The organism is Tessaracoccus lubricantis (assembly GCF_039544535.1).
Lineage (GTDB): Bacteria > Actinomycetota > Actinomycetes > Propionibacteriales > Propionibacteriaceae > Arachnia > Arachnia lubricantis.
Genome location: NZ_BAABLV010000008.1, coordinates 1 through 55,286, shown reverse-complemented (window position 1 = coordinate 55,286; position 55,286 = coordinate 1). Strand labels below are relative to the sequence as shown.

53 protein-coding genes and 2 tRNA genes (1 of these 55 running past the window's edge) are annotated in these 55,286 nt (G+C 71.1%); 20 read left to right on the top strand and 35 right to left on the bottom strand.

From position 1 onward, the window contains the following. The 3 genes from ABEA30_RS02215 to ABEA30_RS02205 all read left to right on the top strand — a co-directional run. A protein-coding gene (locus ABEA30_RS02215; RefSeq protein WP_345578325.1) for a SixA phosphatase family protein crosses the window boundary here: on the top strand, positions 1 to 376 show its 3' portion. The gene continues 113 nt to the left of window position 1, outside the view; only the last 376 of its 489 coding nucleotides appear in the window; its start codon lies beyond the left edge, outside the window; the stop codon is at positions 374 to 376. 116 nt (positions 377 to 492) lie between these two features. Then, positions 493 to 1,824: an ammonium transporter gene (locus tag ABEA30_RS02210; protein WP_345578322.1), complete on the top strand. Its 1,332-nt coding sequence runs from the start codon at positions 493 to 495 to the stop codon at positions 1,822 to 1,824. After that, positions 1,821 to 2,159 carry a P-II family nitrogen regulator gene (locus tag ABEA30_RS02205; RefSeq protein ID WP_345578320.1) on the top strand — a complete coding sequence of 113 codons (339 nt, stop codon included), beginning with the start codon at positions 1,821 to 1,823 and terminating at the stop codon, positions 2,157 to 2,159. Before ABEA30_RS02210 ends, ABEA30_RS02205 begins: the two co-directional genes overlap by 4 nt. A 61-nt stretch (positions 2,160 to 2,220) precedes the next feature. Here ABEA30_RS02205 and ABEA30_RS02200 read toward each other — a convergent pair whose 3' ends face one another. From ABEA30_RS02200 to ssd, 23 genes are all read right to left on the bottom strand, one after another. Beyond that, positions 2,221 to 3,297 carry a winged helix DNA-binding domain-containing protein gene (locus ABEA30_RS02200; RefSeq protein WP_345578317.1) on the bottom strand — a complete coding sequence of 359 codons (1,077 nt, stop codon included), beginning with the start codon at positions 3,295 to 3,297 and terminating at the stop codon, positions 2,221 to 2,223. Between the two features lie 36 nt (positions 3,298 to 3,333). After that, entirely contained in the window at positions 3,334 to 4,683 is a 1,350-nt protein-coding gene (locus tag ABEA30_RS02195; RefSeq protein WP_345578315.1) for a flavin monoamine oxidase family protein, read from the bottom strand. 269 nt (positions 4,684 to 4,952) lie between these two features. Continuing rightward, positions 4,953 to 5,025: transfer RNA gene (locus ABEA30_RS02190), tRNA-Thr, on the bottom strand. A 45-nt stretch (positions 5,026 to 5,070) separates the two neighbouring features. After that, complete coding sequence (locus ABEA30_RS02185; RefSeq protein WP_345578312.1) at positions 5,071 to 6,726, bottom strand: alpha/beta fold hydrolase; 1,656 nt, start codon at positions 6,724 to 6,726, stop codon at positions 5,071 to 5,073. Beyond that, positions 6,719 to 7,570: a PSP1 domain-containing protein gene (locus ABEA30_RS02180; protein WP_345578310.1), complete on the bottom strand. Its 852-nt coding sequence runs from the start codon at positions 7,568 to 7,570 to the stop codon at positions 6,719 to 6,721. The genes ABEA30_RS02185 and ABEA30_RS02180 overlap by 8 nt, the downstream gene beginning before the upstream one ends. A 47-nt stretch (positions 7,571 to 7,617) precedes the next feature. Beyond that, a complete protein-coding gene (locus ABEA30_RS02175; RefSeq protein WP_345578307.1) occupies positions 7,618 to 8,847 on the bottom strand; it encodes a DoxX family protein in 1,230 nt (409 codons plus the stop codon). Between the two features lie 84 nt (positions 8,848 to 8,931). Continuing rightward, complete coding sequence (locus ABEA30_RS02170) at positions 8,932 to 10,083, bottom strand: DNA polymerase III subunit delta' (RefSeq protein WP_345578304.1); 1,152 nt, start codon at positions 10,081 to 10,083, stop codon at positions 8,932 to 8,934. A gap of 16 nt (positions 10,084 to 10,099) precedes the next feature. After that, entirely contained in the window at positions 10,100 to 11,017 is a 918-nt protein-coding gene (locus ABEA30_RS02165; protein WP_345578302.1) for a sulfite exporter TauE/SafE family protein, read from the bottom strand. Positions 11,018 to 11,234: 217 nt separating this feature from the next. After that, positions 11,235 to 11,846 (bottom strand): dTMP kinase, encoded by a 612-nt coding sequence (gene tmk / locus ABEA30_RS02160; protein WP_345578299.1) that lies wholly within the window; start codon positions 11,844 to 11,846, stop codon positions 11,235 to 11,237. Next, positions 11,843 to 13,249: a hypothetical protein gene (locus ABEA30_RS02155; protein WP_345578296.1), complete on the bottom strand. Its 1,407-nt coding sequence runs from the start codon at positions 13,247 to 13,249 to the stop codon at positions 11,843 to 11,845. The genes tmk and ABEA30_RS02155 overlap by 4 nt, the downstream gene beginning before the upstream one ends. Positions 13,250 to 13,262: 13 nt before the next feature. Continuing rightward, entirely contained in the window at positions 13,263 to 15,914 is a 2,652-nt protein-coding gene (gene topA / locus ABEA30_RS02150; RefSeq protein WP_345578293.1) for a type I DNA topoisomerase, read from the bottom strand. Positions 15,915 to 16,001: 87 nt separating this feature from the next. Beyond that, positions 16,002 to 16,493, bottom strand: coding sequence for an HAAS signaling domain-containing protein (locus ABEA30_RS02145; protein WP_345578290.1), 492 nt, complete (start codon positions 16,491 to 16,493; stop codon positions 16,002 to 16,004). Beyond that, the gene (locus tag ABEA30_RS02140; protein ID WP_345578287.1) at positions 16,490 to 16,825 is read right to left on the bottom strand and encodes a PadR family transcriptional regulator; all 336 of its coding nucleotides are present in this window, start codon (positions 16,823 to 16,825) and stop codon (positions 16,490 to 16,492) included. The genes ABEA30_RS02145 and ABEA30_RS02140 overlap by 4 nt, the downstream gene beginning before the upstream one ends. Before the next feature lie 51 nt (positions 16,826 to 16,876). Continuing rightward, a complete protein-coding gene (locus ABEA30_RS02135) occupies positions 16,877 to 18,343 on the bottom strand; it encodes a DUF7059 domain-containing protein (protein ID WP_345578284.1) in 1,467 nt (488 codons plus the stop codon). 40 nt (positions 18,344 to 18,383) lie between these two features. Further along, complete coding sequence (gene mgrA / locus ABEA30_RS02130) at positions 18,384 to 19,436, bottom strand: L-glyceraldehyde 3-phosphate reductase (protein ID WP_345578281.1); 1,053 nt, start codon at positions 19,434 to 19,436, stop codon at positions 18,384 to 18,386. Positions 19,437 to 19,479: 43 nt separating this feature from the next. After that, positions 19,480 to 19,839: an Rv3654c family TadE-like protein gene (locus tag ABEA30_RS02125; RefSeq protein WP_345578278.1), complete on the bottom strand. Its 360-nt coding sequence runs from the start codon at positions 19,837 to 19,839 to the stop codon at positions 19,480 to 19,482. Further along, complete coding sequence (locus ABEA30_RS02120; protein ID WP_345578275.1) at positions 19,836 to 20,156, bottom strand: TadE family type IV pilus minor pilin; 321 nt, start codon at positions 20,154 to 20,156, stop codon at positions 19,836 to 19,838. The genes ABEA30_RS02125 and ABEA30_RS02120 overlap by 4 nt, the downstream gene beginning before the upstream one ends. Positions 20,157 to 20,191: 35 nt before the next feature. Beyond that, positions 20,192 to 20,440 (bottom strand): DUF4244 domain-containing protein, encoded by a 249-nt coding sequence (locus ABEA30_RS02115; protein ID WP_345578272.1) that lies wholly within the window; start codon positions 20,438 to 20,440, stop codon positions 20,192 to 20,194. Positions 20,441 to 20,543: 103 nt separating this feature from the next. Next, on the bottom strand, positions 20,544 to 22,847 hold the full coding sequence (locus ABEA30_RS02110) for a DEAD/DEAH box helicase (protein WP_345578269.1): 2,304 nt from the start codon (positions 22,845 to 22,847) through the stop codon (positions 20,544 to 20,546). 54 nt (positions 22,848 to 22,901) lie between these two features. Then, positions 22,902 to 23,636, bottom strand: a complete 735-nt coding sequence (locus ABEA30_RS02105; protein ID WP_345578266.1) for a type II secretion system F family protein — start codon at positions 23,634 to 23,636, stop codon at positions 22,902 to 22,904. Next, positions 23,633 to 24,418, bottom strand: a complete 786-nt coding sequence (locus tag ABEA30_RS02100) for a type II secretion system F family protein (protein WP_345578263.1) — start codon at positions 24,416 to 24,418, stop codon at positions 23,633 to 23,635. Before ABEA30_RS02100 ends, ABEA30_RS02105 begins: the two co-directional genes overlap by 4 nt. Further along, complete coding sequence (locus ABEA30_RS02095) at positions 24,415 to 25,560, bottom strand: TadA family conjugal transfer-associated ATPase (protein ID WP_345578260.1); 1,146 nt, start codon at positions 25,558 to 25,560, stop codon at positions 24,415 to 24,417. Before ABEA30_RS02095 ends, ABEA30_RS02100 begins: the two co-directional genes overlap by 4 nt. Continuing rightward, complete coding sequence (ssd, locus tag ABEA30_RS02090; protein WP_345578257.1) at positions 25,553 to 26,557, bottom strand: septum site-determining protein Ssd; 1,005 nt, start codon at positions 26,555 to 26,557, stop codon at positions 25,553 to 25,555. The genes ABEA30_RS02095 and ssd overlap by 8 nt, the downstream gene beginning before the upstream one ends. A 139-nt stretch (positions 26,558 to 26,696) precedes the next feature. On the opposite strand from ssd, the gene ABEA30_RS02085 reads away from it, so the two are divergent. Genes ABEA30_RS02085 through ABEA30_RS02055 form a run of 7 tightly spaced genes read left to right on the top strand, consistent with a single transcriptional unit; the run spans position 26,697 to position 30,543 of the window. Further along, entirely contained in the window at positions 26,697 to 27,437 is a 741-nt protein-coding gene (locus tag ABEA30_RS02085) for a class I SAM-dependent methyltransferase (protein ID WP_345578254.1), read from the top strand. 42 nt (positions 27,438 to 27,479) lie between these two features. After that, positions 27,480 to 27,974, top strand: a complete 495-nt coding sequence (locus ABEA30_RS02080) for a phage holin family protein (RefSeq protein WP_345578251.1) — start codon at positions 27,480 to 27,482, stop codon at positions 27,972 to 27,974. Between the two features lie 12 nt (positions 27,975 to 27,986). Continuing rightward, entirely contained in the window at positions 27,987 to 28,148 is a 162-nt protein-coding gene (locus tag ABEA30_RS02075; RefSeq protein ID WP_345578248.1) for a DUF4177 domain-containing protein, read from the top strand. Further along, the gene (locus ABEA30_RS02070; protein ID WP_345578245.1) at positions 28,148 to 28,603 is read left to right on the top strand and encodes a RidA family protein; all 456 of its coding nucleotides are present in this window, start codon (positions 28,148 to 28,150) and stop codon (positions 28,601 to 28,603) included. The genes ABEA30_RS02075 and ABEA30_RS02070 overlap by 1 nt, the downstream gene beginning before the upstream one ends. A gap of 1 nt (position 28,604) precedes the next feature. Continuing rightward, positions 28,605 to 29,276: an endonuclease III gene (gene nth, locus ABEA30_RS02065; protein ID WP_345578242.1), complete on the top strand. Its 672-nt coding sequence runs from the start codon at positions 28,605 to 28,607 to the stop codon at positions 29,274 to 29,276. A gap of 41 nt (positions 29,277 to 29,317) precedes the next feature. Next, positions 29,318 to 29,911 carry a TlpA family protein disulfide reductase gene (locus tag ABEA30_RS02060; RefSeq protein ID WP_345578239.1) on the top strand — a complete coding sequence of 198 codons (594 nt, stop codon included), beginning with the start codon at positions 29,318 to 29,320 and terminating at the stop codon, positions 29,909 to 29,911. Beyond that, positions 29,908 to 30,543, top strand: coding sequence for an NUDIX hydrolase (locus ABEA30_RS02055; RefSeq protein WP_345578236.1), 636 nt, complete (start codon positions 29,908 to 29,910; stop codon positions 30,541 to 30,543). The genes ABEA30_RS02060 and ABEA30_RS02055 overlap by 4 nt, the downstream gene beginning before the upstream one ends. A gap of 60 nt (positions 30,544 to 30,603) precedes the next feature. Here ABEA30_RS02055 and ABEA30_RS02050 read toward each other — a convergent pair whose 3' ends face one another. Next, complete coding sequence (locus tag ABEA30_RS02050) at positions 30,604 to 30,909, bottom strand: WhiB family transcriptional regulator (RefSeq protein WP_345578233.1); 306 nt, start codon at positions 30,907 to 30,909, stop codon at positions 30,604 to 30,606. 155 nt (positions 30,910 to 31,064) lie between these two features. Between ABEA30_RS02050 and ABEA30_RS02045 the strand changes: the two genes are divergently transcribed. From ABEA30_RS02045 to ABEA30_RS02035, 3 genes are all read left to right on the top strand, one after another. Next, positions 31,065 to 33,485, top strand: coding sequence for a transglycosylase domain-containing protein (locus ABEA30_RS02045; protein WP_345578230.1), 2,421 nt, complete (start codon positions 31,065 to 31,067; stop codon positions 33,483 to 33,485). After that, positions 33,485 to 34,402, top strand: coding sequence for a metallophosphoesterase (locus ABEA30_RS02040; protein WP_345578227.1), 918 nt, complete (start codon positions 33,485 to 33,487; stop codon positions 34,400 to 34,402). The genes ABEA30_RS02045 and ABEA30_RS02040 overlap by 1 nt, the downstream gene beginning before the upstream one ends. Before the next feature lie 35 nt (positions 34,403 to 34,437). Then, positions 34,438 to 34,514 (top strand) — tRNA-Pro (locus tag ABEA30_RS02035). 26 nt (positions 34,515 to 34,540) lie between these two features. Here ABEA30_RS02035 and ABEA30_RS02030 read toward each other — a convergent pair. Further along, positions 34,541 to 35,116 (bottom strand): NmrA family NAD(P)-binding protein, encoded by a 576-nt coding sequence (locus ABEA30_RS02030; RefSeq protein ID WP_345578224.1) that lies wholly within the window; start codon positions 35,114 to 35,116, stop codon positions 34,541 to 34,543. Positions 35,117 to 35,179: 63 nt separating this feature from the next. Here ABEA30_RS02030 and ABEA30_RS02025 point away from each other — a divergent pair, with 63 nt between their 5' ends. Beyond that, positions 35,180 to 35,662: a MarR family winged helix-turn-helix transcriptional regulator gene (locus tag ABEA30_RS02025; protein ID WP_345578221.1), complete on the top strand. Its 483-nt coding sequence runs from the start codon at positions 35,180 to 35,182 to the stop codon at positions 35,660 to 35,662. After that, positions 35,659 to 36,291: an NAD(P)-dependent oxidoreductase gene (locus tag ABEA30_RS02020; RefSeq protein ID WP_345578218.1), complete on the top strand. Its 633-nt coding sequence runs from the start codon at positions 35,659 to 35,661 to the stop codon at positions 36,289 to 36,291. Before ABEA30_RS02025 ends, ABEA30_RS02020 begins: the two co-directional genes overlap by 4 nt. 18 nt (positions 36,292 to 36,309) lie before the next feature. Here the strand turns inward: ABEA30_RS02020 and ABEA30_RS02015 are convergent, their stop codons facing one another. Together ABEA30_RS02015 and ABEA30_RS02010 are read right to left on the bottom strand one after the other, a co-directional pair. After that, positions 36,310 to 36,978, bottom strand: a complete 669-nt coding sequence (locus ABEA30_RS02015) for a hypothetical protein (protein ID WP_345578215.1) — start codon at positions 36,976 to 36,978, stop codon at positions 36,310 to 36,312. After that, positions 36,978 to 37,601: a hypothetical protein gene (locus ABEA30_RS02010; RefSeq protein ID WP_345578212.1), complete on the bottom strand. Its 624-nt coding sequence runs from the start codon at positions 37,599 to 37,601 to the stop codon at positions 36,978 to 36,980. Before ABEA30_RS02010 ends, ABEA30_RS02015 begins: the two co-directional genes overlap by 1 nt. A gap of 123 nt (positions 37,602 to 37,724) precedes the next feature. Here ABEA30_RS02010 and ABEA30_RS02005 point away from each other — a divergent pair, with 123 nt between their 5' ends. Next, on the top strand, positions 37,725 to 39,614 hold the full coding sequence (locus ABEA30_RS02005) for a phosphoenolpyruvate carboxykinase (GTP) (RefSeq protein ID WP_345578209.1): 1,890 nt from the start codon (positions 37,725 to 37,727) through the stop codon (positions 39,612 to 39,614). A gap of 43 nt (positions 39,615 to 39,657) precedes the next feature. Here the strand turns inward: ABEA30_RS02005 and ABEA30_RS02000 are convergent, their stop codons facing one another. Next, positions 39,658 to 40,854, bottom strand: a complete 1,197-nt coding sequence (locus ABEA30_RS02000; protein WP_345578206.1) for a leucine-rich repeat domain-containing protein — start codon at positions 40,852 to 40,854, stop codon at positions 39,658 to 39,660. 160 nt (positions 40,855 to 41,014) lie between these two features. Here ABEA30_RS02000 and ABEA30_RS01995 point away from each other — a divergent pair, with 160 nt between their 5' ends. Further along, positions 41,015 to 42,514, top strand: a complete 1,500-nt coding sequence (locus tag ABEA30_RS01995; protein WP_345578203.1) for an amidohydrolase — start codon at positions 41,015 to 41,017, stop codon at positions 42,512 to 42,514. 1 nt (position 42,515) lies between these two features. Here ABEA30_RS01995 and ABEA30_RS01990 read toward each other — a convergent pair whose 3' ends face one another. Continuing rightward, entirely contained in the window at positions 42,516 to 43,991 is a 1,476-nt protein-coding gene (locus ABEA30_RS01990; RefSeq protein ID WP_345578201.1) for an HNH endonuclease signature motif containing protein, read from the bottom strand. 343 nt (positions 43,992 to 44,334) lie between these two features. On the opposite strand from ABEA30_RS01990, the gene ABEA30_RS01985 reads away from it, so the two are divergent. Then, the gene (locus tag ABEA30_RS01985) at positions 44,335 to 45,360 is read left to right on the top strand and encodes a Gfo/Idh/MocA family protein (protein WP_345578198.1); all 1,026 of its coding nucleotides are present in this window, start codon (positions 44,335 to 44,337) and stop codon (positions 45,358 to 45,360) included. Here ABEA30_RS01985 and ABEA30_RS01980 read toward each other — a convergent pair. Next, positions 45,335 to 48,127, bottom strand: a complete 2,793-nt coding sequence (locus ABEA30_RS01980; protein WP_345578195.1) for a cation-translocating P-type ATPase — start codon at positions 48,125 to 48,127, stop codon at positions 45,335 to 45,337. The two genes, ABEA30_RS01985 and ABEA30_RS01980, sit on opposite strands and share 26 nt — an antisense overlap. 118 nt (positions 48,128 to 48,245) lie before the next feature. On the opposite strand from ABEA30_RS01980, the gene ABEA30_RS01975 reads away from it, so the two are divergent. Further along, entirely contained in the window at positions 48,246 to 49,073 is an 828-nt protein-coding gene (locus ABEA30_RS01975) for an HAD-IIA family hydrolase (RefSeq protein ID WP_345578192.1), read from the top strand. On the opposite strand, the gene ABEA30_RS01970 is transcribed toward ABEA30_RS01975, so the two are convergent. The 5 genes from ABEA30_RS01970 to ABEA30_RS01950 form a co-directional block, all read right to left on the bottom strand. Further along, complete coding sequence (locus tag ABEA30_RS01970) at positions 49,070 to 49,891, bottom strand: ABC transporter permease (RefSeq protein WP_345578189.1); 822 nt, start codon at positions 49,889 to 49,891, stop codon at positions 49,070 to 49,072. The two genes, ABEA30_RS01975 and ABEA30_RS01970, sit on opposite strands and share 4 nt — an antisense overlap. Then, positions 49,888 to 50,724 (bottom strand): ABC transporter permease, encoded by an 837-nt coding sequence (locus ABEA30_RS01965; protein ID WP_345578186.1) that lies wholly within the window; start codon positions 50,722 to 50,724, stop codon positions 49,888 to 49,890. The genes ABEA30_RS01970 and ABEA30_RS01965 overlap by 4 nt, the downstream gene beginning before the upstream one ends. Beyond that, complete coding sequence (locus ABEA30_RS01960) at positions 50,721 to 51,647, bottom strand: ABC transporter ATP-binding protein (RefSeq protein WP_345578183.1); 927 nt, start codon at positions 51,645 to 51,647, stop codon at positions 50,721 to 50,723. The genes ABEA30_RS01965 and ABEA30_RS01960 overlap by 4 nt, the downstream gene beginning before the upstream one ends. Before the next feature lie 40 nt (positions 51,648 to 51,687). Beyond that, entirely contained in the window at positions 51,688 to 52,614 is a 927-nt protein-coding gene (locus ABEA30_RS01955; protein ID WP_345578180.1) for an aminoglycoside phosphotransferase family protein, read from the bottom strand. Positions 52,615 to 52,680: 66 nt separating this feature from the next. Then, positions 52,681 to 54,732, bottom strand: a complete 2,052-nt coding sequence (locus ABEA30_RS01950) for a PhoX family protein (RefSeq protein WP_345578178.1) — start codon at positions 54,730 to 54,732, stop codon at positions 52,681 to 52,683. A 153-nt stretch (positions 54,733 to 54,885) separates the two neighbouring features. Between ABEA30_RS01950 and ABEA30_RS01945 the strand changes: the two genes are divergently transcribed. Then, on the top strand, positions 54,886 to 55,286 hold a 401-nt coding region (locus ABEA30_RS01945), incomplete at its 3' end, for a winged helix-turn-helix domain-containing protein (RefSeq protein WP_345578174.1).

Below are 55,286 nucleotides of genomic sequence, written 5' to 3'. Positions count from 1 at the left end.
CGAACTGCGCGCGTTGGGCATCGACCACGCGCTGGTCTCGACCGCGCAGCGCACCCGCCAGACGTTCGCCGCGCTCGGGCTCGACGTGCCCGCGGAGTTCCAGGACGCGCTCTACCACCACGGCACCGAGACCGTCCTGCAGCGCATCTCCGAGACCGACGACTCGGTGCAGGCGCTGCTCGTGGTGGGCCACGCCCCCACCATCCCCAGCCTGGTGGCGGAGCTGGCCTACGCCAGCAACCGGGCGGAGGCCGACCAGGCACAGTGCCACTTCCCCGCGTCCACGTATTCGGCCTTCTCGTTCGACGGGAGTTGGGCCGACCTCGCCGACGGCGACTTCAGCGCGGTGCGGCTCGACGGCATTGAGCGCCGCTGACGTTACCGGGCCGCAACAGCGGCGACCACCGGCCGTTACCCCGAGCCCGGATCGCTAACGCGCCTGTTACCTGAGCGGCAACGTTGCCGAAACGTCGGGCCGACAGGATTCCTGGCATGGAACTCCTCGACATAGATACCGGTGACACGGCCTGGGTGCTCATCAGCGCGGCCCTTGTGCTTCTCATGACGCCTGCCCTGGCGTTCTTCTACGGCGGCATGGTGCGAGCCAAGTCCGTCCTCAACATGCTCATGATGTCGATCACGACGATGGGCGTCGTCGGCGTCCTGTGGGTGGCCGTCGGCTTCTCGATGGCGTTCGGCGAGGACGTCGGCGGCGGGCTGCTCGGCAACCCGTTCGAGTACGCCTTCCTGAACGGCCTCATGTCGCCCGACGCCATCGTCGGCACCATCCCGACGGCGGTGTTCGCCGGCTTCCAGGCCGCGTTCGCCATCATCGCGGTGGCGCTGATCTCCGGCGCCGTGGCAGACCGGATGAAGTTCTCGGCCTGGGTGGTCTTCGCGGCCGTGTGGGCGCTGCTGGTGTACTTCCCGGCGGCGCACTGGGTGTTCAGCTTCGACGACAGTGTGAGCACCACGGGCGGCTTCATCGCCAACTCGATCCAGGCCATGGACTTCGCCGGTGGCACCGCCATCCACATCAACGCCGGCGCCGCGGCCCTGGCCCTCGCGCTGGTGCTCGGCCCCCGCCTCGGGTTCGGCAGCGTGCCGATGCGGCCGCACAACCTGACCTTGGTGATGTTGGGCGCCGGCCTGCTGTGGTTCGGCTGGTTCGGCTTCAACGCGGGCTCCGCACTCGGGGCCGGCACGCTGGCCGGCGTCGCCTGGATCAACACGTTGACCGCCACGGCGGCCGCGATGCTGGGCTGGCTGGTCGTGGAGCGCCTGCGCGACGGGCACGCTACGTCGCTGGGTGCGGCGTCCGGCATCGTCGCCGGCCTGGTGGGCATCACGCCGGCCGCCGACTCCGTCAGCCCGCTGGGCGCGATCGTCATCGGCGTGCTCGCCGGCGTGGCCTGCGCCTACGCCATCAGCCTGAAGAACCGCCTGGGCTACGACGACTCACTCGACGTGGTGGGCGTCCACCTCGTCGGCGGCCTGGTCGGCACCCTTGCCATCGGCCTGCTGGCCGACCCGGCCTCCCCCGCCGAGACCGCGGGCCTGTTCTACGGCGGCGGGGTCGACCAGCTGTGGCGCCAGTTCCTGGGTGCCGCGGTGGTGCTGGTCTACTCGTTCGTGGTCACCTACGTGATCGCCAAGGTGCTCGACCGGGCCATGGGCCTGCGCATCCCGCAGTCCGTGGAGACCCACGGCATCGACACCGCAGTGCACGCCGAGACCGGCTACGACCTCAGTCACGTCGGCTACTCCACCTACGGCGTCCGCCAGACGCTGATCGTTCCCGCCCGAGAGGATGCCCGCTCATGAGGCTCGTCACCGCCATCGTCCAGCCCACCATGTTGACCGCCGTGCAGATCGCGCTGGCCCTCCACGGCATCGCCGGGATGACCGTCACGGAGTGCTCCGGCTACGCGAGGCAGCGGGGGCACAAGGAGGTCTACCGCGGGGCGGAGTACACCATCGACTTCATCACGAAGGTCAAGATCGAGGTCCTCGTCGAGGACGAGGAGGTCGACGGCGTGATCGGCGTCATCACCGAATCCGCCCGCACCGGCTCCGTCGGCGACGGGAAGGTCTGGTCCACCCCCGTCGACGAGGTGGTCCGGATCCGGACCGGGGAGCGCGGCTCGACCGCCGTCTAGCCGAACCGTGGGGCTCCTGTCCCGGCACCGCGCCGGGGCAGGAGCCTTCGTCATGCCGGCGCTATTGCGCCACGAACGGGAAGGCGGCGTACTGCTTCTCCAGCCGCGCCGCCACCCTCTGGGACAGCTCGACGAAGGGGTCGACCTCGAACTGCCGCCTGCCCGGGCGGCCGCTGCGCGTCCACACCCCGACGACCCTGCCGCCGAGGACCACCGAACGCTTGAACACGCCGTTGTTGCCGGGCACGAGGCGCTGGTGGTGGTCCACCGTCATCGCGAAGAGGCGGTCCTGGTAGCCGAGCACGAACTCGTCGAAGCCGGGCAGCAGGAGCGGGGCAGCCGTGGCGGCGCCCAGCCCCTTCGCCTCCTCCAGCAGGCCCGGCCGCCAGTAGCTGGGCTCCTCGGCACCGTCGGTGTCGAATTCGTCGCGGATCAGCGCCAGGCCGCGCCGCACCTGCGCCAGGGTCAGCTTGGTCCACCACGCGAAGTCGCGGACGGTGGCCGGGCCCCGAGTGGTGAGGTAGCGGCGCAGCAGCTCCGCGGTGGCGGCGTCGAGGTCGCCGTTGAACCGGCCCTCGAGGCCATTGCCCGGCGGCAGCCATGCGCTGGCGAGCACGACGTCCTGCTCGCCGCCGTTCCACGGGCCGTAGACGACGGTGCCCTCCGCGATGAGGTGGAACAGGAGGTGGTAGCCGCGCCCGCCCTTCGTGCGCAGCCCGTGCTCATCCCAGCGCGTGAAGAGTTCGGCGCGCGAGTGGGGCTCGGTGAGCAGTTCGGCGGCAAGGTCCCTCGCCAAGCCCAGCTGCTCCTGGTCGAGCCCCAGTTGCTGCTTGCGGTGGTTCGCGGCCCGGACGGAGGGCCCCGCGCACAGCTCGGTGATCCACGCCGTGTCGGCGGCCGGCATCAGGAACACGGTGCCCCGCATGGGGTAGCCGCGCACGACCCGGCCCTCGTCCAGGTCGGTGAGCACGTCGTCGATGGAGTTCGACGGCGTGCGCAGCGCGGCCGACGCCAGCACGCCCGGCAGGTCCTGGCCCTGCATCGCCGCGAAGGCCGTGACGGCCGCCGCAGGCGTGGGATGGGGGCGGGTGATCAGCCCTTGGGCGACGAGGCGGGTGCTACCGAGCGCGGACGACATGGCCCCAGTATGGCGGCCGGGGCGGACAGTGCGGGCTCAGGCGAGGTTGCGGGCCACCACCGCGGCGACCTCGCGGCCGCTGCGCACCGCGCCCTCCATGTACCCGTTGAAGCGCGTGGAGTACTCGGCGCCGGCCCAGTGCAGGACGCCGTCGGGCTCCGCGAGCACCGGACCGTTGGTGGTCCACACGCCCGGCGAGAAGTGCGCGCCGTGGCAGCCGCCGGTGTACCGCTCGGCCGCCCAGTCGCGCTCGAAGTAGGCCAACGGCTCTGCGGCCTGCTGGCCGAAGCTCCGCACGGCCGAATCGATGAAGGCGCGCTCGCGCAGCGTCACGGAACGGCGCGACAGCGAATCCGCGTCGGCGCCCTCGAAATAGCCCATCAGGTGGCCCTTGGCGGCGCCCTCCGCGGTGGTGTCGAAGGTGACGCGGACGGGGCCCTCGTCTGCCGAGGACTGGCCGCTGAGGCCCTGCTCGCGCCAGAAGGGGGTCTCGTAGACCAGGAAGGCCTTGATGACGTTGCCGGGGGCCACCTTGTCGGCCGCCTCGGCGCGCCACGCGGGCAGCGGCGGCTCGTGGTCGAGCGCCATCGCCAGGCGCGGCGGCAGCGTGGAGATCAACTGCTTGGCCTCGACGACCTCGCCATCGGCGAGGTGCAGCCGTGCCGACGTGGCGGAGTGCTCGACCTTGACCACCTCGGCGCCGAGGCGCACGACGCTGCCGAGCTTCGCGGCGAGGCCCTCAGCCACCGTCGCCATGCCGCCCTGGACGCGGCGCTGGTGCAGGCCACCGTTGCTGGCGAGCATGGTCTCGAGGTCCGGCCCGGAGTTGACCTGGTGGAGGCCCTCCAGCAGCGTGCACTCCTTCGGCATGGGCCCGAAGGCCGCGGCGTAGACCTCCGAGAAGCGGCGCTGGGCGCCCTGCGTGCGCAGGTTGGTGGTGATCCAGCGACGCAGGTCCTGGTTGAGCCAGGCGTCGTTGGCCTTGCGCCACGCGTTGTCGGAGCGGAACCTCTCGGCGAGGCGGCGCAGGCGCAGCAGGCCCTGGCCGAGGTCCGAGACCTCGAACGGCGTGAGGGCGGGCTCGTCCTCCGACGACGGCACGGCGAGCGCCTGGCCGCGGAGGCGGACGATGAGGTTGCCGGGCGCGGGCATGCCGACGACGTCGAGACCCAGGTCGTCGATGAGCTCGCGCAGCGAGTCGAAGCCCGGGCCGATCCACTGGCCGCCCAGCTCGAGGTAGCTGCCGTCGTTGAGGGTCTTGTTCTCGACGCGGCCGCCGACGCGGTTGCGTGCCTCGAGCACGGTGACGCTCAGCCCTCGTTCCACAAGATGCTGTGCGGCCACCAGCCCTGCCAGGCCAGCCCCGATGATGGCGCAGTCGAACACGAGATTCCTCCTCTACCGGGCGCTCCGGCTCCAGATCCCGAAACGCAGACCCAAGCCTACAAGGCGACCCGGTGTCGTCACCTCCCGGGTCGGCCATCCGGATTCGTTCACCACCCGTTCACCTCCGGGTCACCTCGGCCTGCTTGAGTCTTGGGCGTCCGGGGTTGACCGCCAGCCCCGGGCGGTGAGGGGGACGCGGTCCTTGGGGGGACGCGCCCCCCTCACCGCAACACACAGGCCCCGGTCGGGAAGACCGGGGCCTGTGTCGGAGCCGCCCACGGGAATCGAACCCGTGACCTACGCTTTACGAGAGCGTCGCTCTACCGACTGAGCTAGGGCGGCAGCAGACGGAACTATACAGAACCACCGGCGGATTGCGCCAACCGGCTACGTGCAGCGCGTTCCCTCGGCGGGGACCACGCCGTCGTAGAGGAATCCGTCGACCGCCTCGGCGATGCACTGGTTGTCGCCGGTGACGGCGCCGTGGCCGGCGCCCTCCAGCGTGAGCAGCGAGCCGGACTCCAACTGCTCGGCCATCGACACGGCCTGCTCGTACGGCGTGGCCGAATCCCCCGTCGTGCCCACCACGAGGATGGGTGGTGCGCCGGGCGCGGTGATGTCCAGTTGGGGCGCGGAATCGGCCGTCCAGAACTCGCACGCATAGGAGGTGCCCATGTTGGGCGCCATCAGGGGCGCGACGGAGAAGGTCTCCCGCCACGCCGGCAGCACGGCGTCGGCACCCTCGTCCTGCCCGTCGACGCAGCCCATCGCGGGGAAGGCGTAGAGCGGCGTGCCGTAGGAGTTGGCGGTGCGGCCGTTGTAGAGGTCTGCCAGCGTGAGCAGCGCCTCGCCGTCGCCGGCGATGGCCTCGCCGATGTACTGCGCCAGCGATCGGTACGCCTCGTCGTCCTCGTAGAGGAGCACCGCGATGCCGAGCGCCCCCAGCGTCTGGGTGAGGCGTCGGCCGTTGACCTCGAGCGGGCGCTGGTCGAGGCGGGTCAGCATGCTGTCGATGTCGGCGCGGATGGCCGCCGCGTCGTCGCCCAGGTCACACAGGTCGGAGCCCGCGCACCACTCGATGAAGTTGTCCAGGGCCAGCTCGAACCCCGCCACCTGCGGCGTCGGCTCCCGGTCGGTGATCTCGACGGCGGCGTCCAGCACCAGCCGGCCGGCGGTGTCGGGGAACAGCTGGGCGTACATGGCGCCGACGTAGGTGCCGTAGGAGACGCCCACGTAGTTGAGCTTCTCAGCACCGGCGAGGTGCCGCAGCAGGTCGAGGTCGCGGACCACGTCGATGGTGGTGAGGTGGTCCAGCAGCTTCCCGGAGCCGTCGCGGCACTGCTGCGCGAAGTCCCGCGACCCCTGCCGCAACGCCCGGTCCTCGGCGGTGTCGTCGGGGCTGCCGTCGAGCAGGATCATCTGCTCGGTCTCCTCGAACGTGCCGCACACGACGTGCGTCGACTCGCCGGTGCCCCGTGGGTCCCACCCGTAGGTGTCGTAGTTCTCCCAGCGGCCGGCCAGGCCGACGGCCATCTCCTGGCCACCGAAACCGGGGCCGCCCGGGTTGACGAACAGCGGCCCGCGCGACGAATCGCCGCCCGGCACGCGGGTGACGGCGAGCTCGATGGCGTCGCCTGCCGGGTCCTCCCAGTCGAGCGGCGCCAGCACCGTGGTGCACTGCACCCGCCCACCCTGGGCACATTCCTCCCATTCGACGGTCTGGGTGGCGTACTCCTGGTAGCTGCCCAGGCCGTCGAGGAAGTCGACGCTGGGCTCGCCCTGCGCCCGGTAGTCGAGCTGCCGGTCGGGGTTGGGGTCCTCCACCGGCGACACCGTGGGCTGCTCTGCCACGGGCGTGGCCGGGACGCCCGGCATCCGCTGCCCGGAAGGCACCGGTGACGGCGTCACCGGGCCGGGACGCGTGGGCGAGGCCGGGGTGTCGCGGCTGCGGCCGCCCACCATCCCGCCGAGGAACAGGGCACCGACGAGGGCCAGCGCGATCATCGCCAGGATCATCTGGGTGACCTTGACCGACCTACTCATTGGCTGCCCTCCCCGCGGCGCGGTCCTTCCGCGCACGCGCCGTCGAACATACCGACTCCAGAGGGCAGCGCACGACCTCGCCCGACGGTTGGCGCACGCTGACGGTGTTGGCGGGTACGTTGTGGCCCACGACGACGCCCTCCCCGCCGTCGGCCGTGGTCACGGCGGCGCCCACGGCCGGTGCCCTCCGCAGGAAGTCGACGTACAGGGGGTGCTCGTACTTCAGGCAGCAGAGGAGCCTGCCGCAGGCGCCGGAGATCTGCAGCGGGTTGGCCGGCAGCCCCTGCACCTTCGCCAGCCGCATGGAGACCGGCTCGAAGTCCTGCAGGAAGGTGGAGCAGCACAGGTCGCGGCCGCACTGCCCGATGCCGCCCAGAAGGCGCGCCGCGTCACGGGACCCGACCTGCCTCAGGTCGATGCGGGCGTCGAGCGCCCGGGCGAGGTCACCGAGCAGCTGTCGGAAGTCCACCCGGTGGGGCGCCGTGTAGTAGATGGCGACGAGCCGGTCGTAGGTGTCGGACTGGTCGATGAAGTCGACGCCCACCACCTTCATCGGCAGTTGCCGCTTGGCGATCAGGTCGCGGGCCGTGCGCTCCGCGTCGGCGCGGCGGTTCCGGTTGCGGGCGTCGCGGGCCAGGTCCGCCTCCGACGCCGGGCCGCCGCACACGGGGAGTTCGCCGTCGATGAACTCGACGTCCTCCGGTGCCCACACGCACTCGGCGACCTCGACCCCGTCGACGGTGGGATACCGGACCCAGTCGCCCACCTTGTAGTCGCCGTCACCTGGGTCCAGGTAGTGCAGTTGGCCGTAGCGCTCGAACGCCACCGCCATCACCCGTGTCATGCGCCCAGCGTAACCAACGGCTCAACGGCCCCCGCGGGCGCATCCGGTCAGTTGCGGCGGGCCTCGCGGGCGTCCTCACGGCTGCGGTGGATGGCACCGTCGATGCCGAAGCGGCCGCCACCCATCGAGAGGAACAGGATGCCGACGGCGGCCAGCAGGAGGTCCTTGTCGCCGAGGAAGCCCTCCATCCCGTCCACGAACGGGCTGAAGCTGCCCCAGCGGATGAGCACCAGCGCCGCGATGGCCAGCGCAGCCAGCACGAAGCCGACGACGCGCACGCCCAGCCCGATCACCAGCATGACCGCCATGGCGGCCAGCGTGAAGCCGATGATCCACGAGACCAGACGCGGCTCGGGGATCAGCGGCTGGCCGCTGAGGAACTCCGCCGTCACGTCGATGCTGTAGAGCACCTGGTAGGCCACGATGCCGAGGATGCCGGCCGTCACGAGGCGCAGCACGAACAGGCCGAAGCTGCCGAACGGGCCAACTCCCCTGCTGCGGGGGCGCAGTTCTCGCTCCGCATTCTCCTGGGAGGTGGCCACCATGCCGAGGCGGCGGTCGCGCTCCTCCTTCTCGGCGCGCAGCGCCGCGGCGCGGGCCTCCTCCTCGGCCGCCTCGTCCTCGAGGCTGCGGCGCTCCGCCGTCGTGTCGAGGACCTGCGTCTCGTCGGCGTCGGCACGGTAGAGGCCGGCCATGGCGGGCGCGGCGACGCCGCCCGCGCCGGCTCCGGCTGCGCCGGCCACACCGGCGCCGACGGCGGCCAACGACGTGGTGGCGTCGGGGTCCGTGGCGGGTCGGCCGAAGGCCGAGTGCTCGGGATCCCGCACGGTGGTGGGTTCGTCGTCGAGGGGCTCATCAGCGGGCTCCTCGACGGGCTCCTCGGCGGGCTCGGCGAGTTCGGGCACCTCGTTGTCGTCGACCAGCGTGGCGCCCGTGCCCGTCTCGGCCGGCACGGGTTCGGCCAGCTCCTCGTGCAGCTCTGCCGGGCCGTCGACCTCCTCGGGGGCCTCGCCGAGCTCCATGGTGGCGGCGGGCTGGTCCTCGGCGGCGACGGGCTCGTCCTCGCCGGCCACGACGTCATCGGGGTCTGGTGCGGTGGGGATGGTCGCGTGGTCCGTCACCGGCTGCGCGGGAGGGGCAGGCACCGGCATGGCCTGTTCCGACGAGTAGTCGTCCCACTCGGCCGGTTCGACGGGCACACCGTAGTCATCGGTCTCGTCCGTCCACTCCGCGCCATCGCGCGGCGTGCCTTCCTGGACCCACTCATTGTTGGACATCGGCTGTTCCTATCCCTGGGCAGTCTTGCCTTTCATCTTGGCACCCGCCGGCGCCGCAGCCCGGGGTGACACGCCCGGCACGCCTCAACTGCGGCGGGCCAGCGACAGGCTGATCAGCATCGATTCGAGCGCCAGCAGCGGCGCCACGTTGCCCTCGAGCGCGGTACGGGCCGCCAGGATGGCGTCGAGCGCGCGCACCGTCTGCTCCGGGGTCGACCGCTGGGCGACGGGTGCGATCTCGTCGGCCAGGTCGGCGTTGACCAACGGCACGTCGGGGGCCGTCTGGGCGGCCAGCACGTCACGGTAGTAGCCGGTCAGCTCGGTGAGGACGCGGTCCAGCGAGTCGCGTTGCAGCCGCTTGGCGCGCATCTTCTGCTGTTCCTCGAGGTCACGGATGGCGGCCTGCGCGTTGCGGGGCTTGGCGGTGCCCCGGCCCCCGATGCCGAGCGCCTCCTGCAACGCAGCCATCTCCTTCGCATCCAGTTCCGAGGTGGTCTGCTCGGCCTCCTCCTTGGCCGCGGCCACCAGGTTCTCCGCCGCGGTGAGGCACGCCGACACCGAGGTCAGCCTGCCCGGCAGCGTGAGGATCTCGTGGCGTCGGATGCGGGCGTGCTCCGAGCGTGCGAGCATCCGCGCGCGGCCGACGTGGCCCTGGGCGGCACGGGCGGCGTGCGCGGCCAACGCCGGGGCGACGCCGTCGCGCTCCACCAGCAGACGGGTGACCGCTTCGTCGCTGGGCGTGGCCAGCTTGATGACGCGGCAGCGGGAGCGGATGGTGACGATGACGTCGTCTGCGTTGGGCGCGCACAGCAGCCACACGGTCTTCGGAGCGGGTTCCTCCAGCCCCTTGAGCAGCGCGTCGGCGCCGCGCTCCGTGACGCGGTCGGCGTCCTCCACCACGACGACCTGGTGGCGTTGCTTGACCGGCGCGACGTTGGCGCGGCCCACCAGGGCGCGCACCTCGTCGACACCGATCGACAGCTGTTCGGTGCGCAGGAGCGTCACGTCCGGGTGCGCGCCCGACAGCGTGGTGCGGCACTCCTCACACTGGCCGCAGCCGCCCCGGGGGCACTGCAGCGCGGCGGCGAAGGCCTTGGCGGCGTTGGAGCGGCCGGAGCCCGGCGGCCCGACGAACAGCCAGGCGTGCGTCATGGCGTGGCGGTGCCCCTCGACGGCGCGGCGCAGCGTGCCCACCGCCCGCTCCTGACCGATCAGCTCAGACCACACGTCACCCATGTGGTTCATCCTGCCATCAGGCGGCGACAGCATCACCTTCGGCGACGTCATCGGCCACCCGGCGCCGCTCGACCCCACGAGCCAACAGGTGGGCACGCAGCGACCAGCCGACGGCGGCGGCGCCGAGCACGAGCACCCCGACGTAGGTGGGCACGTGGAGCGGCTGCGGCAGGTCGAACGCGCCGAGGATCGAGCGGGTGTTGACCAGCACGATGGTGGCGCCGGCCGCGGCACCCAGGACCCGCGGCGGCAGGTGCCGCACGAGCCAGGCCGCGATGGGGGCGGCGATCAGGCCGCCCAGCAGCAGCGCGCCGGCCATCCACGGCACGATGGCCCCACCGCCGAGCCCGACGAAGAAGCCGACGGAGGCCGCGATGGCGATCAGGAACTCGGAGGCGTCGATGGTGCCGATGACCTTGCGCGGCTCCATGTGGCCCGAGGCGAGCAGCGCGGGAGTGCCGACGGGGCCCCATCCACCGCCGCCCGTCGCGTCGACGAAGCCCGCGAAGGCACCCAGCGGCGCCAGGAACTTCGTGGGCAGGCGCTGGCCCAGCTTGCGGGTCGAGATGCCGAAGAACGTGAAGCGCACCAGCACGTACGCCCCGAGCACCAGCAGGATGATGGCCATCAGCGGCGCGGCGGACTCCGTCGAGAGCTTCGACAGGAACGTGGCACCGGCGAAGGCGCCCAGCGCGCCGGGCACGCCGATGCGCAGGACGACCCTCCAGTCGACGTTGCCGAAACGGTGGTGCGAGATGCCGGAGGCCAGCGTGGTGCCGATCTCGGCGAGGTGGACGGTGGCCGAGGCCATGGCCGGGTTGGTGCCGATGGCCAGCAGCAGGGTGGTCGACGTGACGCCGTAGGCCATGCCGAGGGAACCGTCGACGAGTTGGGCGGCCAGGCCGACGAGGGCGAGCAGGGCGAAGTTGATCATTGCGGGAACCTTCAGGTGTCTGGGGTGGGTGTGGGCGTGCGGAGGCGGTCAGCCCAGACACATGTCGCTGTCATTGCGCATGAGGACGACGGGCAGGGGAGACGTCGGCGTGCTCTCGAGGGTGTCCTTCATGCGGCAGAGTCAAGCATCGACGGCGGCCCGATGCACCGTCGACAGCCCGTGTTTCGCTCCGCGCAGAACGCGGAATATCTCGCGGTCAGCCCAGCAACGGCTCGACGCGGGCGGCGATGCTGGCCGCCATCGAGTCCCTGCCCTGCAGGGCCTTCATCACGAAGTACTCCCCCGGGCGCTCGGCCGCGAGGTCGAGGAAGTGCTGGCGGACGCGCCGGTGGAAGTCGAGGCCGGCACTCTCGAGACGGTCCTTGTCCTGCTTGATGGACACGGCGTCGTCGGGGTTGGCGTCGAGCAGGATCGTGAGGTCCGGCCGCAGCCCGCCGACGGCCCACCAGGCGATGTCGGAGACCTCGCCGAGCGCCAGGTTCCGGCCGGCGCCCTGGTAGGCGATCATCGAGTCGACATAGCGGTCGCACACCACCACGCGGCCCGCGGCCAGCGCCGGCCGGATCACCTCGTGCACGTGCTGGGCCTTGTCAGCGGCATACATGAGCGCCTCGGCCCGGTGGTCGACGTCGCCGGAGGCGGGGTCGAGCACCAGCCTGCGCAGCGTCTGCCCCAGCTCGGTGCCGCCCGGCTCGCGCGTCATCACGGGCTCGATGCCACGGCCCTGCAACCACGCCTGGAGGCGCCCGACCTGCGTCGACTTGCCGGTGCGGTCGCCACCCTCGAAGACGATGAACGCCCCCGTCATGCCTGCTGCTTCCTCAACTGCTTCGCCTGCTTCTTCTTCGCCTTCGCCAACAGCTTCCTGGCCTCCGCCACCCGCTCGGGCCAGCGTTCGATGAAGTCGCGGCGACGCAGCGCCGCCTCACCCCTCGACCGCTGGTAGTCGAGCCCCAACTGGTAGGCCTGTGCCGGGGACAGGCCGTCGAGCTCCGGCGCGCCGCTTCGGATGCCGCGGGCCGCTCGGCGCAGCTCGTCGATCACCTCGTCGAGCCGGCGCAACAGCTTGGTCATCACCCGGGGCATCAGCGGGGACAGCACGGTGGCGGCCACCTCCAACTGCTCCGCGGCCTTGAGGGCCGCCTGCCACGCCTCGTCGGGCGACGACGGCGTGAGGCTGCGGCAGCGGTCGGCGAGGATGTAGGTGGCCTGCTCGGCGCGCTCGAACAGCAGCTTGGCGGCCAGTTGGTGCGACAGGTCCCCCAGGCGTGGGGCGCGGGCGCCGACCACCAGGGAGTCGATCACGTCCAGCGTGGGCTGTTCGATGTCCTCGCCCGATTCGAACGGCAGGCCGGCCAGCTGCGCCTCGACGGCCTCGCGCCACGCGGGGTCGAGGACGGGCGCGAGCCCGCGGAGGTCGCGGCCGAACTGCCAGAGCCCGTGGTTCAGGACGCCGACGTCGTCGGGGTCGCCCGTGCGCCGTTCGAGGTCTGCCCGCACGATGTCGCCGAGGTGCGCGGTGAACAGGCTGATGACGAACTCCTCGAGCGAGGCGTCGCGGCGCAGTTCGCGCGGCCGCGGAAAGCCGCTGAGCCCGTTGGCGGGCGCGCCCAGCCGGCGCTGCACGCTCGGGAAGTCCGGCACCACCGTCGAGCCGCTGGCCAGCGCGGAACTGAGCAGGAACTCGCGCTGCTGGCCGGTGAGGGCCTCGGTGGGGCTGAACGTGACCTCGCGGTACTCGGCGGTGACCTCGCCGTCGCGGCAGACCTGCACCTTCTCGTCGCGGACGACGGCGGCGGTGGCGTTGTCGGCGTCGCGGAGCGCCCATTCGTTGCGCTCGCACGTCATGACGGCGAGGGGCCCGAGCGGCGCGTGGCGGGCGAACGGCCGCACCAGCCGCTCGAAGTGGGCGGGGAGGTCGCCGTTGCCGGACATCGGCTCGGCGTGCTCCTCGGGCAGGTGCGGCGTCCACCCGGGTGCCGATAGGTACCACTGCCCCGCACCGGCCACCACGCGGTGTGCCACGACGACGCCGGCGCGCAGGAGCCTGCCGTCGGGTGCGTCGATGATGGTGCAGTCCATCACGTAGCTGGCCGCCGCGCGGTGGACCAGTCGTCTCAGGCCCACCGCCTCGGCCGTCAGCTGCGGAGCCGCCGCGTCGAACGGGACCTCGAACCGGATCGCGCCCGCGGGCGTGCCCTTCTTCGCCATGGCGTCAGCCTAACTACTTCTTGGGGGCTGCCTTGCGGGTGGTCGTCTTGCGCGTCGTGGCCTTCCGCGCGGGGCGCGTCGAGGGGCCCTTGGCGCGCTTCTCGGCGATCAGTTCGAACGCGCGCTCAGGGGTGATGGCCTCCGGCGAGTCGTCGCGGCGCAGGGTGGCGTTGGTCTCGCCGTCGGTGACGTAGGGGCCGAAGCGGCCCGACTTGAGCACCACCGGCTTGCCGGAGACGGGGTCGGCGCCGAACTCCTTCAACGGGGCGGCCGCCGCCGCGCGCCCACGGGTCTTGGGCTGGGCGTAGATGGCCAGCGCCTCCTCGAGCGTGATGTCGAAGATCTGGGCCTCACTGGTCAGCGACCGCGAATCGGTGCCCCGCTTGAGGTACGGGCCGTAGCGGCCGTTCTGCGCGGTGATCTCGTTGCCCTCCTCGTCGGTGCCGACGACGCGGGGCAGGCTGAGCAGCTTCAGCGCCGTGGGCAGGTCGATGGAGTCCAGCGACATCGACGCGAACAGCGAGCCGGTGCGCGGCTTCCTCGACTTCGGCGCGTCCTCGGGGAGCAACTCGGTGACGTACGGGCCGAAGCGTCCGTTCTTGGCCACGACCATCAGGCCCGTGGCCTCGTCGACGCCGAGCTCGCGCTCCTCGTCGAGGGGCTGGCTGAGCAGCTCCTCGGCGACCGCGACGGTGAGCTCGTCGGGGGCCATGTCCTCGGGCACGTTGGCGCGGCGTCCGTCCGCAGCCTCGACGTAGGTGCCGTAGCGACCGACACGCACGTCGATGCCGGAATCCCCCAGCGGGAACGTCGACAGCGCGCGGGCGTCGATGTCGCCCAGCTCGGTGACGAGCGTCTCCAGCCCGTGGTGGGTGTCGCCCTCGGCGCCACGGTAGAAGTCGGTGAGCACCTGGAGTCGCTTGGCCTTGCCGGCGGCGATCTCGTCGAGCTGGTCCTCCAGTTCGGCGGTGAAGGCGTAGTCCACCAGTTCGGTGAAGTGCTCCTCCAGCAGCCGGGTGACGGCGAACGCCAGCCACGTCGGCACCAGGGCCGAGCCCTTCTTGAACACGTAGTCGCGCGCCGTGATTGTGCGGATGATGGAGGCGTAGGTGGACGGTCGGCCGATCTCCAGCTCCTCCAGCTTCGCCACCAGCGACGGCTCGGTGTAGCGGGCGGGCGGGCGCGTCTCGTGGCCGGCGGGCTCGGCCTTCGCCACGGCCAGCGACTGGCCCTCGGCGAGCACCGGGAGCCTCGACTGCGCGTCGTCGGAGGCGGAGTCGTCGTCGACGCCCTGTACGTAGGCCTTGAGGAAGCCCGGGAAGGTGATGGTGCGCCCCGAGGCGACCAGGCCGGCCGAGGTGGTCTCCCCGTCACCCACGCGGGTGGCGGCCAACGTGGCGTTGATCCTGATCGAGACGGATTCGCCGCGGGCGTCGGCCATCTGCGAGGCCAGCGTGCGGCGCCAGACCAGCTGGTAGAGGCGGTACGCGTCGCCCGACAAGCCCGTGTCGTCGGGGTGCCGGAAGGAGTCGCCGGCGGGGCGGATGGCCTCGTGCGCCTCCTGCGCGTTCTTGACCTTCGATGCGTAGACCCGCGGCTTGTCAGGCAGGAAGCGCTCACCGAAGAGGGCGCGGACGGCCTTGCGGGCCGCGTTGATGGCCTCACCGGACAGCGACACCGAGTCGGTTCGCATGTAGGTGATGAAGCCCTTCTCGTAGAGCTCCTGCGCCACCGACATCGCCCGCTGCGACGAGAAGCCCAGCTTGCGGCCGGCCTCCTGCTGCAGCGTGGTGGTGCGGAACGGCTCGTAGGGGCGGCGGGTGTACGGCTTGGCCTCGACGGAGGCGACGGCGAGTTCACCGTCGACCAGCGCCTCGGCGAGCGCCCTGGCCGACGCCTCGTCGAGCACGACGGCGTTGCCGGCGGTGAGTTCGCCGTCGGCGTTGAAGTCGCGGCCCTGGGCCACCTTCGCCTCACCCACCTCGACGAGGCGCGCGGGGAAGTTGCGGGGGTCGGTGTCCGGCCCGCCGTCGAGGACGAGGTCGAGGTCCCAGTAGGAGGCGGGCACGAACGCGATGCGCTCGCGCTCCTTGTCCACGACCAGGCGCGTGGCGACCGACTGCACACGGCCCGCCGAGAGCTTCGGCATGACCTTCTTCCACAGCACCGGCGAGACCTCGTAGCCGTAGAGCCGGTCGAGGATGCGTCGGGTCTCCTGCGCGTCGACGAGGTCGACGTCGATCTCGCGCGGGTTGCGCACGGCCTCCTCGATGGCGGACTGGGTGATCTCGTGGAACACCATCCGCTTGACCGGGACCTTGGGCTTCAGCTCCTCCATGAGGTGCCACGCGATGGCCTCGCCCTCGCGATCACCATCAGTGGCCAGCAGGAGTTCGTCGACGTCCTTGAGCTTGGCCTTGAGGTCTCGGATGGTCGCCTTCTTGTCCGGCGAGACGACGTAGATGGCCTGGAAGTCGTCGTCGACGTTGACCCCGGTGCGGGCCCAGGCCTCGCCCTTGTACTTGGCGGGGACCTCCGCGGCCTTCGTGGGGAGATCGCGCACGTGGCCGCGGCTCGACTCGACGATGTAGTCGCGGCCGAGGTAGCCGGCGATCTTGGTCGCCTTGGTCGGCGACTCGACGATCACGAGGCGCTTGCTTGCCATGCAGACCTGTCCTTCTCAACGCGGGGGAAACTCGTGAGGAACAATAGCCTGCGCTGTCAAGCCTGCCCGCACCGGGAGGCCGAGCACCTAGCCGCGACGGCGTTGCCCGGCGCCGCCCCGCCGGCGTTCGCGGCCGGTGCGTGGGTCGATGATGCGCTCGGCCGCCGAGAGTCGCCGCATCATGACCGCCCACCCTGCCAGCAGCACGACACCGATGCCGATCGACGCCCACTCCGGCATGCCGAAGGGCGCCTCGGCGCGCTCCCAGAACACCGCCAGGGCGCCGCCGAACAGGAACCAGGCACCCACTGCGCTGTACAGGAAGCACCCGAGGGCGAACAGCACCTGTCCGTGGAACAGCCTGGCGAGCAACGGGCCGGACTGGTCCCCCACCGCCACCCCCGCGGCGCGGGCTCGTTCGGCGGCGTAGTCCTTGACCGGCCCGAACGCCTGCACGGGCTCCTCGCCGGTCTCGGCCAGATGCGCGTCGACTTCGGCGAGGATCTCGCCGATGCGGTCGCCGGGCACGTCGAGCAGGCGCAGTTCCAGCGCGAGGTCGTCGGTGTAGCTGGTGGTCATGAGTGCTCCTTCAGCAGTGCGGTGAGGTTGTCGGAGAACGCGCGCCACGTGGCGGCACGCTCACGGAGGGCCGCGCCGCCGTCGGCGGTGAGCCGGTAGTACTTGCGGCCGGGGCCGGAGTCGCCGGCGCGCCAGTGCGTGTCCACGAGGCCCGCCTCCTCGAGGCGTCCGAGGACGGGGTAGAGGGTGCCGCCCTTGACGGTGCCGAAGCCGGCGTCCGCCAGGCGGCTGGTGATCTCGTAGCCGTAGGTCTCCCCCTCGGCGATGATCGCGAGCACGGCCACTTCGAGGAAGCCCTTCAGCCAACTGCTCGGCCAGATGATTGCGTCCATACCTAGATCGTAAACCGATCTAGTCAGGAATGCAACCTAGTGCGGTGGGGGTCAGCCCAGCCGCAGCATCTGGTCGAGCAGCGCCTGGCGGATCTCGGGGACCAGTGCGGCCGCGAGCTCCGCCGCGTCCAGGTCGAGCACCTGCGCGACGGCGGCGATGACCTGGCCGACGGTGAGGTCACCGTCGAGCGCACCGAGTGCCGCAGCCAGCGCGGTGTCGGCCTTGACGGCGCGCAGCAGGCCCACCCGCTGGCGGAACACCACGTGCTCGGGGTCCTCTGCGCCGGGCCGGCCGAGGGTCTCCTGCTCGACGTCGACCAGGCGAGGCTTCGACGCCAGCAGCTCCGCCGTCGGCAACTGGGAGGCATCGAGGGCGGCGCGGTGCCGCGCGAACACCTCGCCCACCGGCTGGGCCACGGCGTGCGGCCAACTCTCGAAGCGACGGTGTGGCTCCGCGCGCTCGGCCCGCGTGACGAGCACCCAGCCCATGCCGATGCTGCGCACGCCCAGGCGCTCGAAGTAGCCCAGCCATTCGTCGTAGGCGGCGCGCCAGCGCCCGGTGCCGGCCAGGCCGGCGTCCGCCAGCCACATCTCGATGTAGGAGAACACGTCGAGGCGTTCCCGCTCGATGACCCAGGCGTCGCAGCCCCGGGGGATCCACTCGGTCAGGCGTTCCTCCCAGGGCTGGTCGGTGACCGCCCAGTTGGTGAGCAGTTGCAGGGAGCCGCCGGGGTTGAGGTGTTCGGCGGCACCGCGGATGAGCGTCTCCACGAGCGCGTCACCCTCGAAGTTGGCCTCGCGGTAGGTGAGCGTGTCCGCCTCGTCGCTGGGCGGGCTCATCACGAACGGCGGGTTGGACACGATCAGGTCGAACCGCTCCCCGGCCACCGGCTCGTAGAGCGAGCCGTTGCGGTAGTCGACCGCCACCCCGCCGAGCGCGGCGGTCACCTGCGCCAGGTCGAGCGCACGCTCGTTGACGTCGGTGGCGACCACCCGCTCGGCGTGCCGGCTCAGGTGGAGCGACTGCACGCCACACCCCGTGCCCAGGTCGAGCGCCGCCCCCACGGGCGTGCGCATCGTGAGCTGGGCCAGCGTGGTGGAGGCGGGTGAGACGCCCAGCACGTAGTCGGGCCGGATCGGCGACATCGTGTGGTCGAGGCCGGGGGTCGGGTCCGCCACGACCCAGCCCGTGGCCCCGTCGTCCGGCGAGCCGTAGGGCCGGATGTCGACGACGGCCCGCAGCGCGCCACCGTCGCCCTTCAGGAAGCCTGCCCCGAGGAGCGCCTCGACGTCGACGGCTGCGGCCACCTGTTCCCGCGGCACGGCCTGCTGGAGGATGAACAGCCGGATCAGCGCGGCCTGCGGGTCCGTGGCGCCCGCCAGCGCGACGTCGGACGGGACGGTGCAGTTGCGGCCGAGCCCGGCCTGCCCGTCCTCCCCGATCCGGTCGACCACCGCGTCGGAGGTGTAACGCGCGGCGGTGAGCTGGTCTCGGAGGATGGCGGGGTCGATGCGCATGCCCGTCATCCTAGGCAGAGATCAGCCTGCCGCCGCCCGCCTACGCCTGGACCGAGTCCGTCGCCCGCTGCCAGATGTTGATGTCGTCGACGCTGACGTGGGCGTCGATCTCGGCCAGCTCGTGGTCGCTGAAGGTGAGGTTGTCGAGCGCGCCCAGGTTGTCGTCGAGCTGACGCACCGACGACGCGCCCAGCAGGGCCGAGGTCACCGAGGCCTGACCCTGGTCGCGCAGCACCCACGCGATCGCCATCTGAGCCAGCGACTGCCCACGACCCCTGGCGACGTCGTTGAGGGCCCGCAGGTGCGCGAGGTTGCCCTCGGAGAGCCACTCCTCGTTGAGCGACTTGCCCGCAGCCGCGCGCGAGTCGGCGGGGATGCCGTCCAGGTAGCGGTCGGTGAGCATGCCCTGCGCCAGCGGCGAGAAGGCGATCACGCCCATGCCGTTGTCGGCGGCCGACTGCAGCAGGCTGGGCTCGCCGTCCTGGACCCAGCGGTTGAGGATCGAGTACGACGGCTGGTGGATGACCAGCGGCGTGCCGAGGTCGCGCGCGATCTCCTGAGCCTTCGCCGTCAGGGCCGCGGAGTACGACGAGATGCCGGCGTACAGCGCACGGCCGGAGCGCACGATGAAGTCGAGCGCCTGCATGGTCTCCTCCACCGGGGTGTCCGGGTCCGGACGGTGGTGGTAGAAGATGTCGACGTAGTCCAGGCCCATGCGCTTCAGCGAGTCGTCGCACGAGGCGACGAGGTACTTGCGCGAGCCGCCGAACCCGTAGGGGCCGGGCCACATGTCCCAACCGGCCTTCGAGGAGATGATCAGCTCACCGCGGTACCTGGCGAAGTCCTCGGCGAAGATGCGGCCGAAGTTGGTCTCCGCCGAGCCGTAGGGCGGGCCGTAGTTGTTGGCCAGGTCGAAGTGGGTCACGCCCCGGTCGAACGCCCGACGGAGGATGTCGCGCTGCGTCTGGAGCGGCTTGTCGTCGCCGAAGTTGTGCCACAGGCCCAACGAGATCGCGGGCAGCTTCAGCCCGGAGGTGCCGAGCCGCCGGTACGGCATGGAGTCATAGCGGTCTTCCGCCGCAACATAAGTCATGGGCCCAGCCTATTGGCCCCGGCGGCGGGCCGCCCGGGGGCGGTCACGTTCCGGCCGTGGCGCTGCGACGCAACGCAATGGGACCGCCCGGGAAGCGCGGCAGCAGGGGCACCTCGACGGTGACCTCGACGACCACGTGGCGCCCACCGCCGCGCACCTCGCAGCCCCCGACCCCGACGCCGTTGTGCCCGGCCGCGACGCCGGCGGCGGCGCACGGATCCGTGCCCCCGACCGATGCGGACACCGCGGCCAGCGCGGCCAGTTCGGCGGCCTGCTCGGCCTGCCGCGCCGCGGAGAACCAGGCGATCAGCACCGCGCCGACGGTGAACGCGGCCATCAGCGCCACGCACATGCCGGTGGAGACGAGGACGCCGACCGAGCCGCGCTCGTCACGGCGTCTCACGGGCCGACCCCCGGCTCGTAGGCCGCCCACGCCATGGCGGACACGTCGACGACGCCCAGCTTCAGGACCGGCACCGACAGCGTCACGCGGGCCTCGACCCCGCCGGCCTGCCGATCAACCTCGATGCGGGCGCCGTCCGGGACCCGGCCGCGGGCCTCAGCGAACGCGTCATCGTCGCCGCGGGCGGCCTGCCTGGCCAGCTGCGCGCTGGCCTCCGCGGCCGTGGCCTGGGCGACGCCGAGGAGGGAGGCCCCGACGAGGGCCGTGGTCATCGCGACGGCCACGAGGAACCCCACCGCCAGTTCGACGGTGACCATGCCCCTCTCGGCCGACCGGGGCCTCCCTCCCCCGGTCATCCGTTGCTGCCGATCTTCAGCAGGTCCGAGATGTTGAAGTCGCCGTTGATGACCTTGCCGAAGACGCCCACGACCCAGTCGTAGAGCATCTCGTAGAAGGCGTTGTCGGCGAAGAGCCGCACGAGGAGCAGCGCGATGGTGGCGGCGGCGAGCAGGCCGATGGCGTACTCGACGGTGGTGAGGCCGCGCTCGGCGAGGCGGCGCAGCTGCGCCTTGCGCTCGGCGCGGAGGACGAGGTTGGACATGGGGATTCCTTTCGCGAGGTCGGCCGCCCTTCGGCCGGTCTCGCCCCCATTGATGGGAAACGGGCACCCCGGATCACCACGGGAAAGGACATCTGTGGATGGTTCAGGCGGACAACACCGGGGGCTGTGGACAACGGGTGAGCGCCCGCGACCCCACGTCGTCGAGCAGCAGGCCGAGCAACTCGGCAGCGTCCGGCTTGTTGAGCACCTGGTTGGCGTTGCCACATTTCGGCGAGACGACGCACGCCGGGCACCCGTCGGTGCAGGCGCACCGCGTGAGCCGGTCGAACGTGGCGGCGAGCCACTCCTCCACCACCTCGTAGCCGCGGTACGCGAAGCCTGAGCCACCGCTCATGCCGTCGTGCACGAAGATGGTGCACAGCCCCGTGTCGGGGTGCAGCGCGGTGCTGACGCCGCCGATGTCCCACCTGTCGCACGGCGCGAACGCCGGCAGCAGGCCGATGGCCGTGTGTTCCATGGCGTGCGCCGCGGCGCCCATCTGCAGTTCCTGCCAGCCCAACCGCGTGGCGAGGTGCGTGGGCACGGTCCACCACACCGCCTGAGTCGTCATGCGGTGCAGCGGCATCTCCAGGGCGTTGGTGTCCCACACCTCGTGCGTCACCTCGTCGCGACGCAGGTAGGCCAGCACCCGGGAGTCCAGCCGTACGTCACCGCGGCAGACCTCGGTGACGCCCAGTCGTTTGCGGTCCACCTCGCGCAGCACCTCGATGTCGAACGACGACTGCGGCTGGGTGTAGTACCGCGGCCTGCCCGGCACGACGAGCGCCTGGTGCTCCTCCCTGTCGAACTCCTGCACCAGGAACGTCTCCCCCTGGTGGAGGTACACCGCACCCGGGTGGACGGTGCGGTCGGCGGCGGCCATGTCCACCACGCCCACGACACGCCCCGTGTCGCGTTCGATGATGTCGACGGGGCGCTCGCCGATGGCTCGCAGGTCGATGAAGTCGACGGCGCGGTCCGGCCGCGTCCAGAAGTACCGGCCCGCCCTGTCGCGCAGCACGCCCTGCTGCGCCAGCGCGCTGGCCAGCGCCGCGGTGGACGGCCCGAACCAGCGCTCGTCGTCTGCGCGGAGCGGGAGTTCCTGCGCGGCGGCGGCGAGGTGTGGGCCGAGGACGCGCGGGTTGTCGGGGTGCAGCACGGCCCGCTCGACGGGCGCGTCGAAGATGAGCTCCGGGTGTTCGAGGAGGTACACGTCGAGGGGATTCTCGCGCGCCAGGAGCACCACCAGCGCGTCCTGCCCCCGGCGACCGGCGCGGCCTGCCTGCTGCCAGAAGGACGCCAGCTTGCCCGGGTAGCCGGAGACCAGCACGGCGTCCATCCCTGCGATGTCCACGCCCAGCTCCAGCGCGTTGGTCGAGGCCAACCCCCGCAGCTCGCCGGAGTGCAGCGCCGCCTCGAGCTCGCGCCTGTCGTAGGCGAGGTACCCGCCGCGGTACGAGGCGACCCTGGCGGGCTCGTGCGCCACTTCCTGTGCCGCGAGCGAGACCAGCTCCGCCCCCTGCCTGGAGGGGACGAACGCGATCACCTGGCGGCCCTCGTCCGTCAGCCCGGCCAGGAGCCGCGCCGTGTCGTCGCGCAGCGACTTCTCAGGCCGCCACAGCGCCACGGTGCGGCGGCCCGACGGCGACGCGTCCTCGTCGACCACCTTCACCGGCCCCGCGCCGATCAGCGTCTCGGCGAACTCCGCCGCGTTCGGGGCCGTGGCCGAGGACAGGGCGACGGTGGGGTTGGCGCCGTACTGGGCCGCGACGCGCCGCAACCGGCGCAGTACCTGCGCGACGTGGGCGCCGAAGACGCCCTGGTAGCGGTGTGCCTCGTCCACGACGATGTAGCGCAGCGAACCCAGGAACCGGGACCAGCGCTGGTGATGGGGCAGCACCGAGAAGTGCAGCATGTCGGGGTTGGTGAGGATGAAGCTGGCATGGTCCCGGGCGAAGCGCCGCTCCGCCTCGTCGGAATCACCGTCGAGGGGGGTGACCCGCCAGGCCCTGGGCCCCAACGCCCTGGCCGCGCGGGCCTGGTCGTGCGCGAGCGCCTTGGTGGGTGACAGGTACAGCGCAGTGTGCCGCGGGCCGGTGAGCCGGGCGCGCATGGAGTCCACCGGCACGCCCACCTGGCCGTGGACGGCCGCAGCGATCACCGGCATGAGGTAGCCCAGCGACTTGCCGGAACCGGTGGGCGTGCACACGATGCTGTGCTCTCCCCCGAACAGCGCGTCGGCGAACTCGACCTGGTGGCGCCAGGGCGCCGGGATGCCGGCCGCGACGATGCGCTCGGCGGCCTCGGGTGGGAGCCAGGCCGGCCAGCCTGCGGGCACGCCGGCCGCGGCGTCGCGCTGCGAGACAGCGGTCACCTCGTCACGGCCGAGCACCCAGGAGAACGTCACCCCTCAACTGTGCCAGCAGGCACCCACATTTTCTGAATCGACCGCCGTGTCGAATCACCCCGAGAGGAAATCCTGGACCAGCCCGGCCACGATGGGCACCACCCCGATGAGGATGAACGCCGGAAGGAAGCACACCATCAGCGGCACCACCGAGCGCACGCCCACCGTGCGGGCCGCCTTGAGCGACTGGTCACGCGCCTCCTGCCGTGCGTCCTCCGCGTGCACGCGCAGCACTCCACTGAGCGAGGTGCCCGAGCGCTCGGCGCGGGCGATGTCCGCCGCAGCCCTCCCCCACACCGGGTGCGGACGCAGCCTCTCCCACGCGTCGGGACCGGCCCTGCCCAGCGCCAACTGGGCGCCCACCTCCCGCAGGACCCCACGGGTGGCCGCGGGCGACACCGCTGCCACCGCCTCGACGGCCGAGCGCATCGGCTGTCCGGCGTCGAGGCAGACGCTGAGGAAGTCCAACGCGTTGGGCAACTGAACCGTCAGTGCCCTGGTGTCGGGCCCGGGCGCGCGCTGCCCGAGCAGTACCACCAGGCCGAGGCCCACCGTCACCCCGACGAGTGGTCCGAGCGGCCAGGCAAGGGCCAGCACGAGCAGCGCCCCGGCAGCCGTGGCGAGCAGTGCCCGTTGCCGCAACGGCGGCGCACCCTCCCGGCCAACGAGCCAGGCCGGTAGCCGACGGCGTGCGTTCGGCCGTAGCCGGCCCATGGCCGCCGACGGCGGGGGCAGCGCCACCACGACGGCGAGCACCGCGGCCAGCGCGGCCACGAGGACCTGGTTCACGAGGCGGCCTTCCTGCCCTGCGCGAGGCGGTCGATCCACAACACCCCGGCCGCCGTGAGGGTCACGGCGGCCAGCACCAGCACCTGCCCGACCGCCCCGCCGAACAGGAACGCCAGGGGGTTCACGCCCGCCGCGAAGCCCAACCCCACCGCCAGGAACGGCAACGCCGCCATGATGTGCCCGCTGGTGCGCGCCGCGGCCAGTTCCGCGTCGACCACCGACTGGAGCTGGCGCTGGCGCCTGAGGTTCTCGGCGACCGTGGCGAGCACCTCCGCGATGGGGGCACCACTGCGTTCGCTGACGCGCCACGCCGCCGCGACCGACCTCAGGCCGCCCTGCCCCGGCACCGCAGCGGCCCGCTCCATCTCGGCACCAACGTCCGCGCCGATGGCCGCCGCGGCAGCGGCCGGTTTCAGGACGGGTGAGTCGCGCGCCGCCTCGGCCAGCGCAACGCCCGGGATCTGCCCTGCCCGCAACAGCGAGCTCAACGTCCGCGCCGCCACCGCACATGCGGCGGCCCGCCGGGCTGCCGACGTGCGCCGCCGGGCGCTCAGCACCAGCCAGCCGACGGTGCCGCACACGATGCCGGCCACGGCCAGCCAGCCGAGCGCGCTGGGGCCCAGCGGGCCCGCCACGCCGACCGTGGCGAGGATGGCCAACACCGACCAGGGGGAGACCCGCTTCGGGATCCTGCGGCGCGGCGGGGACAGCCGCCCGACGCCGGGGGCCGGACCGATGAGCAGGGCGGCCGCCAGCCCGGCCAGCAGTGCGGCGCCCGTCACAGCGCCACCAGCCGTCGCAACTCGTCTCCTGCAGCGCCGTCGTAGCGCACGTGGCCGGCGTCGAAGGTGGCGGCGGGGACGATCTCGACGAGCCCGTCAGCGCGCCGGCGGAAGAGGCCCACCTGCTCCACGCGGCGGGCGCCCGACGGGGCGCGGCGCAGGTGCACCACGAGCCGCAGCGCGGCCGCCACCTGCGCGTGGCACGCCTCGCGGCCGAGGCCGCCCAGCGCCGCGAGGGCCTCCAGCCGGGCTGGCACGTCGAGGACGGAGTTGGCGTGCACCGTGCCGCAGCCGCCCTCGTGGCCGGTGTTGAGTGCGGTCAGCAGGTCGGTGAGTTCGGCGCCGCGCACCTCGCCCAGCACCACCCTGTCCGGTCGCATCCGCAGCGCCTGCCGCACCAGCGTGGTGAGCGAGATGGCGCCCACACCCTCGGCGTTGGCGGGCCTCCCCTCCAGCCGCACGCAGTGCGGGTGGTCCGGCACGAGCTCGCGTGCGTCCTCGACCAGCACGATGCGCTCGTGGGCCGGCACCAGCGCCAGCAGCGCCGCCAGCAACGTCGTCTTCCCGGTGCCGGTGCCGCCCGAGACCAGGAACGGCACCCGCCTCCCCACCACCGCCCTCAGCAGCCGCGCGCCCTCGGGCGGCACCGATCCTGCCGCCACCAGGTCGTCGAGGGAGAAGCTGCGGCTGGCAGGCACGCGCAGCGACAGGCAGGTGCCCGGCGCCGCCACCGGCGCGAGCACCGCGTGCAGCCGGACGCCGCCGGGCAGCCGGCCGTCGACGAACGGCGAGGCGTCGTCGAGCCTCCGCCCTGCCGCGGCGGCGAGCCGGATCGCCAGGCGCCTGACCTGCTCGTCGTCGACGAAGCGAACCTCGGCGGGCTCCAACCCGCGGCCACGGTCGACGAACACCTCCCGCGGGCCGTTGACGACCACGTCGGAGACGCCCGGCTCGGCGAGGAGGTCGTCGAGCGGCCCTGCGCCCACGCTGTTGCGCCGCAGCTGCCCCAGTACGTCGTGCACCACGGCGTCGGTGACGATGAGGCCCATCCCGCGCAGCGCGGCGGCCACGTCCGCCGGGGTGTGGGCCCGGCCCAGGGCGGCCAGCCTGGTCTGGAGGACGTCGAGCTGCAGCTCAGCCATTGCGCACCGCCGTCAGCAGCTGCGCCACGTGCCGCCGGTAGCGGCGCGCCGGCCCGGCAACGGGCAGCATCCCCAGCTCCGCGAGCCGCGGGACCGCCGGGTCGTGGGCGACGGCGCCCAGTACCGGCAGCCCCAGCGACCGCGCCACCACCTCGGCCGGGATCGAGCGCCCCGGCCCTGGCCGCACCACCACCGAGGTGGGGTGCACCGAGCGCGTCTCCGCCATCATGCGCGCCGACGCCACGGAGCGGACGTCGGCACCGACTACCAGCACGACCTGGTCACAGTCGACGGCGGGCGCCTCGCGGCCGGCGTCGATCACCACCAGCCCCACCGACCGGGCCAACGAGCCCACCGCCGCAGACACCGCCGCCTGCGGTGGCACCGCGGGCGACTCCCTCCCCTGCGCCAGGAACGACGCGCCCTCGACGGTGGGCAGCCCGGCCACCAGGTCTGCCAGCTCGCCGCGCGCGTGGCCCAGATCGGGCCAGCGCACGCCCGCCACCGTCTCGGCGCCCACCAGGAGGTCCAGCCCACCGCCCGCCTGTGCCAGGTCGACGGCGGCGGTGGGCGCCCCGTCGGATGCGGCGACCAGGGCCAGCGACGCGGCCAGCGTGCTCACGCCGAGCCCGCCCGAGGCACCCACCAGGGCGACGACCCCGCCGCGCGACCGCTCGCTGCGCATCGCCGCCGACAGCGCCTCGGCCAGGTGCCCACCGTGGTCGGGCAGCGGCAGCACCGGCAGCCCCAGGCCGGCGGAGCAGCGGGCCAGGTCTGCCGCCGAGTCACCCACGAGGTAGGCACGGCCGGGCGCGACGCCCGACCAGCGCGACGCGACCTCCGTCGACACGAGCCGCAGCGAGGCATCCGGCCAGGCGACGCGCACGTCGTCGGGGTGGTGCGCCACCCGCAGCGGCACCTCGAAGGCGGCCGCGGAGACCTCCACCGCCTCGACGACGGCGGGGTCCCGGGCGCAGAGCAGGACGTAGGGTTCCATGCCCACCACTCTGGCCAGCGGGGCACGCGATTTTCGACGAGCCGTTCCCGCTGTGGATAACCTTCCCCGGAGTGTCGCGCCTGCGGGCGGGGCACATCCGGGCAGCTAGGCTGGCCCCACCCAACCCAGGAAGGACGGCATGAGCATCACCCTGCCCGATGAGGCCCTCACCTGGCTCTCCGTGTGGCAGAACGTGCGCGCCCTGGTGCTGGCCACCGACACGCACCTCACCCGCCGGCTCTCGGCCGCCGGGCACGCCGTCTACGCCCTGACCGACGACGCGCGCATCCACGCGCGCCTGGCCACCGTCGAGCGCGTCACCCCCATGCTCGCGCGGCCGGAGGCGGTGCCGACGGATCCCCTCCAGTTCGAGGTGGTGTTCGCGCACCAGGCGTTGCACCGCTACGACCTCGACCAGGCCCTCCCCCAGCTCGCGCGCGTGCTGCGCGCCGGTGGCTGCGTCAGCGCGTCGTACCTCGTCCGCGACGACTCGGTGCCGTGGGTGCGCCGCCTCGCGGCGCTGCTGAGGCGCTACGACCCCATGGCGATGAAGGGCGACTACGGCCACCAGAGCCTGGACGTGCTCGGCCGTTCCAAGTACTTCCCCGAGGTCGAGCGCCGGGCGTTTCGCATCTGGCAGGCCGTCAGCCGCGACGACCTCGTCGCCATGGTGCGCCACCAGCCGTTGGCGGCCAACCTGGACGGCGGCCAACTGGACACGCTCATCGGTCAGGTCGTCGAGTTGTTCGACGGCGCGGTGCGCCCCGGCGAGAACCTGCGGCTGCCCTACCAACTGCTCTGCTGGCGCGCCTGGGTGAGCCACGAAGAGCTGACGGGCCCGGTCGAGATCCCCGATAGCGGCTTGGCCATCCCGCTGTGAACGCTGCGGTACTAGGCTGATAGCTGCGAAAGGAGCACCCCCATGCGCACTGAGCCCCGCCACCCGCTGGTCGACATCAAGGACTCCCTCTCCGAGTTCTTCTCGAAGACCTCCGAACTTGCCGCCGCCGAGATCAAGCCCGCTGCGAAGGCAGCCGGCGTGGGCACCGGGTTCTTCGCCGGCGCCGCCGTCTTCGTGCTGCACGCGCTGTGGATGCTGGTGATCCTCATCGCGCTGGCCGTGGGCCTGCTGCTCAATGCGCTCACCGGCATGGGCGCGTTCCCCGCCATCACGCTGGGGTTCCTCGTCAGCGTCCTGTTCTCGCTCATCGTCGCCGCCGTCCTGTTCACGTTGGGCCGCGGCAAGTTCAAGGACGTCAAGAAGCCGGAGGCCACCCTCACCGAGGCCAAGCTCACGCTCGACGCGGTGGTGGACGCCGTCGCCTCCCGCACGAAGGACTCGGACGTGGTGATCCGCCCGGACGACCTGCCCCGGTTCCGCGACGCAGACCTCGAGAGGACCTTCGGCCGTCCGTAGTACCTTGTCCCCATGATCAAGTGGGAATACTTCGTCGCGCCCGTCCTGTCGCACGTCGCTCAGCAGTTGCTCAACAACTTCGGCTCCGAGGGATGGGAACTCATCCAGCTGGCGCCGGGCCCCAACCCCGACACGCTCGTCGGCTACTTCAAGCGCCCCATCCAGGCCGCCTGATGCCGGTCTCGGATCGCCTCGCCGAACTGGGCATCGACCTCCCACCGGTCGCCGCGCCCGTCGCTGCCTACGTGCCCGCCACCAGGGTCGGCAACCAGGTCTGGACCTCCGGTCAGCTGCCCTTCGTCGACGGTGAACTGACCGCCGTCGGCAAGGTCGGTGCCGCGGTCTCGCAGGACGACGCAGTCGCCGCCGCCCGCACCGCGGCCCTCAACGCCGTCGCGGCCGCCGCGGAGGTGGCGGGCGGTGTGGACAACATCCGCCGCGTGCTGAAGGTGGTCGTGTTCGTCGCCAGCGAGCCGGGCTTCACGGCCCAGCCCGCCGTCGCCAACGGTGCCTCGAACCTGCTGGGCGAGGTCTTCGGCGACGCCGGCGTGCACGTGCGCAGCGCCGTCGGCGTGGCGGTGCTCCCGCTGGACTCGGCCGTGGAGGTCGAGCTCGTCGTCGAGGTCTGACGTGGACCAACCGGCGATCATCAACGAGACGCTCGCCGACACGTACCCGGACGCCCGCTGCGAGCTGGACGTCCGCAACCCCTTCGAACTGCTCGTCGCGACCGTGCTGTCGGCGCAGTCGACCGACCGTCGCGTCAACGCCGTGTGCGCGGAGCTGTTCGCCCGCTTCCCCGATGCCACCGCACTCGCGGAGGCGAACCGGGAGGAGGTCGAGACGATCATCGGCCCGGTCGGGTTCTACCGGAACAAGACCACCGCGATCATCGGGCTGAGCCAGCGCATCGCCGACGAGTTCGACGGCGAGGTGCCGGGCACGCTGAATGAGCTCGTCACGTTGCCCGGGGTCGGGCGCAAGACCGCCAACGTCGTGCTCGGCAACGCCTTCGGCGTGCCCGGCATCACGCCCGACACGCACCTCATCCGGCTGGCCAACCGGTTCGGCTGGGTGGACAGCACCAAGCCCGACGTCGTCGAGCAGGCCGTCGGGGAGCTGTTCCCGCCGGAGGAGTGGGTGATGCTGTGCCACCGCGTGATCTGGCACGGCCGACGCTGCTGCCACGCGAGGCGCCCCGCCTGCGGTGCGTGCGCCGTCGCCCAGTGGTGCCCCAGCCGCGACATCGGCGAGCAGGACCCGGTCAAGGCCGCCGCGCTGATCCGCGAGCCGCGGAACTGACCGCAGGCGGCACCCGCCCGGTGGGGTAATCTCGCAGCACCATGAGGATCAGGTCTGCCGTCGCCGCGCTCTCCGCCGCCGTACTCCTCGCCGCGTGCACCCCCGGCGAGGGTGCCCCCAGCGTGTCCCCCACGCCCGCGCCGGACCTGGCCGCGCTCCGCGCAGAGTTCGGCCTCCCCGACTGCCCGGACACCGACCCGGACGCACAGCAGGTCGACGGCGGGCTCCCCCACACCGGACTGACCTGCCTCGGCAGCGACAAGACGGTCAACCTCGCGGGCCTCGAGCGCACGCCGACGATCATCAACGTCTGGGCCCAGTGGTGCGGCCCGTGCCGCGAGGAGGCGCCGTTCCTCCGGGAGGGCCCGGCAGAGCTCGACGGCGTGCGGTTCCTCGGCGTCGACTACAACGACCCGCTGCCCGACTGGGCCATCGAGTTCGCCGGCCTCGCGGGGTGGGACTACCCACACGTGATGGACCAGGACAAGACGCTCCAAGTGCCCCTGAAGATCCCCGGCATCCCGTCGACCTTCTTCATCGACGGCGACGGCCGGATCGCGGGCGTGCACGCCGGGCCGCTCGAGTCGACCCAGCAGCTGAAAGACCTGGCCGCGCAGTACCTGGGGGTCTCGTGACCAGCGAGCGCGTCTTCGGCCGGCTCCGCGACGCGCTCGAGCACCCGCAGGAGGTCCGCCAGATCGGCATCGACCGCACCCCACGCGGCGAGCGCTCCGCCGCAGTGCTGGCCCTCTTCACCGACGACGGCGACCCATCGCTGACCTTCATCACCCGCTCCACCACCATGCGCCGCCACGCCGGGCAGATCGCGCTGCCGGGTGGCGCCGTCGATGCCACCGACGTGGACCGGGCCCACACCGCGCTGCGGGAGGCCAACGAGGAGATCGGGCTCGACCCGGCCCACGTCACGGTCATCGGGCAGCTGCCCGCGCTGTGGGTGCCGGCGTCGCGCTACGACGTCACGACGGTGGTGGGCGCGTGGCCCGGCGGCGCCGAGCTCACGGTAGTCGACCCCCGCGAGGTGGCGGAGGTGCACCACTACCGCGTCTCTGAGCTCACCGCTCCCGAGACACGGGTGATGGGCCGGCACCCCAGCGGGTTCCTGGGCCCCTCGTTCGTCCTGGGCGACCAGTTCATCTGGGGCCTCACCGGGCACCTCGTCGACTGGGTCCTCGACCTGGCCGGCTGGTCACTTCCCTGGGACCGGGGCCGGGTCGCGGACGTTCCCGCTCGATTCCTGCGGGACTGACCTTCCCCAAGTGATGCGGCGCGCGGGGACGGGCCCCACGCGCCAAGCCTGCAGTTCGGTTCAGTGCCGGTTGACCGGCACCATCGTCAACCCTGATCCGGTGCTGTAGTTGACGAGCACGTCATACCAGGAGTCGATGTCGGGCCGCTGTCTCAGCAACGCCCTGCGCTCTCGCTCGGTCATCCCACCCCAGACGCCCCACTCGATCCTGTTGTCGAGGGCCTCGGCGAGACACTCGGAACGCACCGGGCACCCGACGCACACGGAACGAGCCCGTTTCTGGTCCTTGCCCTCTGGAAAAAGTGCGTCCGCCATGTCCCGGCACTTGGCCCGGAGCGTCCATTCACTAACCTCGGCGAGCGACATCAGCTGCCCTCCCTTGCGCAGTTTCGTCTTGTGCTTCGACCGTAGCGCATGTGCCACCGTTTGCAACAGGGGGGTCACCCTGTTGAGCCCCAAGTCAGGCGCGGGCCGGCCGGTGGATCGTGGGGTGCTTCGGGGCCTCACGTAGAATGCCGCACATGAAGTCTGCCTCCCTGGGCCAGAAGGGCTACTCCCTGCTGATGTTCTTCGCGGTGTCGCTGCTCTCGGGCCTCCTGCTCGCCGGGCTCGCCGTGCCGATGACAGCGCTCGCCAGCAACGGCATGAAGATGGCGGCCGAGTCGCTCGAGCAGTTGCGTGCCGAGTTCGAGACCCCGCCGCAGTCGGAGCGTTCCCGCGTCCTGATGGGCGACGGCAAGGTGTTGGCGACGTTCTTCGACGAGAACCGCATCTACGTGCCGCTCGAGGACATCTCGCTGTTCATGCAGCAGGCACAGATCGCCATCGAGGACCACCGCTTCTACGAGCACGGCGCGATCGACTTCCAGGGATTCGGCCGCGCGTTCGTCAAGACCCTCACGGGCGACAACCAGGGCGCGTCGACGCTGACGCAGCAGTACGTCAAGCTCGTGCGCGTCGAGACTGCCTCGATGAACAACGACCAGGAGGGCGTGCGCAAGGCGACGGAGGTCTCGCTCGAGCGCAAGATCGTCGAGATGCGCTACGCCATGGCCGTCGAGGAGAAGCTCACCAAGGACGAGATCCTCGAGCGCTACCTCAACATCGCGTACTACGGCGACGGCGCCTACGGCGTCGAGGCCGCCGCGCAGCACTACTTCGGGGTGTCCGCCAAGGACCTCGACCTGCCGCAGTCGGCGATGCTGGCCGGCTTGGTGCAGAACCCCGTCCAGACGAACCCCACCAAGTACACGCAGCGCGCGATCAACCGGCGCGACACCGTGCTCAACCGCATGGCGGAGCTCAACATCGTCTCCAAGGCGGAGGCAGCGGCGGCGAAGGAGACCACCTTCGACCCGGCGTCGATCAAGCGCACCCCCAACGGCTGCCTCGCGTCGCAGTTCCCGTTCCTGTGCGACTACGTGCAGCGCACGCTGATGAACATGCCGAGCATGGGCGAGACCGAGGAGGAGCGCCGCAACATGCTCAACCGCGGCGGCCTCACCATCCACACGCTGATCGACGCCGAGGCCCAGCTCGCCGCCGAGGCCGCCGTCGCCGCGCAGATCTCCCCGCTCGACCCCGTGTGGGGCTCCTCCGTGCTGATCCAGCCGAGCACCGGCCTGATCGTGGCCATGGCGCAGTCGCGGCCCACGATGGGCGCCGACGAGGCGGCCGGCGAGACGTTCAAGAACATCAACGTCTCCGGCGCGATGGGCGGCATCGAGGGCTTCCAGGCAGGCTCGACGTTCAAGGCCTTCACCGCGGCCGCCGCACTGGACCTCGGCATGACGCCGGACCAGAGGTACGACGCGCCGAGGGAACTCAAGATCGACGGCGAGACGTTCACCAACTGCGAGGGCCCGTTCAAGGTCCGCGCAGACCGCCCGGTCAGCAACTACGACCGTGGCTACGGCACCATCGACATGCGCAAGGCGATCGAATCCTCGGTCAACACCTACTTCATGCAGCTGATCCAGTCGGTGGGCATCTGCAACGTGACCACGATGGCGGAGAAGGTCGGCGTGAAACTCGCCAACGGCGACCCGATGGAGTCGCAGGCATCGTTCCCGTCGTTCACGCTGGGCACCGCCTACATCACGCCGCTGTCGATGGCCGAGGCGTACGCCACGTTCGCCAACCGCGGCATCCACTGCACGCCGATCATCCTCCAGTCGGTCACCACGAAGGACGGCAACAAGCTCGACGTGCCCTCCGCGGACTGCGAGCAGGTCATCCGCCCCGAGGTGGCCGACGGCGTCAACTACCTCCTGCAGGGCGTCGCCGCCAACGGCACCGGCCGCCGGGCCGCGCTGCGCGACGGCCGCGATGAGGCGGGCAAGACCGGTACCACCAACGAGAACAAGGCAGTCTGGTACGCCGGCTACACCCCCGAGATGGCGGGCGTGGCGATGATCGGGGTCGACACGGCCAACTCGTGGTGGAAGAACCACACGCAGACCGTCAAGGGCCGCATGCCCGCCAGCGGCACCTTCCTGGAGGGTTCGGGCAGCGGCGACGCGGGCCGGATCTGGAAGGCCGCCATGGCCTCGGCGCTGGCCGACAAGCCGAAGACGAAGTTCAGCGCTCCCACCACGGAGATCCTCGAGGGCGTCAAGGTGCCCATCCCCGACATCAAGGGCATGGGCTACAACGAGGCGAAGGAGACCCTGGAGGCCGCCGGCTTCACCACTCGCATCGAGCGCGTCTACTCCAGCCGCAGGGAAGGCGCCTTCCTGGGCATCTCCCCCACCGGTGAGGCCGTCAAGTTCTCCACCATCGTCATGCGCGTCTCCGCAGGCCCCGAGCCCGCTCCGGCTCCCGTGGCCACCCCGTCGACGCAGGCGCCGGCCACGGGCACGCCGGCAACGCAGCCTCCGGCAGGCCCTCCCGGTCAGGCCCCCGGTGGCCCTCCGGGCCAGGGCGGGGATGACGGCGACTGATGCCGTCGGTCGCCAAGGCCCTGGCCGCAGTCGCCGGCGCGGGGGCAGCCTGCTTGGGCTGGGGCCTCGTCGAGCGGGGGCTCTACACCGTCCGTCGCGTGACGCTCTACGTGCTGCCCCCCGGCTCCGATGAACTGAGGGTGCTGCACGTCTCAGACTTCCACCTGATGGTGGCCCAGCGCGGCAAGCAGCGGTTCATCGCCTCGCTCGCCGGGCTGGCGCCGGACCTGGTGGTCAACACCGGCGACAACATCGCCCAGGCGTCCGCTGTCCCCGCGCTCATGGGGGCGTTGGAGCCGCTGCGGGGGGTGCCGGGCGTGTTCGTGTTCGGCTCCAACGACTACCACGCGCCGCATTTCCGCAACCCCCTGAAGTACCTCACCCACGGCGCCTCCAGCAAGCACGGGGGCCGGCCCACCCCGCGCGACCTGCCCACCGACGAGCTGGCGGCGAGCCTCGAATCCCTGGGCTGGGTCAACCTCACCCAGCAGCGGGCGGTGCTCGAGGTGGGCGGCCGGCGTCTCGCCTTCCGCGGCACCGACGACGCGCACCTCGGCCGCGACGACTACGCCGCCGTCGCTGGCTCGCCCGACGCCGACGCGGCACTCAACATCGGCGTCACGCACGCGCCGTACCTGCGGCTGCTGGACGCGATGACCCGCGACGGCGTGGACCTCATCTTCGCCGGCCACACGCACGGCGGGCAGGTGTGCGTCCCGGGGTACGGGGCGCTGATCACCAACTGCGACCTCGACACCGCACGGGCCAAGGGGGCCTCGACGCACACCGTCGGCAGCCGCACCGCCCACCTGCACGTCTCGGCAGGGCTGGGCACCTCGCCGTTCGCCCCGTACCGGTTCGCGTGCCGCCCGGAGGTCACGCTGCTGAGGCTCCGCCCAATTCGCGCGGCAGGCTGACGTGCGCTAATCTATCCCTTGGCTCAAAAAGCCATCGGGGTGTGGCGCAGCTTGGTAGCGCGCGTCGTTCGGGACGACGAGGCCGCAGGTTCAAATCCTGTCACCCCGACCATGTGATGTCTCAGCACATCGGCCGGTTCAGGCCCCCACCCGCTGCCATTCAGCGGCGTGGCGGCGAGCGAAATCCTCCAAGGAGCGGGCATCCCTGCCCGTCACCGTCCGCACATCATCGGTGAGGCCCCCGGCCCGCCCCAGGCGCGCGACCGTGTAGATGGCGGTCGTGACGGCGACCATCCCTGCAGGCATGCCGAGTGTGCGGCGGGCGTGCGCCGCATATCGCACGGCGCTTGGGGAGCTGTAGGCGATGCGGCGGCCCAGGACCCGGCTCAGGATGCTGGCGACCTGGGCGTAGGTCAACGCTTCCGGCCCGGTCGGGGTCCACGCCCGATGGCGGTGCGCCCGCGGTTCCAGCAGGGCCGCCACCACGACGGCGGCCACGCCGTCGGCGTCGACGAATGCGGTGGCGCCCCGGCCGGCTGGGACCACCAACTCGCCCCGGTCACGGATGTCGCCCACATGGGTGAAGGTGAGGTTCTGCAGGAAGAAGGAGGGCCGCACGAACGTCCAGTCGAGCCCCGACCCGCGCAGCCATGCCTCGAGGGTGGCGTGCGGGACGACCCTGTTGCGTTCCGCGCCCTGCAGCGACAGCAGCACGACCTGCCGGACCCCGGCGGCTCGGGCACTCCTCCATCACTCTGATGCTTGTACGATACATGCATGCCTGCGCGCCATGACGACCTGATCCGGCTGGACGCCGCACTGCTGGCCCTGAGGCGGCTCACCAGCGCGCCCCCCGCGCTCCCGGGGCTCGACCAGGACGGCTCGCCGGTGGAGGTGTCGACCATGTTGGTGGCCGACGCCATCGCCCGCAGCGCCCGGGAGGATGGGTGCAGCATCAACGACGTCGCGCAGGCGTTGACGGTGGCCCACTCGACCGCCAGCCGGCTGGTGGATCGGGCGGTGCGGGCAGGTGTCGTCACCCGCAACCGTGACGCCGACCAGCGCCGCCGGGCCGTGCTGCGGCTCACCGATGGCGGTCGGCGCCTGCACGCCGAGGCGGTCGCCTTCCGGACCGGCCGGCTGGCTGCCGTCACCGCCGAGTGGTCACCCACCGACGTCGCGACGCTCACCGAACTTGTGGAACGGTTCGCGGCCGACGCCCATCCCCACCTCCCGACCGCAGGAAGGACCACACCATGAACATCGCCGTCCTCGGTGCCACCGGACGCACCGGCGTCCTGCTCGTGCACGAGCTGCTGACGCGAGGGCACCACGTCACCGCCCTGGCCCGGGATCCCGACAAGCTGCGCGGCGGTGCGGAGCGCGTCACCATCGTGACCGGTGACAGCCGGGACCGGGCGGCGTTGGCCCGGCTGGTCGGCGGCGCGAGCGCGGTGGTGTCGGCGCTGGGGCCGACGGCCAGGGAAGCCTCACTCCACACCGAGACGGCCCGGGCCCTCGTCGACGCCATGCACGCCGCCGGAGTCCGGCGCTTCGTGGGGGTGAGCGGCGCGGGCATCGACGTCCCCGGTGACCAGAAGACTGCCTCTGCAAGGACCATCTCCACGATCATCCAGCGGGTGGGCGGTGCGGTCGTCCGGGACAAGTCGGCCGAGTACGACGTGTTCGCCGGGAGCGACCTTGACTGGACGCTCGTGCGCCCGCCACGCCTGCAGGACGGCGCGGCCACCGGCAGGATCGAGCACGACGGCCACCGCTCCACCCGCTCCACGAGGATCACCCGCGGCGACCTCGCCGCCTTCCTCGTCGACGCACTGGAGCAGGACCTCTACGTGCGCGGGGCACCGTTCGTCGCCACCGCCCGCTGAACTCCCGTGGAGCGGCGGTCAGTACTCGCTGAACTCGCCGGAGTCGCCGCTGCAGAGCAGCCCGACGCCACGGGGCAGCCGGAGCGACGTGAACTCCGCACATTCGGGTGCCGCCTCGATGACCTTGGCCAGGCGCCACTGCCCGGTCTCCTGGTCCTCCACCCAGACGGCCTGGCCACCGCCACAGTCGGTGCTGATCGTGCCCAGGATGTAGCCGTCGGGATGCGTGCTCATCACGCTGATGCCCAACACCGTGCAGCCGTCGGTACCGGCCCCCTGCATCGCAGCTTCCGCGTAGTCGCCGAACGAAGCGGACGCGTCGTCCAGCCGCGACACCTCCGAGTAGGCCACGTTGTGGATGTGCAGGTCGACCCAGCCGTTGGTGGGCTCGAACCCGGACGGGCGGGCGCCCGCCATGGCGGTGTCGGCAGCCAGTTCCTCGGCCCGGGCGACCACCTCGGCGCGAGCCTGCGCCTCCTTGGCCTGCGCCTCGACCATGTCGGCGGCCGCTTGGTACTCGACCGGCTCGCCGGCCTCACCGACGGCGCTGGGCTCCGGGCTGGTGGGCGTCACCAACGACGGTGCCGTGTGGCGGGCCTGCGCCGCCGTCGTCACCATGGTCTCCGGAGCACATCCGGGCAAAAGCAGCAGCGCCATGGCGGGGGCTGCGATCCGCGCAGCCAGCATCAGTAGTCCTGCGCCGTACCGTCGGCGGCGAGGCAGCGCAGGCCCGGCGCACCCTCCGGGATGCCGTTGTAGGCCAGATCCGCACAGGGCACGGCGTCACCGAACTGGACGATGTAGTGCCAGGCGTTGTCCGTGATGCCCCAGACGACCTCACCTCCTGCGCAGTTGGACTCCTCCGTGCCGTACGCGAAACCGTCGGCGTGGACGCCGTGGAGGGTGACCTCCTGCGTCACGCAGCCGGTCTCGTCCTCGACGCCGACGCGGGTGGTGAGGAATGCGCGCAACGACTCGGGCAGATCCGTGGCCTTGATGATGTCGGCCCCGGAGCGCAACGTCAGGTCGAGCTTCGTCCAGGGGCCGCCCTCCTGCGGGGGCTGCTCCACCGGCGACAGCGTCGTCGTCGACTCCGCCGTCGGCGCCTCGACCGGCTCTGGCGATTCCGCGGCCTCCGACGACTCCGTCGGCGTGATGTCGATCTCGGCCGTGGGAGGGGGCTCGGTGGCCCCGGGCGTGGTCATGTCGACGGCCGGCGCCGTGGGGGACGGCGCGGCCGGTTCGGGGGAACACCCGCTCAGTGCCGCTACACATGCGAGTGCGCCCGTCAGGAAAACTGCCGTTCGCACCCCCCGACTGTAGCAGCGTGAGACAAAGTGTCTTCAAGTAGCAATGAAGAGATCGGCGTGACTATGGTGGAAATGGAAACGCTCAACGGAGATGCGTGATTCCATCCGCAACGAAGGGGACCCATGTCAATCGCAACCCAAGTTCACCGGAAGACACGAGCCGACCTGCCCGCCACGGGGACGGCGCCCACCCACCCGAGGCTGGTGGCCTGGCTCGACGAGGTCGTCGACCTCTGCCAGCCCGACGCCATCCACTACTGCGACGGCTCCGACGAGGAGTACGAGCAGTTGGTCACGGTGCTGGAGGAGGCCGGCACCGTCGTGCGGCTCAACGACGAGAAGCTGCCCAACTCCATCTACGCCCGCACGGACCCGGACGACGTCGCCCGCGTCGAGGACCAGACGTTCATCTGCTCGGAGGACGAGCGCAACGCAGGCCCCACCAACAACTGGATGGCGCCCGCCGAGATGAAGCGCGTGATGACCAAGCTCTACGACGGCTGCATGAAGGGCCGCACGATGTACGTGATCCCCTTCTGCATGGGCCACATCGACGCGAAGGACCCGAAGTTCGGCGTCGAGGTCTCCGACTCGGCCTACGTCGCGCTGTCGATGCGCATCATGACCCGCATGGGCGTCGAGCCGTTGAAGGCGATGACCGACACCGACGCCGACTTCGTGCCGTGCCTGCACTCCGTCGGCATGCCGCTGGAGGAGGGCGAGCGCGACGTCGCCTGGCCCTGCTCCGAGACCAAGTACATCGTCCACTTCCCCGACGAGCGGATGATCTGGTCCTACGGCTCCGGCTACGGCGGCAACTCGCTGCTGGGCAAGAAGTGCTACTCGCTGCGCATCGCCTCCGTCATGGCGCGCGACGAGGGCTGGATGGCCGAGCACATGCTGATCCTGCGCCTCATCTCCCCGGAGGGCCGCAAGTACCACATCGTGGCCGCGTTCCCGTCCGCCTGTGGCAAGACCAACCTCGCCATGCTGGAGCCCACCATCCCCGGCTGGAAGGTGGAGACCCTCGGCGACGACATCGCGTGGCTGCGCTTCGGCGACGACGGCCGCCTCTACGCCACCAACCCCGAGACCGGCTTCTTCGGCGTGGCGCCCGGCACCAGCTACGAGACCAACCCCAACGCCATGCGCACCATCGCCAAGGGCAACTCGATCTTCACCAACGTGGGCCTCACCCGCGACGGCGACGTGTGGTGGGAGGGCATGACCAAGGACAAGCCCGAGGACATCCTCGACTGGAAGGGCCGCCCCTGGAGCGGCTCGACCGGCCCGCAGGGTGGCCGCAAGGACGAGAAGGCCGCGCACCCCAACAGCCGCTTCTGCACGCCCATCGAGCAGTGCCCGATCCTGGCCGACGACTACCACAACCCGCAGGGCGTGCCCATCGATGCGATCGTCTTCGGCGGCCGCCGCGAGAACACCATCCCGCTGGTGACGCAGTCACGCAACTGGAAGCACGGCGTCTTCATGGGCGCCACGTGCTCATCGGAGACGACCGCCGCGGCCAAGGGCGCCGTCGGCGTGCTGCGCCGTGACCCCATGGCGATGCTGCCGTTCATCGGCTACCACGTGGCCGACTACTGCCAGCACTGGATCAACATCGGCAAGAAGGCCGACGAGGCCAAGCTGCCCAAGGTCTTCTACGTCAACTGGTTCCGCCGCGACGACGACGGCCGCTTCATGTGGCCGGGCTTCGGCGAGAACTCCCGCGTGCTCAAGTGGATCGCGGAACGGGTCGACGGGAGGGCAGAGGCCGTCGAGACGCCCATCGGGTTCATCCCCGCCGCCGGGTCGCTCGACGTCGAGGGCCTCGACCTGCCGGAGGAGGACCTCCGGGCCGTGGTGAGCTACAGCCCGCAGGAATGGCACGACGAGGTTCCCCGCATCGGCCGCTGGTTCGACACCTTCGGCTGGCGCCTGCCCCGCGAACTGGTCGACGAACTGCGCAACCTGGAGGTCGCCGTCGGGCGGGCACCCAGCTCCATGTGGTGAGCCCCATCCGGCCGGCTGATTGACGCAACCGTCGTTCAGGGGATCAGCGCACGAGCTGGAGGCCCTCCGCCACCTTCTGGTCTAGCGGCGACCAGTCCCCGACAGGGTTGTTCCTGAGGGACAGGAACGTCAGGTTCTCCAGGGCGGCGAAGGGGGAGACGTCGGTGACCTGATTGTCGTCCAGGTTGATCCCCTTCAGCAGTGGCAGTTCCGCGACGAACGAGGCGTCGCTCAAACCAGCGTTCATCGCCATGAACGTCTCGAGCAGGTCGAGCTCGGCCACGTGGGAGGCCCTCAGGCCGGTCACCGGTGCGTCGGGGCCGCCGATGAGCAAGTGTTCAAGCCCGGTGAGCGCGTTCAGGTCGGACAGGTCAGCCAGCGGGACCTGGTACAGGTTGATGCTTGTCAGCTCCGACAGCGAGGCGAGGGGCTTCAGCGACAGGGCCCCTGCGGTGTAGCGGCGTCCCTGGATGTCGAGTTCGGCGAGGTTCGTGGCCGCCTGGATGCCCTCGAGGTCCCGCACTGTGTAGCCGTTGCCTGTGACGCACTTGAGGGTCGTCAGCGCCTCGACCTCCGAGCGCAGGATCCGGTCGTGCCCCGTGCGCGCACGGACGCACTCGGTCAGCGAGTGGTCAGCGAAGCTGACCTCATCCCCCGGCTCGGTCGGCTCGGGAGACGGGGCGACGCTGGGTCTTCCGATCGGCACCTCGACCGCTGGGCGGTCGTCGGTGAAGCGGACGATGTTGTTGAACACCCACTGGTCCTGCCAACCGTAGACGCCCGCGGCGCGCTCTGCCTCGGTCTGGGTCACGACCGTGGCCAGGGCGTAGGAACGGCATCCGCGGCGGCCGGTGCGCTCGTTGTCGCATTCCGTCCGCCATTGGCGGCCGTCGGCCGCCGTCCAATGGCCCGGGTTGGCCAGCGGGTTGCTCCCCCACAGCTTCCGGGACGCCGGAAGATAGGTCAGGTTGTTGAACGCCCAGTCGGTCTTGCGGGTGAACGTGCGCTTCGTGGCATCCCCCAGCTGCTCGTAGGTGATGACGGTGGCCTTGATCTCCGTGCGGCAGCGGGTCGTCTGGGAGTACGGCTCGCACGCGGTGCGCCACTGCCTGCCGTTGACGACGTGCGTCCCCTCCGTGGTGTACACGTCGATGTCGGCCCGCGCCTGCCCGGCGGGCAGCGCGTGAGCCGGCGTGACCGCGAGGACCGCGGCGAGCAGGAGCTTGGACAAGGAACGCATGGTCTCCCCCAATGGATCGAGCGCCTCCATTGACGCTTTCGCAGGACCCTAGCAGCCCCCCTGGGAGCAAGGACGAACGGCGTCGGCGACCAATGTGTCTGGTCGCCTTCTCGTTGGGGCGGCGATTGACACTGCCTCCGCCTGGTGAGACCGTGCCCGCATGAGTGGTTCTGTGCTGGTGCAGGGTGGCCGGATCGTCGGCCTGGACGGCGAGGATGAGCGCATCGCCGACGTGCGCATCATCGATGGCGTGGTCACCGAGGTGGGCGAAGACCTGCCCGGGCGCGGCCAGGAGATCCTGGACGCCTCAGGGAGTTGGCTCATCCCGGGGTTGTGGGACAAGCACGTGCACTTCGGTCAGTGGTCGCGTTCGACCACGTGGATCGACCTCGCCGGCACGCTCAGCCCGGAGGATGCCTGCAGCCGGGTGGCGCAGGCCCTGGAGGTGCGCCACGACGGCGGCAGGATCAGCGTCGGCTTCGGCTACCGCTCCGCCGGCTGGGAACGAGTGGGAACAGTGGCGGAACTCGACGCGGTGTCGGGTTCGCAACCGGTGGTGCTGGTCTCGGGCGACGCGCACAACGGCTGGCTCAACACCGCGGCACTCGAGCGGCTGGGCGTGCCGGCACGCCGCGATCCCATGACCGAGAACGAGTGGTTCGAGACGCTGGCCCGGATGACCGCCATGCCCGAGCAGGCCGCCACCGTCGAGGAAGAGAAGGCCGCCGTCGCACACCTGGCCTCGCGCGGGCTGGTGGGCATCGTGGACCTGGAGTTCTCCGACGCCTTCCGCGACTGGCCCCGGCGGGTGGCCGCAGGCATCCGCGGGCTGCGGGTGCGGGCCGGGGTCTACCCACCACAGCTCGACGAGGTGCTCGACGCAGGCTTGCGCACCGGCGACGTGCTGCCGGGCGGTGACGGGCTGGTCACCATGGGGCCGCTGAAGATCATCAGCGACGGGTCCCTGGGCACCCGCACTGCCTGGTGCTGTGAGCCCTACCTCGGGTTGCCCGCCGACGATCCACACCCCTGCGGCCTGATCAACGTCGCCGGCGAGGAACTCGAGGCGCTGATGAGCAAGGCGCACGCGGCCGGGCTCCGGTTGGCCGTGCACGCCATCGGCGACCGCGCGAACCAGGCCGCGCTCGACGCGTTCGCCGCGACCGACGCCCGGGGCTCCATCGAGCACGCGCAGTTGCTGCGCCGCGAGGACGTGCCCCGGTTCGCGGAGCTGGGCCTGACCGCGAGCATGCAGCCACACCACCTCGTCGACGACCGCGACATGACGCAACGCTTGTGGGCCGACCGCGCCGACCGCACCTTCCTGGCCAAGTCGCTCCTCGACGCCGGCGCCACCCTCGCGCTGGGCTCCGATGCGCCCGTCTCCCCACCCGACCCCTGGCTGGGCCTGGCGGCCGCGGTGCACCGCAGCGGCGACGACCGCCCGGCGCTGCAGCCGGAGGAACAACTCACCGCCCGCGAGGCGCTGGCCGCGTCGGTCCACGGGCAGCGCCTCACCGTGGGCGCCCCCGGCGACATGGTGCTCCTCGGGGCTGACCCCTTGGCCGAACACGGGTCGACGGAGGCCACCGCTGCGGCACTGAAGTCGATGGAGATCGTCGCCACCCTCTGCGCCGGCGAGGTGACGCACGGGAGCTGACTCACCCTTCATGGCGCCAGGCTGGTGAGGATTCGCTTTGTCGGGGTGGGGGTTGTGGTGGTGCCTTTGTGGGTGCGGTGAGTCCGCGTGGTAGTCGACGGCCGAGGTTGAGTCGGCGGGGTGCTCGGCGTCGGCTGCCGTCCCGGTTCCTGCCCGGTGGCTGATCCGGCGAGTGTTCGTAGAGGATCGCGCGGAGTTGGAAGCGCCGGTGGAGTTTGGGTGTTCTGCCGGGGTCGATGTGTGTGGGTGGGGTGAACCAGGGCAGTCCGGTGTCGGGGTCGAGGTGGACGTGCCACTGCGATTCGGGTGACTGGTCGGGGTCTGGTTCGACCAGCCGGTGATGGTGGGGGCAGAGGAGTACGGCGTTGGCGAGGCAGGTGATGCCGCCTGTCCACCAGGGGACGATGTGGTGTGCTTCGCAGGCGCGGGGTGTGGTGGTGCAGCCGGGGAATGCGCAGCCCCCGTCGCGCAGGATCAGCGCGGTACGGATGGTGGCGGGGAACATCCGGTGGGCCCTACCCACATCCAACGGTTTCGAATCGGACCCCAGGACGACGGGGATGATGTCGGCGTCACACGCCAACCGCCGCGCATCCCCCGGGGAGAGCCCGTCGAGGTTCTCCGCGCCGATGACGCCCACCTTCCCCAGTCCGGTGATCAGGGTGTGGTAGTCGAGGGTGATGTGCACCTGGGGCCGGTCCCCACCGTGCGCGGGCAGGTTCCCGCCGGCGGCGGCGGTCTGGATCAGTGCCATGAACGCATCCGCGCGGCGCGTTTCCTTGTCGGGCAGTTCGTCGGCTTCCCGGTAGGACGACAGGGGCGGCTCCACTGCTTCGAGTTGCGCGCGGAGTAGTTCTGCTCTGGCGATGGGGAGGAGTCCGGTGATCTTCATCCCGCCGTGGTGGTCGGGGGTGATCCGCAGGAACCTGTTGCGCATCGCGCGACGGTCCTGCGCTTCGAGTTTCTTCTTCTCGTCTGCTTCGGCGCCGTCGGGGTCGACCATCTCGTACAGCTTGACCGACAGGGCGCGTAGTTCGTCGGGGCCCAGTTCGTGGGCGTGCCGCAGGATCGACTCCTGACACTTCTCGAGTTCGGCGCGGCCCAGGGAGACGGGCAGTTTCCGCAGCGCATGCACGATGGCCTGGACCTGCTCCAACGAGACCGTGCCGTCGCGCAACGCGGCGGCGATCAGTGGGAAGCGGCCGCCCAAGTCGAGCGCCAGCTTGAACGCGGCCCGCGACTGACCCGTATTCGCACGCACGGAGTTGCGCACGCCTTCGACGGTCATCAGGTCACCGGAAGTCCAGGCGTCCTCGAGGAGGTGGAGCTCCAGCCCGGCCAGTTGTGCCTTGGTTTCGGCGATCAGTTCGACCAGGCGGAGGCGTTCGGGCCGGCGGGCGCCGTCTGGGCTGAGGGAGGCAGCAGAATCCCACAACGCGGCCATCGCGCGTTGCAGCAACTCGACTGTCTCGTTCATGACCACTATTCTAAACGAACACGGGGTCAATATAGATGACGTTTGTCATCGACTCGTCAGCGTCTTTGGTGGGTGCTGGGTCGGCTGCGGCCGCCCTTCGTCGTGGCTCGCGTGCTTCCTTCGATTGATTCGCTCGTTCCTCGCGAACACTCAGGACAAGCGCAAGCTCGCACGGGCCACGCTCAGGGACCGTGTGCGGCCCTTCGTGGTGGCTCGATGCTTCCTTCGATCGATTCGCTCGTTCCTCGCGAACACTCAGGACAAGCGCACGCTCGCATGGCACGCTCAGGGAGCAATGTTCGTGCCACGCTCAGGGAACGGGCATCGGCGACATAATGGCCGCATGACCACGCTGCCGCACTCCCGCGTTCCGGACCCCATGACCGCTCCCCCACTGCGTTGGGGGGTGCTCGGCACCGGCTGGATCGCAGACCGCTTCTTCGACGCCGCCCACAAGCACACCCAGCAGCGCGTGGCCGCCGTCGGCTCCCGCACCCAGGCCAAGGCCGACGAGTTCGCCGCCCGCTTCGGGGCCCCGCGAGCCCACGGCAGCTACGAGGCGCTGGTGGCCGACCCCGACGTCGACATCGTCTACGTCGCCACCCCACACAGCGAACACCTGGCCAACGCGAAGCTCGCCACTGAGGCGGGCAAGCCGGTGCTCGTCGAGAAGGCCTTCACCCAGACGACGGCCGAGGCGCGTGAACTCCTCGACGCGGCCCGCGACGCCGGCGTCGCCGTCATGGAGGCCATGTGGACGCGGTTCATCCCCCACATGGACGTCATCCGCCAACTCCTCGCCGACGGCGCACTCGGCGACATCGAGACCGTCTTCGCCGACCACGGCCAGTGGTTCGCCGACGACGCCGACTCGCGGCTGTTCGACCCCGCCAGGGCTGGCGGCGCCATGCTCGACCTGGGCGTCTACCCCGTCTCCTTCATGCACTTCGCGCTGGGCGCGCCGGGCCGTTCCCTCTCCCTGGGCACCCGCGCGTTCACCGGGGTCGACCGCCAGATCTCGGCGGTGTTCGACGGCTTCGACGCCCACCCGGGCGCGAACGCGCTCATCACCACCACGTGCAAGTCCCTGACCCCCACCCGGGCGTTCATCGCCGGTACCAAGGCCACCGTCGACGTCCCCACGTTCTTCTACGGCCCCCAGCGGTTCACGCTGCGCACTGTCGACGGCGCGACGGTGTTGAGCGAGGAGCCGACGCTCGTCGCGCATGAGGGCCTGGCGTACGAGGCGGCGCACTTCGCGACGATGGTGGCCGAGGGCCGCGTCGAGTCCGAGCTGATGCCGTGGGACGAGACGCTCGCCGTGATGGGCACGATGCAGCAGCTCATCGACGGGTTGCCGCGCGCCTGACCGCCTTCACGATCTCCTCGTACACCAGCACGGTCAGGCCTGCGCCCACGGCGACGGCCCAGTGGATCCAGTCGAGCGACGTGGTGCCGAACGCGTGCTGCAGGAACGGCACCTGCACGACGGCGACCTGGGCGGCGGCCGCGCCGAGGATGGAGAGCCACAGCCACTTGTTGGTGAACAGGTGGTGGAAGGCGCTGCCCATGTCGGAGCGGGAGTTCAGGGCGTTGAACAGCTGCATCATGACCAGCGAGGTGAACACCGTGGTGCGGGCCACGTCGAGTTGCTGGTCGGTGCCGACGAGGTGCTCGAGGCCGCCGAGGAACCCGCCGGGTAGCGTGAGGTCGTAGATGACGAGGCTGGTGAGGCCCATCACCAGGCCGGTGCCAATGATGCGGCCCCACATGTGGCCGTCGATGATCCGCTCGTCATGGGCACGGGGCTTGCGGTGCATGACGTCGTCGATCTCCGGGTCCACGCCCATCGCCAGCGCAGGGCCGGAGTCGGTGACGAGGTTGATCCACAGGATCTGCGTGGCCAGCAGCGGCACGACGGTGGCGCCGGGGTTGCCGGGGTCCGCCAGGCCGATGAACGAGCCGAGCACCACGCCGAGGAACACCGTGGCGACCTCGCCCATGTTGGAGCTGAGGAGGTAGCGGATGAACTTCTTGATGTTGTCGAAGATCACCCGGCCCTGACGGACGGCGGCGACGATCGTGGCGTAGTTGTCGTCGCCGAGGATCATCTCCCCGGCCTCCTTGGTCACCTCGGTGCCGGTGATGCCCATGGCGATGCCGATGTCGGCCGACTTGAGCGCCGGGGCGTCGTTGACGCCGTCACCGGTCATCGAGACGATCTGCTTGTCGGCCTGCAACGCGTCGACGATGCGCAGCTTGTGCTCGGGCGAGACCCGGGCGTAGACGGAGGTGCGGCGGACGACGTCGGTGAGTTCACCGTCGGAGAGAGCGTCGAGGTCGCGGCCGGTGACGGCGCGCTGCGACGAGCCGTCCTCGATGATGCCGAGGTCGCGGGCGATGCGGGCGGCGGTGACGGGGTGGTCGCCGGTGATCATGACGGTCTTGATGCCGGCGCCGTGCGCCTCCGCGATGGCGGTGGCCGCCTCGTCCCGGGGCGGGTCGATGATGCCGACCACGCCGACCCAGACGAGGTCGTGCTCGGCGGACTCGTCGAAGCCGTCGCGGTCGGCGTCCTCAGCCTCCCGCCAGGCGACGCCGAGGGTGCGGTAGCCCTGCTCGGAGAGCCGCTCGATGGTGCGCGACAACTCGTCGCGACGCTCATCCGTGAGCGGCCGCTGCCCGCGGCCGACCTGCTCCTGCACGCACTTGCCGAGCAGCACGTCGGGCGCGCCCTTGGCGAACACGCGGTGCTGGTCCTCGCGGTGGCCCAGCACGGACATGAGCTTGCGGTCGGAGTCGAAGGGGGCTTCGGCGTCGCGCTCGTACCAGCCGACGCGCTCGGCGACGCCCTCCAGCTTGTGTTGCGCGACGAGGAACGCCGCCTCCGTGGGGTCACCCTGGATGCCCCATTGACCGTCGTCGCCCCTGCTCAGCTGCGCATTGTTGGCGATGACGCCGGAGGCGAGCAGACGGCGGGCCTCCGCCGCGGCCTCGTCCCCACCGTCGATCTCGACGTCGCCCTCGGGCGCATAGCCGGTGCCGGTGAGGCGCACCCGGCCCGACGCCGTGACGATCTCGCGCAGCGTCATCTCGTTGCGGGTCAGGGTGCCGGTCTTGTCGGAACAGATCACCGACACCGAGCCCAGGGTCTCGACGGAGTGGAGGTCCTTCATGACGGCGTTGCGGCGGGCCATGACCTGCACGCCGATGGCCAGGACCAGCGACAGGATGGCCGGCAGGCCCTCCGGGACGGCCGCGACGGCGAGCGAGACGCCCATGAGCAGGATGTCGACGCCCTCCTCGAGGCTGTCGACGCCGTTGACGAGCGCCACGGCACCCATCACCACGATGGCGATGACGACGACCAGCAGCCCGAGCATCTTGGAGATCTTCGCGATCTCCTGCTGCAGCGGCGAGGGGTCGCGCTGCGTCTCGTCGAGCAGCGTGGCGATGCGCCCCATCTCGGTGTCCATGCCGGTGCCCGTGACGACGGCGCGGCCCACGCCGCGCGCCACCGCGGTGCCCTTGTAGACCATGTTGACCCGGTCACCCAGTGGCACCTCGTCCGACAGGGGCGTGGCACTCTTCTCCACGGCCTCGGACTCGCCGGTCAGCGACGCCTCCTGCACGCGCAGCGACGAGGCGGTGAGGAGCCTGCCGTCGGCGCCCACGGCGTCGCCCTCGGACAGCACGAGGATGTCGCCGGGCACGATCTGCGAGGACGCGACGTCGGTGAGCCTGCCGTCGCGCAGGACCGTGGAGTGCGTGGCCGTCATGTCCGACAGCGCGGCGACGGCGTTCTCTGCCTTGTTCTCCTGCACGAAGCCCAGCACCGCGTTGGCGATGACGATGACCGCGATGACCAGCGCGTCGACCGGCAGGCCCGCCGCGCCCTCGGCGAACCAGGCCACGAGCGAGATCACGATGGCGGCCAGCAGCAGGTGGATCAGCGGGTCGGCGAACTGACGCAGGAAGCGCCGCCAGGCTGGCTCCGCCTCCGCGCAGCGCAACTCGTTGGGGCCGTACCGGGCGAGCCTTTCCGCCGCCTCCTCGGAGGTGAGACCACGTCCCGGGTCCACGGCGGTCTCGTGGGCCACTTCTTCAGCTGACCTGGTGTAGACAGGAGCCGTCATCGGCAACAACCCGCTTTCGCAATGTCCTTGTCCCTCCACCGTACCCCCGCCGATGTGGGGGCGGTCGGAGCCTCCTGTGACTACGCTGTGACTGTCGTCAGGCCCAGGGAGGAACCCGATGTTGCGCTCTCCGCTCCAGTGGTACGACGCCTACCTGTTCGACCTCGACGGGACGATCTTCCTCGGCGACGAACTCCTGCCGGGCGTCGAGCGGCTCATGGCCGAGCTGCGCGCACGGGGGCGGACCGTCAAGTTCCTGTCGAACAACGCCACGAAGGACCCGGCCCAGTACCGCGAGAAGCTGGCCGGGATGGGCCTGGAGGTGCCCGTCGAGGACATCGCCAACACCGTGGTGACCACGACGCAGTGGTTGGTGGCGCATCATCCCGGCGCGTCGCTGTTCGTCATCGGTGAGGAACCGCTGCAGCGGGCGTTGCGCGAGGCGCGTTTCCGTCTGACCGAGGACCCGGCCGAGGTCGACATCGTGGTGGCCTCCTACGACCGTGCCTTCGACTACCGCAAGCTGCAGATCGCGTTCGATGCCATCTGGTTCCACAAGCGGGCCTTCCTGATCGAGACCAACCCGGACCGGTACTGCCCGTTCCCCGGGGGCCGGGGCGAGCCCGACTGCGCGGCCATCACCGCAGCCATCGAGGCGTGCACCGGGGTCAAGTGCCAGGTGTCGCTGGGCAAGCCGTCGCCGCTGATGCTCGAGGCCGCGCTGGGCGGACACGACCTGGACCCGGGCCGCTGCCTCATGGTGGGCGACAGGCTGATGACCGACATCCAGATGGCGATCGACGCCGGCATGGCGTCGGCGCTGGTGCTCACCGGCGAGTCCACCGTCGACGACGTGCTGGCGCGGGAGGAACGGAGCCGGCCCACGTACGTCGTGGAACGCATCGACCACCTGTTGCCCACCCTCGCGCCGGGCGGCGGCGCCTAGCGCAGGAACAGCGCCTTGAGCCGCTTGGTGGCCACCGTGGTGCCCACGAGGATCATCACGCCGAAGTAGCCCACGTGCGCCCACATCGACGGCTGGATCAGCCCCGTCGTCAGCTGCCGGATCATGTCGACGGCGTGCCACAGCGGGAACGCCATGATGACCCACTGCACCGCCTCGGGATACACCGTGATGGGGAAGAACGTGGCGGAGAGCAGGAACATCGGCAGCATCACGAAGAACACGATGTCGAGGTGCTGGAACGACTTCATGTAGCTGGTGGCCGCCAGGCCGACGGAGGCGAACCCGAACGCCACCACCAGCGCCGCGGGGATGGCCAGCAGCGCCGTCCACGACAGGTTGAGGCCCAGCAGCGTGGTGACCACCATGAAGCCGCACGCGTAGAGCAGGCCGCGGAACAGCGCCATGAAGATCTCCCCCAGCGCCACGTCCATGGGACCCAGCGACGTGGACAGCATCTGCTCGTAGAGCTTGCCGTAGCGCATCCGGAAGAACACGTTGGTGGTGGAGTCGTACAGCGCGCCGTTCATCGCCGAGACCGCCATCAGCGCCGGCGCGATGTAGGCCGCGTAGGGCACGTCGTGGCCGTAGAACTCCACGGCGCCGATCAGCGTGCCGAGCCCGAGACCCATCGACAGCAGGTAGAACACCGGCTCGAAGAACCCCGACAGGATCACCAGGTAGTTGTTGCGGGCCACCACGCGCATGCCTCTGGCCACGACGGAGCGGGTGTTGCCGCGGTAGACGCCCCGCAGCGCCTGCGGCACCCTGACTTGGCGGGGTTGCGTCCCGGTGCTCACTGGTCCAGCCTCCTGCGGAAGTGCCGCACCGACAGCACGCCGCCCACCACGGCCATCGCCGTCAGGAACCCCACGTGCAGCAGCGCCCTCCCCAGCGTGAGCGGCGCGCCGTACAGCGCCGTTCGCCCCAGTTCGACGGCGTGCCACAGCGGGGAGGCCCAGCCGATGGGCTGCAGGTACACCGGCAGCGTCTCCAGCGGGAAGTACGTGCCGGAGAACAGCGTGAGCGGCACGATGATGAACCGCTCGATGAAGCTCAGTTGGCCCCGCTCGTCCTTCTGCGTGGACACCCACGCCATGACGCAGAACCCCACCGCGACGGCCAGCAGCAGGCCGACGGGCAGCAACAGCAGCACGCCCCACCAGCGCCCGATGCCGAACACCAGCAGCGCCAGCAGGTAGAACGCCACCATGGGGATGACGCGCACCAACACCGCCGCCTGGAAGCCGCCGGCCATCTGGCCCGGCGTGATGGGGCTCAGCCGCATGGCGTTGAACAGGTTGTTCCACTTGAAGCCGCCGAACACGCCGAAGGTGTTCTCCTGCGACGCCACCTGCATGGCGCCGGCCAGCACCAGCGCGGGCGCGACGAAGGTGAGGTAGGGCACGCCGTCGATGCCCTTGCCGTCGTCGACGAGGACGCCCAGCCCGGCGCCCAGGCCCAGCAGGTAGATGAACGGCGAGCCGATGCCGGTCATCAGCAGCGTGCCGAGGTAGGCGCGCATGTGCAGCACCCACTGCTCCACCACGGCCCACCAGCCCATGCGGGCCACGACCCGGTGGTCTGCGCTGAGGCGGGTGTCGATGACGGGCTTGTCCGTGACGAGGCTCATTCGACCAGGCTCCGGCCGGTGAGGCGGAGGAACACGTCCTCCAGCGATGAGCGGCGCACCAGCGAGGTCACCGGCTCGAGCCCCCGCTCGACCACCTCCTGCAAGGCGTGTTCGCCGTTGTCGGCGTAGATCAGCACCCTGTCGGGGAGGAGTTCCTGCCGCTGGCCGATGCCCTCGAGCCTGCCGGCGGCGGCCTCGTTGCGGGCGGAGCCGAACCGCACCTCCAGCACCTCGCGGGTGGAGTACTCGCGGATGAGGCCCTGCGGCGAGCCCTCCGCGACGATCCGGCCCTTGTCGATGACCACGAGCCGGTCACACAGCTGTTCGGCCTCGTCCATGAAGTGGGTGGTGACAACCAGCGTGACGCCCTCCTCCTTCAGCCGGAACAGGCGGTCCCACAGCACGTGCCGGGCCTGCGGGTCCAGGCCGGTGGTGGGTTCGTCGAGCAGCATCACCTTGGGGTTGTTGATCAGGCCGCGCGCGATGGTGAGGCGACGCTTCATGCCGCCGGAGAGCCCGTCGACCCGGGCGGTGCGCTTCTCGCGCAGCTGCGCGAAGTCGAGGAGTTCCTCGGCGCGCGCCTTGACGTAGGCGCGGGGCAGCCCGAAGTAGCGGCCGTAGACGTAGAGGTTGTCGATGACGCGCAACTCCTCGTCGAGCAGGTCCCCCTGGGGCACGATGCCGAGCTGCGCGCGGATCTCCGGCCCGTGCCGGTTGGTGTCGAGGCCCAGCACGCTGAGTTCGCCGTCGGAACGGGTGGAGGTGGCCGCGATCATCCGCATGGTGGTGGACTTGCCGGCGCCGTTGGGGCCGAGGAAGCCGAAGGACTCGCCGGGCGCGATGTCGAAGTCGATGCCGTCGACGGCCGTGAAGCTGCCGTAGCGCTTCGTCAGCCCGCGGGCGGTGATCACTGGAAGGGGCACCCCTGCAACCTACAACCTGCCCCGGACAATCCCCGGCCCGTCAGGCGGGCGGATCGGCGAAGGCCTTGGCCAGGGCGATCATGCGGCCGCGGAAGTCGTCGGAGGCCGGCGCGTACCGGGCCGCCCACACGGCGTTGAGCACCAGCCGGACGAACGTCCAGGCGTAGGCGCGGTCGAGGTCGAGGCCCGCGCCGTCGGCGACGACGTCGGCGCGCAGCCGCACGTGCGCCCTGTGGTTGTGCGCGCGGGCCGCGACATCGGCGCGGTTCCACACCACCGGCGCCACCGCGTACTCCCATTCCCCGATGACGGGCTTGGGGTCGATCGCGAGCCAGTCGCCGCGCGCCGGGCCCAGCGGGGCGAGGACGTTGGCGTCGTGCAGGTCCTCGTGCACCAGCCGGCCGGGCGGCGCCTCCGCGAGGAGGTCGTCGAGGGTGCTGAGCGCCTGCTCCGCGAGGCGGGGAGGGACGCTGCGGTGGGCGTCGGCGAGCTGCCCGCGCCACCGTGGTGCCTTGTCGGCGACCGTGGGGAACTGGGGCGAGCCGGCGCGGTCCAGGCTGCGGAACAGCCCGCCGATCACCTCGCAGGACTCCAGGACCGAGACCGTGGTCAGCGGCCGGGTGGCGTCGAGCCGCTCCAGCAGCAACGCATCCGCCGCCGGGTTCGCCGAAAGGAGCCGCACGGCACCTCGGCCGTCCCAGTGGCGCAGCGCGAGGTGCTCGAGGTCGGCCTCCACGTGCGGCCAGGTGAACTTCGCGACGGCGGGGGCCCCGTCGTGGACCACCGGCAGGACCAGCGCGTTCTCGCCGTGCAGTGGGTCGCCGTCGGGCGTCAGGCCCCAGCGGGCGAGGTGCTCGTCGACCAGCTTGGGCAGCCGCGCCAGCCAGGCGTCGCCGTCGACCGGCCGCGCGCTCAGCTCGTCCGCTGGGCGACCGGCGATCAGCGCGCGCAACGTTTCGGGGATCACCCATCCACCGTAGTGGGACGCGGAAGGGGGCGGGCCGCCGCAGCGACCCGCCCCCTCCTACCAGCGTTACTTGATCGTGGCGGAACGGTTGCCCGACGTGCGGGTCACCTGCACGACGGAGGGCCGGGGCGCCGCGACCTTGTCGCCCACCTGCACCGGGCCGCCGGCCGGGAGCTGGTCGGGCCACAGCGAGGTGTGCGCACCCCAGCTGCCGTCCTCACCGGGGTGCTGCACGGCCACGAAGACGGAGTCGTCGCGGTCGTGGATGACCGGGCCGCAGGTCTCGGCGTCGCGGGGCACGGCGAGGAACTGCTCGACGCGACCGCGGTTGGGGCCGTCGACGGTGACCTTGTGCAGCGCGTCGCACAGGCCGAGCGTGCCGGGCTGGCCGTCGGTGGAGATCCACAGGTTGCCCAGCGAGTCGAACGCGATGTTGTCGGGGCACGAGATCGGCGAGACCTTGTCGGCCGGGTAGCCGGAGAAGTAGGTGCGGGTGGACCGGCTCGGGTCGCCGCACAGCATCAGGATGTTCCAGCTGAACGTCTCGGCGGCGTGGTCGTTGCCGGCCTCGACCATCTCGACGATGTGGCCGTCACGGTTGGCGGTGAGCGGGTTGGCCTCGTCGACGGCGGTACGGCGCGAGTTGTTGGTCAGCGCCAGGTACACCTTGCCGGTGACCGGGTTGGTCTCGAGGTCCTCGGGGCGGTCCATCTTCGTCGCGCCGACGCGGTCCGCTGCCAGGCGCGTGAACACCAGCACCTCCTCGGTGGACATGCCCGGTACGAGCGACTCGGTGCCGCGCACCAGCGGGACCCATTCGCCGTGGCCGTCGAAGGCGCCGTCGGCGGGCAGGTCGCCGTTGCCGGTGATCTCGGCGGCGGGCGAGTTGCCGTGGTAGCGGGCCACGTACAGGGTGCCGTCCTCGAGGAGGCGCTTGTTGTGCTCCTTGTCACCCTCGATGAACGTGCGCGACGACACGAACTTGTAGACGTAGTCGTGGCGCTCGTCGTCGCCGGAGTAGACGACGGCCTGGCCCGACGGCGCGAGCACGCAGGTGCCGGCCTCGTGCTTGAAGCGGCCCAGCGCGGTGTGCTTCACCGGGGTCGAGGTGGGGTCCTCGGGGTCGATCTCGACGATCCACCCGAAGCGGTTGCCCTCGTTGGCGTACTCCGCGTTGCGCAGGTCGAAGCGGTCGTAGACGGTCTCCCAGCCACGGCCGGTGGCGCCCGAGCCGATGCCGTAGCGCGCGTGCTCCGGCGAGCCGTTGCCGCGGAAGTACTGGTTGAAGTTCTCCTCGCCGGAGAGCACGGTGCCCCACGGCGTGGTGCCGCCGGCGCAGTTGTTGAGGGTGCCCTCCACGACGGTGCCCGTGGGGTCGTCGGCGGTCTTGAGCAGGTCGGAGCCGGCCGCCGGGCCGGAGACGGCGAACGGGGTGTGGCCGGTGATGCGGCGGTTGCGGCGGCCGGCGCGGACGTAGCTCCAGGGCTGGCCCTGCTTGTCGCGCTTGAGGTCGACGACGGAGAAGCCGTGCGCGGCGAGCGCGACGTCGACGACCTCCTTGGGGTTGGCCGCGCGGAAGGCGTCGGAGAACATGATGTTCTCGTTGGTGTACTCGTGGTTGCACACGAGGTAGCCGGAACGGTCGTTGCCGCCGTCGGAGATCACGTTGAGGTAGTCGCAGTTGTAGCCGAACTGGCGGGCCTGCGCGACACCGGACTGGTTCTCGACGTCGAAGTCGGGCGCGTCGGCGAAGATCGGGTCGCCCCAGCGGATGATCGGGTCCCAGCGGTAGCCGCGGGGCACCGTGACGGTGTCGACGGTGCGCGGGACGGGCGCGATCGCCTCGAAGGGCAGCTTGCCGCCACCCAGCGGGAAGGTGCCGTTGTCCGCGGCGGCGGTGCCTGCCGTCACGTGCGAGACCACCAGGGCGCCGGTGATGCCGGCGGCGCCACCGAGGGCCGCGCGACGGGAGAACACGGCGGAGACGATGTCGCGGAACGACTCGTTGTCGCTGGTGTTGGGCTCAGGGTGTGAGCAGGCGTTGCCGCACTTGAGGTCACAGGTGATGGGCGAGCGGTTGCCGCGGGTGTGGCCGAGCATGGGAAGCAGGCGCTTCATTTCGATGTCCCCTCTGGTGGTAGGCGATCGGGCACAGCCATCCCATCGGACCCGGTTGGCAGGAGTCCGCCGCTCAGGTGACCTTTGGATGAACACTTGGCGACGACGTCGTCACCTTCGGCTGGTATGCCGCCCAGTTGTAGGCTCGCCGCCATGCACATCGACGCGTTCCGCGAGCTGCCGCTGGACCGCTCCCCCGGCGCGGCGCCGCTGCCCGTGCAGGTGGCGGCGGGGATCCGCGAGTTCGTGGCGCTCGGCTCACTGCTGCCGGGCGAGGCGGTGCCGTCGACACGCGCCGCCGCCGCCGCCCTCGGCGTCTCGCGCGGCACCGTCGCCGCCGCCTACGACCAGCTCGTCGCCGAGGAATACCTCGTCGCGCGCGACCGCTCCGGCACCGTCATCAACCCCGACCTGCGCTCGTTGCCGGCCCCAGCCGTGAGCAATTGGATGGGGTCACCGTCGCGACACGCCGAAAAACGGCCCGGCGGATTCAATCGGTGGGTGCAACACCAACTAGTTTGGCCAGTTTCTCAGCAGGGGTCTCGTAATCCAAG

Excerpts from the sequence above, each read along its gene's own strand:
- ABEA30_RS02210 (WP_345578322.1), top strand. The coding sequence starts at position 493 with ATGGAACTCCTCGACATAGATACCGGTGACACGGCCTGGGTGCTCATC.
- ABEA30_RS02205 (WP_345578320.1), top strand. The coding sequence starts at position 1,821 with ATGAGGCTCGTCACCGCCATCGTCCAGCCCACCATGTTGACCGCCGTG.
- ABEA30_RS02200 (WP_345578317.1), bottom strand. The coding sequence starts at position 3,297 with ATGTCGTCCGCGCTCGGTAGCACCCGCCTCGTCGCCCAAGGGCTGATC.
- ABEA30_RS02185 (WP_345578312.1), bottom strand. The coding sequence starts at position 6,726 with ATGAGTAGGTCGGTCAAGGTCACCCAGATGATCCTGGCGATGATCGCG.
- ABEA30_RS02180 (WP_345578310.1), bottom strand. The coding sequence starts at position 7,570 with ATGACACGGGTGATGGCGGTGGCGTTCGAGCGCTACGGCCAACTGCAC.
- ABEA30_RS02175 (WP_345578307.1), bottom strand. The coding sequence starts at position 8,847 with ATGTCCAACAATGAGTGGGTCCAGGAAGGCACGCCGCGCGATGGCGCG.
- ABEA30_RS02170 (WP_345578304.1), bottom strand. The coding sequence starts at position 10,083 with ATGGGTGACGTGTGGTCTGAGCTGATCGGTCAGGAGCGGGCGGTGGGC.
- ABEA30_RS02165 (WP_345578302.1), bottom strand. The coding sequence starts at position 11,017 with ATGATCAACTTCGCCCTGCTCGCCCTCGTCGGCCTGGCCGCCCAACTC.
- tmk (WP_345578299.1), bottom strand. The coding sequence starts at position 11,846 with ATGACGGGGGCGTTCATCGTCTTCGAGGGTGGCGACCGCACCGGCAAG.
- ABEA30_RS02155 (WP_345578296.1), bottom strand. The coding sequence starts at position 13,249 with ATGGCGAAGAAGGGCACGCCCGCGGGCGCGATCCGGTTCGAGGTCCCG.
- topA (WP_345578293.1), bottom strand. The coding sequence starts at position 15,914 with ATGGCAAGCAAGCGCCTCGTGATCGTCGAGTCGCCGACCAAGGCGACC.
- ABEA30_RS02145 (WP_345578290.1), bottom strand. The coding sequence starts at position 16,493 with ATGACCACCAGCTACACCGACGACCTCGCGCTGGAACTGCGCCTGCTC.
- ABEA30_RS02140 (WP_345578287.1), bottom strand. The coding sequence starts at position 16,825 with ATGGACGCAATCATCTGGCCGAGCAGTTGGCTGAAGGGCTTCCTCGAA.
- ABEA30_RS02135 (WP_345578284.1), bottom strand. The coding sequence starts at position 18,343 with ATGCGCATCGACCCCGCCATCCTCCGAGACCAGCTCACCGCCGCGCGT.
- mgrA (WP_345578281.1), bottom strand. The coding sequence starts at position 19,436 with ATGACTTATGTTGCGGCGGAAGACCGCTATGACTCCATGCCGTACCGG.
- ABEA30_RS02120 (WP_345578275.1), bottom strand. The coding sequence starts at position 20,156 with ATGGTCACCGTCGAACTGGCGGTGGGGTTCCTCGTGGCCGTCGCGATG.
- ABEA30_RS02115 (WP_345578272.1), bottom strand. The coding sequence starts at position 20,440 with ATGTCCAACCTCGTCCTCCGCGCCGAGCGCAAGGCGCAGCTGCGCCGC.
- ABEA30_RS02095 (WP_345578260.1), bottom strand. The coding sequence starts at position 25,560 with ATGGCTGAGCTGCAGCTCGACGTCCTCCAGACCAGGCTGGCCGCCCTG.
- ssd (WP_345578257.1), bottom strand. The coding sequence starts at position 26,557 with ATGGAACCCTACGTCCTGCTCTGCGCCCGGGACCCCGCCGTCGTCGAG.
- ABEA30_RS02085 (WP_345578254.1), top strand. The coding sequence starts at position 26,697 with ATGAGCATCACCCTGCCCGATGAGGCCCTCACCTGGCTCTCCGTGTGG.
- ABEA30_RS02080 (WP_345578251.1), top strand. The coding sequence starts at position 27,480 with ATGCGCACTGAGCCCCGCCACCCGCTGGTCGACATCAAGGACTCCCTC.
- ABEA30_RS02075 (WP_345578248.1), top strand. The coding sequence starts at position 27,987 with ATGATCAAGTGGGAATACTTCGTCGCGCCCGTCCTGTCGCACGTCGCT.
- ABEA30_RS02070 (WP_345578245.1), top strand. The coding sequence starts at position 28,148 with ATGCCGGTCTCGGATCGCCTCGCCGAACTGGGCATCGACCTCCCACCG.
- ABEA30_RS02060 (WP_345578239.1), top strand. The coding sequence starts at position 29,318 with ATGAGGATCAGGTCTGCCGTCGCCGCGCTCTCCGCCGCCGTACTCCTC.
- ABEA30_RS02050 (WP_345578233.1), bottom strand. The coding sequence starts at position 30,909 with ATGTCGCTCGCCGAGGTTAGTGAATGGACGCTCCGGGCCAAGTGCCGG.
- ABEA30_RS02045 (WP_345578230.1), top strand. The coding sequence starts at position 31,065 with ATGAAGTCTGCCTCCCTGGGCCAGAAGGGCTACTCCCTGCTGATGTTC.
- ABEA30_RS02040 (WP_345578227.1), top strand. The coding sequence starts at position 33,485 with ATGCCGTCGGTCGCCAAGGCCCTGGCCGCAGTCGCCGGCGCGGGGGCA.
- ABEA30_RS02025 (WP_345578221.1), top strand. The coding sequence starts at position 35,180 with ATGCCTGCGCGCCATGACGACCTGATCCGGCTGGACGCCGCACTGCTG.
- ABEA30_RS02020 (WP_345578218.1), top strand. The coding sequence starts at position 35,659 with ATGAACATCGCCGTCCTCGGTGCCACCGGACGCACCGGCGTCCTGCTC.
- ABEA30_RS02015 (WP_345578215.1), bottom strand. The coding sequence starts at position 36,978 with ATGCTGGCTGCGCGGATCGCAGCCCCCGCCATGGCGCTGCTGCTTTTG.
- ABEA30_RS02005 (WP_345578209.1), top strand. The coding sequence starts at position 37,725 with ATGTCAATCGCAACCCAAGTTCACCGGAAGACACGAGCCGACCTGCCC.
- ABEA30_RS02000 (WP_345578206.1), bottom strand. The coding sequence starts at position 40,854 with ATGCGTTCCTTGTCCAAGCTCCTGCTCGCCGCGGTCCTCGCGGTCACG.
- ABEA30_RS01995 (WP_345578203.1), top strand. The coding sequence starts at position 41,015 with ATGAGTGGTTCTGTGCTGGTGCAGGGTGGCCGGATCGTCGGCCTGGAC.
- ABEA30_RS01990 (WP_345578201.1), bottom strand. The coding sequence starts at position 43,991 with ATGAACGAGACAGTCGAGTTGCTGCAACGCGCGATGGCCGCGTTGTGG.
- ABEA30_RS01985 (WP_345578198.1), top strand. The coding sequence starts at position 44,335 with ATGACCACGCTGCCGCACTCCCGCGTTCCGGACCCCATGACCGCTCCC.
- ABEA30_RS01980 (WP_345578195.1), bottom strand. The coding sequence starts at position 48,127 with ATGACGGCTCCTGTCTACACCAGGTCAGCTGAAGAAGTGGCCCACGAG.
- ABEA30_RS01975 (WP_345578192.1), top strand. The coding sequence starts at position 48,246 with ATGTTGCGCTCTCCGCTCCAGTGGTACGACGCCTACCTGTTCGACCTC.
- ABEA30_RS01965 (WP_345578186.1), bottom strand. The coding sequence starts at position 50,724 with ATGAGCCTCGTCACGGACAAGCCCGTCATCGACACCCGCCTCAGCGCA.
- ABEA30_RS01950 (WP_345578178.1), bottom strand. The coding sequence starts at position 54,732 with ATGAAGCGCCTGCTTCCCATGCTCGGCCACACCCGCGGCAACCGCTCG.